At 73.9% G+C, this 53,371-nt stretch carries 46 protein-coding genes and 1 pseudogene; 18 read left to right on the top strand and 29 right to left on the bottom strand.

The features are described from left to right. Positions 1–100: 100 nt before the first annotated feature. Both ACWGIF_RS21925 and ACWGIF_RS21920 read right to left on the bottom strand, forming a co-directional pair. Positions 101–658, bottom strand: coding sequence for an SRPBCC family protein (locus ACWGIF_RS21925; RefSeq protein WP_453499809.1), 558 nt, complete (start codon positions 656–658; stop codon positions 101–103). 342 nt (positions 659–1,000) lie between these two features. Beyond that, the gene (locus tag ACWGIF_RS21920; RefSeq protein ID WP_453499807.1) at positions 1,001–2,221 is read right to left on the bottom strand and encodes an NUDIX domain-containing protein; all 1,221 of its coding nucleotides are present in this window, start codon (positions 2,219–2,221) and stop codon (positions 1,001–1,003) included. Between the two features lie 309 nt (positions 2,222–2,530). On the opposite strand from ACWGIF_RS21920, the gene ACWGIF_RS21915 reads away from it, so the two are divergent. Both ACWGIF_RS21915 and ACWGIF_RS21910 read left to right on the top strand, forming a co-directional pair. Further along, positions 2,531–2,659, top strand: a complete 129-nt coding sequence (locus ACWGIF_RS21915) for a hypothetical protein (RefSeq protein WP_453499805.1) — start codon at positions 2,531–2,533, stop codon at positions 2,657–2,659. A 157-nt stretch (positions 2,660–2,816) separates the two neighbouring features. Then, a complete protein-coding gene (locus ACWGIF_RS21910) occupies positions 2,817–4,070 on the top strand; it encodes a heparan-alpha-glucosaminide N-acetyltransferase domain-containing protein (protein ID WP_453499803.1) in 1,254 nt (417 codons plus the stop codon). 780 nt (positions 4,071–4,850) lie between these two features. Here ACWGIF_RS21910 and ACWGIF_RS21905 read toward each other — a convergent pair. Further along, a complete protein-coding gene (locus ACWGIF_RS21905) occupies positions 4,851–5,303 on the bottom strand; it encodes an iron chaperone (RefSeq protein WP_453499801.1) in 453 nt (150 codons plus the stop codon). Between the two features lie 420 nt (positions 5,304–5,723). Here ACWGIF_RS21905 and ACWGIF_RS21900 point away from each other — a divergent pair, with 420 nt between their 5' ends. Next, positions 5,724–7,553, top strand: a complete 1,830-nt coding sequence (locus tag ACWGIF_RS21900) for an RNA ligase family protein (protein ID WP_453499817.1) — start codon at positions 5,724–5,726, stop codon at positions 7,551–7,553. Next, complete coding sequence (locus ACWGIF_RS21895) at positions 7,540–10,455, top strand: poly(A) polymerase (protein WP_453499799.1); 2,916 nt, start codon at positions 7,540–7,542, stop codon at positions 10,453–10,455. The genes ACWGIF_RS21900 and ACWGIF_RS21895 overlap by 14 nt, the downstream gene beginning before the upstream one ends. Before the next feature lie 24 nt (positions 10,456–10,479). On the opposite strand, the gene ACWGIF_RS21890 is transcribed toward ACWGIF_RS21895, so the two are convergent. From ACWGIF_RS21890 to ACWGIF_RS21880, 3 genes are all read right to left on the bottom strand, one after another. Further along, positions 10,480–11,397: an NADP-dependent oxidoreductase gene (locus ACWGIF_RS21890; protein ID WP_453499815.1), complete on the bottom strand. Its 918-nt coding sequence runs from the start codon at positions 11,395–11,397 to the stop codon at positions 10,480–10,482. A gap of 235 nt (positions 11,398–11,632) precedes the next feature. Then, on the bottom strand, positions 11,633–12,229 hold the full coding sequence (locus tag ACWGIF_RS21885; protein ID WP_453499797.1) for an HD domain-containing protein: 597 nt from the start codon (positions 12,227–12,229) through the stop codon (positions 11,633–11,635). An 88-nt stretch (positions 12,230–12,317) separates the two neighbouring features. After that, complete coding sequence (locus tag ACWGIF_RS21880; RefSeq protein ID WP_453499795.1) at positions 12,318–13,394, bottom strand: RNA ligase (ATP); 1,077 nt, start codon at positions 13,392–13,394, stop codon at positions 12,318–12,320. Positions 13,395–13,574: 180 nt separating this feature from the next. On the opposite strand from ACWGIF_RS21880, the pseudogene ACWGIF_RS21875 reads away from it, so the two are divergent. Beyond that, a pseudogene (locus ACWGIF_RS21875) lies at positions 13,575–14,320 on the top strand (SDR family oxidoreductase). Positions 14,321–14,346: 26 nt separating this feature from the next. Here ACWGIF_RS21875 and ACWGIF_RS21870 read toward each other — a convergent pair. Together ACWGIF_RS21870 and ACWGIF_RS21865 are read right to left on the bottom strand one after the other, a co-directional pair. Continuing rightward, positions 14,347–15,090, bottom strand: coding sequence for a peptidoglycan-binding domain-containing protein (locus tag ACWGIF_RS21870; RefSeq protein ID WP_453499793.1), 744 nt, complete (start codon positions 15,088–15,090; stop codon positions 14,347–14,349). A 332-nt stretch (positions 15,091–15,422) separates the two neighbouring features. Next, complete coding sequence (locus ACWGIF_RS21865; RefSeq protein WP_453499791.1) at positions 15,423–16,802, bottom strand: MFS transporter; 1,380 nt, start codon at positions 16,800–16,802, stop codon at positions 15,423–15,425. A 404-nt stretch (positions 16,803–17,206) separates the two neighbouring features. Between ACWGIF_RS21865 and ACWGIF_RS21860 the strand changes: the two genes are divergently transcribed. Together ACWGIF_RS21860 and ACWGIF_RS21855 are read left to right on the top strand one after the other, a co-directional pair. Further along, the gene (locus ACWGIF_RS21860) at positions 17,207–17,416 is read left to right on the top strand and encodes a hypothetical protein (protein WP_453499789.1); all 210 of its coding nucleotides are present in this window, start codon (positions 17,207–17,209) and stop codon (positions 17,414–17,416) included. 65 nt (positions 17,417–17,481) lie between these two features. Continuing rightward, positions 17,482–18,324, top strand: coding sequence for a MerR family transcriptional regulator (locus ACWGIF_RS21855; protein ID WP_453499813.1), 843 nt, complete (start codon positions 17,482–17,484; stop codon positions 18,322–18,324). A 27-nt stretch (positions 18,325–18,351) separates the two neighbouring features. Here ACWGIF_RS21855 and ACWGIF_RS21850 read toward each other — a convergent pair whose 3' ends face one another. Further along, positions 18,352–18,648, bottom strand: a complete 297-nt coding sequence (locus ACWGIF_RS21850; RefSeq protein ID WP_453499787.1) for a hypothetical protein — start codon at positions 18,646–18,648, stop codon at positions 18,352–18,354. 97 nt (positions 18,649–18,745) lie between these two features. Between ACWGIF_RS21850 and ACWGIF_RS21845 the strand changes: the two genes are divergently transcribed. Then, on the top strand, positions 18,746–19,198 hold the full coding sequence (locus ACWGIF_RS21845) for a hypothetical protein (RefSeq protein WP_453499785.1): 453 nt from the start codon (positions 18,746–18,748) through the stop codon (positions 19,196–19,198). Positions 19,199–19,243: 45 nt separating this feature from the next. Here ACWGIF_RS21845 and ACWGIF_RS21840 read toward each other — a convergent pair whose 3' ends face one another. Continuing rightward, complete coding sequence (locus ACWGIF_RS21840; RefSeq protein WP_453499783.1) at positions 19,244–20,230, bottom strand: helix-turn-helix transcriptional regulator; 987 nt, start codon at positions 20,228–20,230, stop codon at positions 19,244–19,246. 125 nt (positions 20,231–20,355) lie between these two features. On the opposite strand from ACWGIF_RS21840, the gene ACWGIF_RS21835 reads away from it, so the two are divergent. Then, complete coding sequence (locus ACWGIF_RS21835; RefSeq protein WP_453499781.1) at positions 20,356–20,766, top strand: DUF3224 domain-containing protein; 411 nt, start codon at positions 20,356–20,358, stop codon at positions 20,764–20,766. A 61-nt stretch (positions 20,767–20,827) separates the two neighbouring features. Here ACWGIF_RS21835 and ACWGIF_RS21830 read toward each other — a convergent pair whose 3' ends face one another. Continuing rightward, a complete protein-coding gene (locus tag ACWGIF_RS21830) occupies positions 20,828–23,560 on the bottom strand; it encodes a DNRLRE domain-containing protein (RefSeq protein ID WP_453499779.1) in 2,733 nt (910 codons plus the stop codon). Between the two features lie 185 nt (positions 23,561–23,745). After that, positions 23,746–24,330 carry a helix-turn-helix domain-containing protein gene (locus tag ACWGIF_RS21825; protein WP_453499777.1) on the bottom strand — a complete coding sequence of 195 codons (585 nt, stop codon included), beginning with the start codon at positions 24,328–24,330 and terminating at the stop codon, positions 23,746–23,748. A 78-nt stretch (positions 24,331–24,408) separates the two neighbouring features. Here ACWGIF_RS21825 and ACWGIF_RS21820 point away from each other — a divergent pair, with 78 nt between their 5' ends. The 4 genes from ACWGIF_RS21820 (at position 24,409) to ACWGIF_RS21805 (ending at position 28,064) form a co-directional block, all read left to right on the top strand. Then, entirely contained in the window at positions 24,409–26,037 is a 1,629-nt protein-coding gene (locus ACWGIF_RS21820; RefSeq protein WP_453499775.1) for an MFS transporter, read from the top strand. A gap of 133 nt (positions 26,038–26,170) precedes the next feature. Continuing rightward, the gene (locus ACWGIF_RS21815) at positions 26,171–26,473 is read left to right on the top strand and encodes a hypothetical protein (protein ID WP_453499773.1); all 303 of its coding nucleotides are present in this window, start codon (positions 26,171–26,173) and stop codon (positions 26,471–26,473) included. Between the two features lie 172 nt (positions 26,474–26,645). Beyond that, complete coding sequence (locus tag ACWGIF_RS21810) at positions 26,646–27,107, top strand: Crp/Fnr family transcriptional regulator (protein ID WP_453499771.1); 462 nt, start codon at positions 26,646–26,648, stop codon at positions 27,105–27,107. 513 nt (positions 27,108–27,620) lie between these two features. After that, positions 27,621–28,064, top strand: a complete 444-nt coding sequence (locus ACWGIF_RS21805) for an SSI family serine proteinase inhibitor (protein WP_453499769.1) — start codon at positions 27,621–27,623, stop codon at positions 28,062–28,064. A 49-nt stretch (positions 28,065–28,113) separates the two neighbouring features. Here the strand turns inward: ACWGIF_RS21805 and ACWGIF_RS21800 are convergent, their stop codons facing one another. From ACWGIF_RS21800 to ACWGIF_RS21785, 4 genes are all read right to left on the bottom strand, one after another. Further along, entirely contained in the window at positions 28,114–28,563 is a 450-nt protein-coding gene (locus ACWGIF_RS21800; RefSeq protein WP_453499767.1) for a sel1 repeat family protein, read from the bottom strand. A gap of 78 nt (positions 28,564–28,641) precedes the next feature. Next, entirely contained in the window at positions 28,642–29,490 is an 849-nt protein-coding gene (locus tag ACWGIF_RS21795) for a GNAT family N-acetyltransferase (protein WP_453499765.1), read from the bottom strand. Continuing rightward, on the bottom strand, positions 29,487–30,428 hold the full coding sequence (locus ACWGIF_RS21790) for an ATP-grasp domain-containing protein (RefSeq protein WP_453499763.1): 942 nt from the start codon (positions 30,426–30,428) through the stop codon (positions 29,487–29,489). Before ACWGIF_RS21790 ends, ACWGIF_RS21795 begins: the two co-directional genes overlap by 4 nt. 41 nt (positions 30,429–30,469) lie before the next feature. After that, positions 30,470–30,895 carry a hypothetical protein gene (locus ACWGIF_RS21785; RefSeq protein WP_453499761.1) on the bottom strand — a complete coding sequence of 142 codons (426 nt, stop codon included), beginning with the start codon at positions 30,893–30,895 and terminating at the stop codon, positions 30,470–30,472. 162 nt (positions 30,896–31,057) lie between these two features. Here ACWGIF_RS21785 and ACWGIF_RS21780 point away from each other — a divergent pair, with 162 nt between their 5' ends. Together ACWGIF_RS21780 and ACWGIF_RS21775 are read left to right on the top strand one after the other, a co-directional pair. Continuing rightward, positions 31,058–31,786, top strand: a complete 729-nt coding sequence (locus tag ACWGIF_RS21780) for an SIR2 family NAD-dependent protein deacylase (protein WP_453499759.1) — start codon at positions 31,058–31,060, stop codon at positions 31,784–31,786. Positions 31,787–32,176: 390 nt separating this feature from the next. Continuing rightward, entirely contained in the window at positions 32,177–32,674 is a 498-nt protein-coding gene (locus ACWGIF_RS21775) for an HPP family protein (RefSeq protein WP_453499811.1), read from the top strand. 104 nt (positions 32,675–32,778) lie between these two features. Here the strand turns inward: ACWGIF_RS21775 and ACWGIF_RS21770 are convergent, their stop codons facing one another. The 8 genes from ACWGIF_RS21770 to ACWGIF_RS21735 all read right to left on the bottom strand — a co-directional run bounded on the left by ACWGIF_RS21770 (position 32,779) and on the right by ACWGIF_RS21735 (position 40,617). Beyond that, on the bottom strand, positions 32,779–33,261 hold the full coding sequence (locus ACWGIF_RS21770; RefSeq protein WP_453499757.1) for a VOC family protein: 483 nt from the start codon (positions 33,259–33,261) through the stop codon (positions 32,779–32,781). Positions 33,262–33,385: 124 nt separating this feature from the next. After that, positions 33,386–36,964, bottom strand: a complete 3,579-nt coding sequence (locus ACWGIF_RS21765; RefSeq protein WP_453499755.1) for a bifunctional glycosyltransferase/CDP-glycerol:glycerophosphate glycerophosphotransferase — start codon at positions 36,962–36,964, stop codon at positions 33,386–33,388. 197 nt (positions 36,965–37,161) lie between these two features. Continuing rightward, the gene (locus tag ACWGIF_RS21760; protein WP_453499753.1) at positions 37,162–37,536 is read right to left on the bottom strand and encodes a hypothetical protein; all 375 of its coding nucleotides are present in this window, start codon (positions 37,534–37,536) and stop codon (positions 37,162–37,164) included. A gap of 107 nt (positions 37,537–37,643) precedes the next feature. Next, positions 37,644–38,063, bottom strand: coding sequence for a roadblock/LC7 domain-containing protein (locus ACWGIF_RS21755; RefSeq protein ID WP_453499751.1), 420 nt, complete (start codon positions 38,061–38,063; stop codon positions 37,644–37,646). A gap of 71 nt (positions 38,064–38,134) precedes the next feature. Then, complete coding sequence (locus ACWGIF_RS21750; RefSeq protein WP_453499749.1) at positions 38,135–38,920, bottom strand: transcriptional regulator; 786 nt, start codon at positions 38,918–38,920, stop codon at positions 38,135–38,137. Next, positions 38,917–39,357 carry a hypothetical protein gene (locus ACWGIF_RS21745; protein ID WP_453499747.1) on the bottom strand — a complete coding sequence of 147 codons (441 nt, stop codon included), beginning with the start codon at positions 39,355–39,357 and terminating at the stop codon, positions 38,917–38,919. The genes ACWGIF_RS21750 and ACWGIF_RS21745 overlap by 4 nt, the downstream gene beginning before the upstream one ends. Positions 39,358–39,517: 160 nt before the next feature. Further along, positions 39,518–39,760 carry a helix-turn-helix domain-containing protein gene (locus tag ACWGIF_RS21740; protein ID WP_453499745.1) on the bottom strand — a complete coding sequence of 81 codons (243 nt, stop codon included), beginning with the start codon at positions 39,758–39,760 and terminating at the stop codon, positions 39,518–39,520. Positions 39,761–40,053: 293 nt separating this feature from the next. After that, positions 40,054–40,617 carry a TetR/AcrR family transcriptional regulator gene (locus ACWGIF_RS21735; protein WP_453499743.1) on the bottom strand — a complete coding sequence of 188 codons (564 nt, stop codon included), beginning with the start codon at positions 40,615–40,617 and terminating at the stop codon, positions 40,054–40,056. 217 nt (positions 40,618–40,834) lie between these two features. Between ACWGIF_RS21735 and ACWGIF_RS21730 the strand changes: the two genes are divergently transcribed. After that, the gene (locus ACWGIF_RS21730) at positions 40,835–42,100 is read left to right on the top strand and encodes a helix-turn-helix domain-containing protein (RefSeq protein ID WP_453499741.1); all 1,266 of its coding nucleotides are present in this window, start codon (positions 40,835–40,837) and stop codon (positions 42,098–42,100) included. On the opposite strand, the gene ACWGIF_RS21725 is transcribed toward ACWGIF_RS21730, so the two are convergent. From ACWGIF_RS21725 to ACWGIF_RS21710, 4 genes are all read right to left on the bottom strand, one after another. Then, complete coding sequence (locus ACWGIF_RS21725; protein ID WP_453499739.1) at positions 42,018–43,958, bottom strand: APC family permease; 1,941 nt, start codon at positions 43,956–43,958, stop codon at positions 42,018–42,020. The genes ACWGIF_RS21730 and ACWGIF_RS21725 overlap by 83 nt on opposite strands. Before the next feature lie 51 nt (positions 43,959–44,009). After that, the gene (locus ACWGIF_RS21720; protein WP_453499737.1) at positions 44,010–45,437 is read right to left on the bottom strand and encodes a PucR family transcriptional regulator; all 1,428 of its coding nucleotides are present in this window, start codon (positions 45,435–45,437) and stop codon (positions 44,010–44,012) included. A gap of 199 nt (positions 45,438–45,636) precedes the next feature. Further along, positions 45,637–46,092, bottom strand: coding sequence for a (2Fe-2S)-binding protein (locus tag ACWGIF_RS21715; protein ID WP_453499735.1), 456 nt, complete (start codon positions 46,090–46,092; stop codon positions 45,637–45,639). A 23-nt stretch (positions 46,093–46,115) separates the two neighbouring features. Beyond that, the gene (locus ACWGIF_RS21710; protein ID WP_453499733.1) at positions 46,116–48,344 is read right to left on the bottom strand and encodes a molybdopterin cofactor-binding domain-containing protein; all 2,229 of its coding nucleotides are present in this window, start codon (positions 48,342–48,344) and stop codon (positions 46,116–46,118) included. A 483-nt stretch (positions 48,345–48,827) separates the two neighbouring features. Between ACWGIF_RS21710 and ACWGIF_RS21705 the strand changes: the two genes are divergently transcribed. Then, positions 48,828–50,249, top strand: coding sequence for a PP2C family protein-serine/threonine phosphatase (locus ACWGIF_RS21705; protein WP_453499731.1), 1,422 nt, complete (start codon positions 48,828–48,830; stop codon positions 50,247–50,249). Positions 50,250–50,454: 205 nt separating this feature from the next. On the opposite strand, the gene ACWGIF_RS21700 is transcribed toward ACWGIF_RS21705, so the two are convergent. Continuing rightward, positions 50,455–51,951: a DNA-binding protein NsdB gene (locus ACWGIF_RS21700; RefSeq protein WP_453499729.1), complete on the bottom strand. Its 1,497-nt coding sequence runs from the start codon at positions 51,949–51,951 to the stop codon at positions 50,455–50,457. Between the two features lie 229 nt (positions 51,952–52,180). On the opposite strand from ACWGIF_RS21700, the gene ACWGIF_RS21695 reads away from it, so the two are divergent. Continuing rightward, positions 52,181–53,305: an aminoglycoside phosphotransferase family protein gene (locus ACWGIF_RS21695; protein ID WP_453499727.1), complete on the top strand. Its 1,125-nt coding sequence runs from the start codon at positions 52,181–52,183 to the stop codon at positions 53,303–53,305. The last annotated feature ends 66 nt before the right edge of the window (positions 53,306–53,371 follow it).

Raw genomic sequence — 53,371 nt, 5'->3', positions numbered from 1 at the left:
GCCGCGCCCGCCCGGGTCTCGGCGGGGGGCGGGGGGCTCGGGGGGGCGCCCGGGGCCTGGTGGGGGGGGGGGGGGGGGGGCCGGCTCTCCGCGCCGCGGGTCAGTTCTCGGGACTCCCGAGGTCCGGCCGGGTCTCGAACGCCTCGTGCCCGCCGGCCCCCTGGCCCGTCTCGTGTTCCGGCTCGGGCAGCGGCGCCCCGGTCTCCAGCAGGGTCTTGAGGCTCGATGCGAGCATCGGCCAGGCCCGCCCGCACATGCCGATCAGGGTGCCGCCGGGTTCGAAGCCCTCGTGCAGGATGGTCAGCCGCGCGAGGGTGTCGCCGACCGGCTCGATCTCGTACGTCACCTTCGTGCGCGGCTCCTTCGCCAGCTCGGCCCGCAGCTCCTCGCCGATGCCGACCGAGGCCGCCCACTGCGGGGTGAAGGTGTGCCAGGTGTAGGAGAGCAGACGGTCCGGGACGCAGTCGAGGACCACCTGCTCGGAGTCGCTGGTGCGGGCCCCCCGCTCGACCCAGTCCATCGGCGAGCCCACCGCCCAATCGGTCTCGAAGCTGAGGCCCCAGTACCGGCGGGTGAAGGCGGGCTCGGTGAGGGCCTGCCAGACCCGGGCGGGATCGGCCTGGATGTACAGGGTGTAGGTGATCGCGCTGTCGCTCATGGCCCCATGCTGCGGGACCGCGGACCGTGGACGTCGGATTTCCCCGTCACGGCGATGGCCGCGGGGTGGGCACGGGCGCCCGCCCGCGCCTCTGGACCGGCCACCGGCCCGCGGGCGATCGGTACTGCCGCGCCGCCGGTCCGCGGGGGGCGGTGGCCGGGGAACGGGGCACGCCGCCAGGCCCCCCGGCGGCGTGCCCGCGGGCAGGTCCGGTCGGCCTCGACCGCCGACGCCGTCCGCGGGGCCGGTTTCCCGAGGGGGGAGGTTTCGTGGCTGCTGATCGATCAGGCACCGGCCCGACCCATGCCGTCGACGGTACGAGGCGGCACTGAGAGGTCACCCTCACCATCGCAGGTCCTCCTCGGGGAGTTCCGTGAGCGGCGTTCGGGTGGGGGCGGGGAGGCCGAGCCGGGCGCGGACCGTGTGGACCGCCGCGAGTTCGTCGTCGCCGGCAGGGCCCCAGTCGCTCAGTTCGCGGACCTGTTCGGGAGTGGCCAGCAGGCGGGCGTACGCAGGGTCCTCGGCCGGGGGCAGGCCGGTGAGGCGGGCCGCGTCGCGGGCATGGACGACCTGGTCGCCGTACCGGTAGCCGAGCGCAATGACCGGCCCTGCGGTCGATCCCGCCGTCGGGGACGGGAGCGCGGCGGCGCCGGTGGCACGGGCGATCAGGAGCAGGACCCGGCCGTCGGGGGCGAACAGCCAGCCCGAGCGGTCCCGTACGGGAAGCTGCGCGGGGACCGGACCCGGATGCCAGGCTCCGCGCTGCGGGGTCCGGCGGGTGCGGAGCACGCCGAGCCGGTCGAGGGGGGTCGGCGTGGTGGGGCGGCCGTCCTCGAGCAGGGCGGTGCCACAGCCGTTGATGCGGGCGCGCAGGGCGGAGAGGGCGCGGCGGGCGTCGCCCGCGTCCATCAGGGCCGGCAGGTCGGCCGGCTCGACGAAGTGGATGCCGGTGATCTCCTGGTCCGGGAGGCGGACGGCGTCGATCCGGTCGGGGGTCCAGGTGCCGCCGTCGTAGACGTGCAGGATCTCGCCGGGGAACCGCATTTCCGGTGGGAAGCCGGGGGTGTCGGCCGGGACCCAGTCGACGGCGAGCCCACGCGGGTAGCGGCCGTCGACCCCGAGCTCCTCACGCAGCTCGCGGGCGGCTGCCGCGGACGGCGCCTCACCCGCGTCGACGGCTCCGCCGGGGAGCAGCCGGTCCGCGCGGTAGTCGACGCTCTGGATGAGTACCCGGCCGTCGCTGTCGGTGACGAGGACGACGGCCGCGGTCCAGACGGCGGCCCGCGAGGCGCCGTACTCCTCGGGGGTCATCCAGGTCCCGGGCCGCTCGTGATCGCCTGCCACGGGCCGGTCGGTCACAGGCCGGTCGACCGCTGCCCCGCCGGTCACCGGCCGGTCGGCCGCGCCCGTTTCGGAGGCGGTCTGCTCGACGGCGGCCTGGTCGGCGGCGGGCTGGTCGGCGGCGGGCTGCCCTACGGCGGCCTGCTCGACGGCACCTTGCTCCGTCGCGCCTTCCTCGATCGCGGCCCGGACGATCGCGCCCTGGTCGGTCAGCTGCGGCATCGGACTCCGTTCACCGTGGGTGGACCCGCCGGCTGTGCAACAGCGGGCACGGCTCCCGGGTTACGGCGACCCGCGCGCCGGGGGCGCCGGCGACCTCGCCACTCCCCCACCTCCTTACTACCTGGTTATGCAGCCCTTGGTACGTTCCGCGGGCGGACTGGCGGCATGAAAACCGCCGGTCCGACCACGTCACCGCACCGCACCCCCGTACCGGACCGGACCGAGCGGGCGCACCGAGGAGAGACCCCCGCATGCGACGCGCGTCCCCACGGGCCCCGGCCGGACACCGGAGAGCGGGGGACGCGGCGGATGCCGGCGGCGTGGCCGCAGGCGGCCGCGGTCCTCGGCTTCGGCGGGCTGAACGTCGCCGGTCTGCTGCTGGCCGGCGAGGACGTCGCCCCGGGGACGAAGGCGGGCGGGGTCGCGATAGGCGGATGAAGGGCACACGGAAGTGGCGGACGTGACGGCGACGGGGGCGGGAGTGAAGGGGACGGACTCGGGAGTGACGGGGGCGGACGCGGGTGGTCATGAGGCAGACGCCGGTGTGAAGGAGGCTGACGCGGGGCCGTCGGGGGCCGCGGAAGCGGGGACACCGGTGGCGACGGCAGCGGGAGCGACGGCAGCCGCGGACGGGGACGGCCGGACCGGCGGATCCGCCCAGGCGGGCGGTTCGGGCAGGCTGGCCGGCGTCGACGCCGTACGCGGGCTCGCCGTCCTCGGCATGTTCGCCGTACACGTGGGCCCCGGCCCGCAACCCGAAGGCGCAGGTTACCTGCTCGTCGCGGCCGACGGCCGCGCCCCGGCTCTCTTCACACTCCTCGCCGGTTTCTCCCTCGTCCTCGCCCAGCGCGGCCTGGACCCGGCGCAGCAGCCCGACGGCTGGGCGGAGCGCTGGCGTCCGCTGCTGATCCGGTGCGCCGTGCTGGCCGTGCTCGGCCTGTGGCTGGCCTCGTTGTGGCCCGGGATACTGGTCATCCTGGCCTTCTTCGCCGTGTACTTCCTGGCGGCCGAGCCCTTCACCCGGCTTTCCACCCCGGTGCTCACCGCCGTGGCGGGCGTCTCGGTGCTGGCGGGTCCGGTGCTGTCGTTCGTGCTGGGCCCCCTGTTCGGGTATGAGGCGTCCGGGCGCGGCCTGGTCCCCGAGGCCGCCGATCTGACCAGTTGGTCCGGGCTGGGCACGGTGCTGTGCGAGCTGCTGCTCACCGGGGCGTATCCGCTGGCCACCTACTTCCCGTACGTCCTGGTCGGGATGGCCCTCGCCCGCCTCTGCAACGTGCGTGAGGGGGCGGTGGCCCGGCGGATGGCGGTGTGGGGCACGGTGGCCGCGGTCGCGGGGTACGGCTCCGCCTGGCTCGCCGCCCACGTGTTCGGCGCCCGGGAACGGCTGCTGGAGGCGATCGCCCTCCACCATCCGGAGGCCCTGGCCTCCGCCGATCCCGTACGGGAGGTGCTGCGCGGGCAGTACGGCGCCGTGCCCAGCACGTCCTGGGACTGGCTGCTGGTGGCCGACCCCTACAGCCAGACTCCGCTGGAGACCCTCGGCAACGCGGGCGTGGGATGCGCCCTCATCGGCCTGTGTGCACTCGCCGCACGGCCCGGTGTGGGCGTCCTCCTGCTGCGGCCGCTCACGGTGCTCGGCGCGATGGCGCTGAGCGCGTACGTCGTCCACGCGCTGGTGCTGGCCGGCCCGGCCCACGGCGCCGCGTCCTGGTCCGCCTGGGCCGCGTTCAGCGGCGCGGCGCTGGGCCTGACGTGGGCCTGGCAGCGGGTCTGGGCCGGCAGCCCGCTGCGCCGCGGCCCGGTGGAGCACGCACTCCGACTGGCGACGCGGGGGTGGAGCCGGGGCTGAGGGGCCGTCCGGTCACCCGTCCGTGTGACGGGTTCGGCTCGCGCGGCGCCGGTACGGCAGGGTGGGCGGATGCAGTTGCGCCGCGCCCTGCCCCTGACCCTGCCCCTCGTCGCCCTCGTCATGGTCACCGGATGCGTGACGGTGTACCCCGCCGCTCCACCGGATGCACCACATCCGGCCCCCGCGGCGGCCGCCCGTGCGCAATCCCGGCAACCGGCGTCCGACGCCTGGCCGTTGGGCCCGCTGCCGGCTGCCGGACCCGCATCGCCCGCCTCGTCGGCGCCCGCACGGCCGGAGTCGGCGCCACCGGAGCCCGCCCTGGCGGCGGTACCCGTCTCGGTGCCGCGGCGTCCGGCCACGGCAGCCGGCCGGCCGCACAGGCCGCGCGGGGCCGAACCCGTCACACTCGCGAGGCCCGCGAGGCCCGCGAGGCCCGCTAAAGCGGCGAAGCGCACGACCCCGGCGAAGCCCCGCAAGCGCACGCCGGCGGCGGCCAGGGCCCGGCCCGCGCCGCAGCGCGCGTTCGACATGGCCGCTCTGTGCGAGGCGGCCCGGGGCACGGTGTCGCCGTCCATCGTGGCCTTGTGCCGCTAATGCGCGTCCGGCCCCACGGCCCCGTCCACACGCCCCTGGAAGGCCTGCGTCCGCAGCCTGCGCCGCTACCCGGATGCGGAGGTGCGCGAAGCGGCGTACGCCATCGACCTCAGCAGTTCCTGAGGACCGCGCGAGGCGTCGAGCACCCGCCGAGCCGCAGGCCCGGTCGTTGAACGGGCGTGCGGCTCAGCTCAGCGCCTGCTTGAGGAGCGCGGCAATCCGCGCCTCCGCCTCGGGCGTCACCTCGGTCAGGGCGAAGCCGGCGGCCCACATCGTGCCCTCGTCCAGCTTGGCCTGGTCGCTGAAGCCGAGCGTCGCGTAGCGCGCCTTGAACTTCTCCGCGCTCTGGAAGAAGCAGATGATCTTGCCGTCCAGGGCGTAGGAGGGCATCCCGTACCAGAGCTTCGGCGCGAGGGTCGGGGCGTTGGCCGCGATGACGGCGTGGACGCGCTCGGCGAGGATCCGGTCCGACTCCTTCATCTCGGCGATCTTCGCGAGCACCTCGCGCTCCGCTTCCGCCGCCTTGTCCGCCTTCGAGCTGCGGCGCGATGCCGTCTTCAGCTCCTGGGCGTGGTCCTTCATCGCGGCCCGCTCCTCGGCCGTGAATCCCTCGTGCTTGCTGCTCTCGGTGTTGCTCATGGCGGATATCCCCCTCGAGGATCTCGATCTCCGGGACTTGAGAGGGACGATATCCCGGCGCACTGACAACGGGCGGCGAACGCCCGTCAAGCGTCCGGATCCTGGCTGATTCAGGGACAGCCGTGGTAAAGGCACGAGCGGCAAACCACACCCCCACCGGCACGATCAGTGCCGACCGGCGTTCCGGGTCACGGCATCGAAGCCCTCGGTAGCGGCCGGAATCGTGCGGCGCGACGAGCCCGTCATCGCCCGGAGCGCGCAGCGGCGGCGTGCCCGGAAGCCCCCACCGCCCTCCGGACGGGTCCCGATGGACCGGCCTCCGGCGGCTCCGACCACGCGTGGACGCGGGGTTATTGGGTGGATGCGCCTGCCCCGGATACCTACAGTGACGAGGCACCCGTCGTCGAGCTGGAGCGGATCATGCGCACCCACTATCCCCGTACACCGCATCTGCCCTGGTCACCCGGGGCGGCGGCGGACGACGTCCGGTCCGTGGGTCTCGCCGGGCTGGCCGGGCGCGAGGTCGTGGTGACGGAGAAGCTCGACGGGGAGAACACCACCCTGTACAGGGACGGCCTGCACGCGCGGTCGCTCGACTCGGCGCACCACCCCTCGCGGGCGTGGGTCAAGGGCCTCCAGGGCCGGATCGGCGCCGGGATCCCGGCCGGCCGGCGGGTGTGCGGGGAGAACCTGTACGCCCGGCACTCGATCCCGTACGAGGACCTGGACAGCTGGTTCTACGGGTTCTCGGTGTGGGACGAGGACGAGTGCCTGGACTGGGACCGGACCGTACGGTTCCTGTGGGGCCTCGGGGTGCCCACCCCGCGCGTGCTGTGGCGGGGCGTCTTCGACGAGCGCGCGCTGCGCAGGCTGAAGCTCGACACCGCCCGGCAGGAGGGCTACGTCGTCCGTACGGCGGCCGGCTTCGCGCGCGAGGACTTCGGGCATTGCGTGGCCAAGTGGGTGCGGGGCGGCCACGTACAGACGAGTACGCACTGGATGTTCGCCCAGGTGGTGCCGAACGGACTCGGGCCGGCGGCCCCTTTGTGGGCGGTGCGCTCCGGGGCCGAGGCCGATGTGGCGGGTCTGTCCGCCGCCGTCGGGGTGCCGGGTGGCGCTGGCGCCGATGCGGACGAGGTCGCCGAAGCCGTCGCCCGCATCGACGGATCGGCGCGGACCGGGGAGGCCCGGCTGGCCGGTGTGCTGGCCGCCGTGCTGCGCCGCGAGCCGCGGGCCCGGATCGCGGCACGGCTCGCGGCGGGGCCGGTCGGGATGGCGCTTGCCCGGCGCGTCGGCGACCTGGTGGGGCTGTACCCGTACCTGCAGCGGCCGTTCCCCGACGCGGACCGGCGGGCCGGGCTGGTGCGGATGGCCGCGGCGGCCGACCTCGGGGTGCTGCACGCGCTCGCCGGGGCGCTGGCCGGTGATCCGCAGGCCCGGGAGTGCGTGGAGTGGTCCGCTCTGTGCGCCGAGGAGGCGGGGCTGCTCGGCGGCCCCGATCCGCTGGAGGCCTTGCGCACGGCGCTGCGAGAGCCCTTCGCCGGGCTCGACGCGGACGCGGCCGACCGCTGCTGGGCGGAGGCCCGGCGGGCGTTCGGCCAGGGCAGGATCGCGGGCGCGCGTCTCGGCTGGGGTCCCGGTGTCGGCTGCGGCGTCGTCGAGGAGGCGGTGGCGGCGACATGGCAATGGCGCGACGGAGGCTTTCCCCGGCTTGTGCAGCTGTGCGGGCCCTCGGGCAGCGGGAAGAGCACCTTCGGCCGCGGCCTGCCCGGCGTGGACGCGTACGTCGCTCTGGACGACCTGCGCAGCGCCCGGGGGTCCCGGGCCGACCAGCGGGCCAACGCCGAGGTGTTGGGCGAGGGCCTGGACCGCCTCGACGCCGCGCTGGCCCGCGGCGGGACGGTGGTGTGGGACGCCACCTCGCTCACCGACCAGCAGCGCGGGCTGGCCGGCTCGGTCGCCCTGCGCCGGGGCGCCCTGGTCACCCACGCGGTGGTGCTGGTCGAGGAGGCGGAACTGCTGCGGCGCAACGCGGTCCGCCCGCATCCGGTTCCACAGCAGGTCCTGACCTCGCAGCTGCACCGGTTCAGCCCGCCGTACGCCGGTCAGGCCCACCGCACGTGGTACATCGGTGCGGGCGGCGGCATCGAGGACACGGCGGGCGGCCTCACGGGGGGCGACCCCACGGGCGGCGGCCTCACGGGCACGCGCCCGCCCGCAGGACGGGGGAGTACCGATGCGCACCAGTGAGGAGCTCTACCACCAGGTCCGCTGGGACCCCCGGTTCGATCCGGCGCGGTTCGTTCTCGGTCTGCTCCAGCGCGGGGCCCCGCCCAAGCGGGTCCCGCTGCCCTCCTTCGTGCCCGGCGGAGACATCCCCTGGCACCGGGTGCTGTTCGTCGAGGCGGACGGCGAAACGGTGTGGGACCGGGGCACCGGCGTGGACCGGATCGATGCCACCGGGGCGGGGCGGGTTCGCGATCCGCGCCTGCTGCGGGCCCCGTTCTTCACCGCGCGGACCCCGCACGCCTGGGATCCCGTGGGCGGCGCCTGGCGGCCTGCGGAGCCGGGCCCCCGGGACGGCGCTGCGGCCCCCGCCACCGTGCGGCTGCTGACGTGGAACACGCTCTGGGACCGGTACGACGGTCCGCGCATCGCCACCGCCCTGCGCAGGCCGCTGCTGCTGGCCGACCTGGCGGCCGCCGATGCCGATGTCATCGCGCTGCAGGAGGTCGAGCCCGAGCTGGTCCGCATGCTGCTGGCGGAGCAGTGGGTGCGGGCCCGGTACACCCTCGGCACGGATCCGGCCGGCCGGGACGTCGCCGAGTGCGGGCTGCTGGTGCTGAGCCGGCTCCCGGTGCGGGAGGCCGGGCTGCACCTGCTGGGCCCGCACAAGGCGGTCACCGCCGTGACGGTGGACACCGCGACCGGCCCGCTGGTCGTCGCCAACACCCACCTGACGAGCGACCACACCGAGAACGGGGACGTGCGGCGGGTCGCCGAACTGGCCCGGCTGGCGGAGGGTCTCGGCGTCGTCGAAGCGGGGGTGGCGCTGCTCGGCGACTTCAACGACGGCCGCCACGGCGCCGCGGGACCGGCGGCCGCGCTCGGCATGCGGGACGCCTGGAGCGATGTGCACGGCGCGGCGGACGCTACGCCGACCTTCGACCCCGTGGCCAATCCGCTGGCCGCGGTGGGCTCGCTGTCGGGGCGGGCGGCCCGGCTGGACCAGATCCTGCTGGGCTCCACACAGGCGCGGGTGACGCGGGCGGCGCTGCGCGGGGACACGCCGGCCTCGGAGGGGCTGTTCATCTCCGACCACTTCGGGGTGGAGGCGACGCTCGACTTCGGCGCGCGCGGCGGCGGGCCCGCCCGGCTCGACGTGCCGGCGACCGCTCGGACGGCGGTCGCCTGGCTGCCGCCGCACCTCCCCGACGCGGTACGGAAGTTGCGGCGCGAGCACGACCCGCAGGCCGGCCGCTGGCCCGCGCACGTGAACCTGCTCTTCGGCTTCGTGCCTGAGTCCTCCTTCGCCGAGGCCCTGCCTCTGTTGGCCGAAGCGGCCGCGGGGAGCGGGCCGTTCGAGGCCCGGCTGGAGGGCGTGCACAGCTTCGGGCACCGTGAGGACGCCACCGTCTGGCTGGACCCGGCTGCGGCCGGTGAGGTGCCGTGGCAGGAGCTTCGGCGTGCGCTGGCGGAGCGGTTCCCGGGATGCCGGGGCCGCGCGGACGGACGGCAGGGCTACACCCCGCATCTGACCCTGGGGCGCAGTCGTGACCCGCAGCGGGCCGTGGCGGCCTTCGCGGCTCGGCTCGGCGGCGGGGTGGCCGTGCGGGTCGGGGAGCTGGCCGTGCTCTCACGGCGCGGGGACGGGCCCATGCGGGTCCGGGCCACGGTGGCGCTGGGGACGGGCGAGGTGCGCTGGGAGCCGGAACCGGGACGCGGGCTCGAGCGCCCGTCGGCACGCCGGCCCGAGGACGCGTCGGGGAACTCGACCGCTTCACCCGCCCCGGCGGGGCCGCCCGGTCACGCCGAGTGGGTCACCGCGCGCATCCGGGCGGCTCTGGGCGGTGCGCAGGTGCACATGGCCGGGTCCCGCCGCATGGGCTGCGCCCTGCCCGGGGCCGACCTGGATCTGGTGGCCGCGCTGCCCGGGGCCGCCGATCTCGCGACGGTGCGGGCTCGGTTGGCGGCCGCCCTGCCCGAGGCCCGGCGGCTGCGCGAGGTCACCGGGGCGCGGGTCCCGGGCCTGCGGTTCCGCGTCGGGCCGCTGTCCGTGGATCTGGTGGCGGTCGCCACCGGCGGTCTGGATCCGGCGCACGCGGTGGCCCGGCGGGCGGAGCTGGGCGAGGCGGCCGCCGTCGCGCTGAGCGCGGTGAGCGACGCCGACGCCGTACGGGGGCTCGTGGGCGCGGAGCTCGCCGCGTTCGCCGGGCTGGCGCGGGAGGTGAAGGCGTGGGCGCGGGCCCGTGGCCTGGACGCGGCGCCGTTCGGCGGGCTGCCCGGGCTGGCCTGGGCGGTCCTCGCGGCGCGCACGGTGCAGGAGGCCGGGGCTCTGCCGCCCGGCGCCCTGCTGCGGGAGTTCTTCGGCAGGTGGGCCGCCTGGGACTGGCGAGAAGTGGTCGGGCCGTCGCCCTCGGCCCCCGGGTCGGCGGGCGGGCCGGATCCGGTCACGATCCTCACCCCCTCGGCGCCGGTGCGCAGTTGCACGACCCAGGTGAGCTCCGGCCTGCGCGACCTGCTGGTCCAGGAGCTGTACGAGGCCTGGGAGCAGCTGGAGGCCGACGGCGGGGACGCCGGCGGGGACGTCGGCTGGGCGCCCTCCCCGCCGCCGATGCACCGTCGGCACGCCGCCTGGGCGGTGGTGACCGTACGGACGTGCGACGGGGCGTTCGAGGAGACCCTGGGCCGGGTCCGCGGACGGCTGCGGGCACTGCTCGGCGCCCTGGAGGAAGCCGGTGTCGCGGACGCGCACGCCTGGCCCCGCCCCTTCGCCTCCGGCCCGGCATTGGCGCGCTACGCGATCGGCCTCGGGGCCACCCCGCCGGACGCGGCGCGGCTGGCCGCCCTGGCCGCCCCCTGGAGGTCCGGCCTGCCGGGGGTCGAGGTGACGTGGGCGGCCTGCGGCGAGGTGCCGGATCTGAGCGCCTGAGGCCGGGGGCGGGGGCGGGAGGGGTCAGATCTCGATGACGATCTTCCCTGCCGTGTGTCCGCCCTGACTGAGTTCGAAGGCCGCCGCCAGCTCGGCCAGCGGGAAGGTCTTGGCGACCGGCACCTTCAGCCGTCCGCTGTCGGCGAGGCGGCCCAGAGCGGCCAGGTCGCTGCCGACCGGGCGGACCCACATCCACTCGCCGCCCGATCCGAGCACGCTGGGGTCGGCGATGGAGGCGTGCCGGCCGTCGTCGTGGAGCACTTCACGGGTGACGCCGCCGACACCGCCGACGAAGTCCGCGACGACGGTGGGCCCGTCGGGCACGAGGCCGCGTACGCGTCCGGCGAGTCCGTCTCCGTACGCGACGGGTTCGGCGCCGAGTTCGCGCACCCGGTCGTGGTTGCGGGGGGAGGCGGTGCCGATGACGCGGGCGCCCAGCGAACGGGCGATCTGCACGGCGAGGGAGCCGACGCCCCCGGCGGCGCCGTGGATGAGGACGGTGTCGTCCTTGCCGGTGCCGAGGCGGGTGAGCACCTGGTAGGCGGTGAGCCCGGCGAGCGGGAGGCCGGCGGCCTCGGCCCAGTCGAGCGAGGCGGGCTTGTGCGCCAGGGCGCGCACGGGCACGTTGACGAACTCGGCGAAGGTCCCGCCGTGCACGTAGTCCTTGCGGGCGTACGCGATCACCTCGTCGCCCTCGGCGTATTCGGGGACGTCGATGCCGACCCGCTCGACGGTGCCGGACACGTCCCAGCCGGGGATCACCGGGTAGATGACGTCCATGAGGCCGTCCAAGCCGCCTGCCATGATCTTCCAGTCGACGGGATTCACGGCGGCGCACTTGACCCGGACGAGGACCTCACCGGGGCCGACCTTGGGCAGCGGCAGACGGATCTCGGAAAGCACCTCCGTCCCGCCGTACGTCTCGTACGCCATCGCCCGCATGGTTTCCTGGCTGCTCCGGCCCGACTGGGACATGTACCCGACCTCTCCGTGTGCTGGTGGACCCCGCCCCCCGGCCCATCCCACCACGCACGTCGCGCCCGCCCCACGAGGCGGGCGGGCGCGGCGCGGCGTGGCGCGGGCCCGACGTGGGTAGGGGCGCGGGGCTCGACTGGCCTGCCGCGGGCTCGACGTGCGCCGGCAGGGGCCCGGGTGCGGTGCCCTGCGGCGCGGGCGGTCAGGCGTGCACGGGGAAGGCGGCCTGGAAGCCGAGCCGCCCGTCCGCGCCCTCCGCGATCCGCCCGAGCACGTCGTCCAGCTCGAGGTACGCCGCCCAGCGCTCGGTGCCGGCCGCCGCGGCCAGGCGGTCCACCAGGAGGTCCTCCAGGGCTTGGATCCGCTTGCCCTTCCACACCTTGTCGGCGACGCTGACCAGCAACTCCTCCACACTCACGCCCTCTTCGCCCCATGAGGCGTGCGTCGCGGCGAACCGGGCCCGGTCCTCGGTGAAGCCGTGCGCAAGCAGGAGTACCCGGCCCGCCGGCTCGTGTTCAGAGCCCGGCCCGCTCAGTTCGGCGGTGTGCACCGCCTTGCCGATGTCGTGCGTGGCCGCCCCGAAGAGCACGGCCTCGCGGTCGAGGGTCAGGGCCGGGCAGTGCCCCGCCAGCCAGTCCGCGAGCTCGCACGCGACGTCGTGGACGAGCCGCAGGTGAGCGGCCAGCCTGGGCGGGGCGGCCAGGGCGCGCAGCAGCGCGGACACGGTCGGCGGCAGGGGTCGCAGCGGCGGTTCGCCCCGGGTGTCGAGCGCCCGGGACAGGGCATCGGTGGCAGGCATCCGATCACCCTAGAGGGTGATCACGACCTCGGCTCCGGGCCGCGAGACTCCACGGCTTCCATGGCTCCCATGGCTCCCATGGATCCGGTCACTCGTACTCCGTGCCGCCCTTGCGGGTCAGGTACGCCGGGCTGACCGCCTTGGCGATCGCGCGGCCGCCCACGACCGGGCTGTACCGCTCCGTCGACGACCGGATCACGACGCCCTCGCGCAGGTGCGCCTCCCGTCCCGACACGGTCTCGCGGCCGCTCGCCAGCTCCAGCACCGTGTCGAGGTCGTACAAGCCCTCGTACAACCGTGGTACCAGCGGCAGTTCGCCGTCCTCCAGGACGGCGGCCGCGTCCAGCCAGCGCACCTGTCCGTCGATCTCGGCGGACACGTCGAAGACGGCGTATCCGGGCGGCGTGTCGGCGGTGCGCACGTCGGTCCCGTACGACAGGTCCTGGACGCCCGCTCCGTACACCTCGCCGAAGATCCCTACGCGGGTGGCGCCGAGCCGGGCCGCCAGGGCCTCCGCGACGGCCGGCACGCCGTGGCCGCGGACGGCCCGCCAGTAAATGTTGCGCTCGTCCTCCTTGAGCGCCAGCCCCTTCGAGCCGAACCCCTTGGAGGAGACCAGGGACCGCTCGTCCTCGACGACGTACGTGAACAGGCAGGCGGTGCCGTGCAGTTTCTCGGTGAGGACGACCGGCTCGCCGGGCTCGAAGATGTGCGGGTAGCGCTGGAGGTTCTCGACGTCGACCCACGGCAGCAGGTCGGCGGCGGCTTCGACGTCTCCGTCCATGGTGGTGGGGACGGGCGGGGCCCATTTGGTGATTCCGAGCAGCTCCGCGAAGTCCGTGCCCTCCTCGGCCGCCTGCGCCAGGTCGACGTCGGCGAGCGCGCGCGGCCTGCACACCAGGCCCTGCGAGAGTTCACCGCGCAGCCGGACCGCCTTGACCCGGTCGGCGGAGCCGCCGGACAGCCGCCCGGTGAGGCCCAGCTCCTCGATCAGGGCGGCGGGCAGCACGGCCTGTTCGGGTATGTAGAGCGCGAACTCGCCGGTGCGGTAGGCGCCCTTGGCGATCACGGCTCGGTACAGGCCCACCTGGGCCAGCTCCAGCGCATCGGCGTTCGGATGCTCATGGACGGTCAGCTCTTCGGCGGTCACTCGCAGAGTGGACATGGAGGTCTCCCACGGGTCGTCACGTACGCGGCCGACGCCCGGTCGTGCGGCGCGTCGGTGACGACCACTTTCCGTTCCGCCATTTCCGCTGGTCCAGCGATTATCGCGGTGTTAGCCTGCCGCACCGCGCGGGCGTCCACGGTCGCCCGCGCTCACCGTTGCGCGCCTCGGGAGGCTCACATGTCACGTCGTCCGGTCACCGTCGTCACCGGCGGCAGCAGGGGCATCGGTGCGGCGACCTGTCTGCGGCCGGCCGCCGACGGGTACGACCTGGTGCTGGGATACGCCCGCGACGAGGCGGCGGCCGAGTCCGTCGCGGCGCGTATACGTCGGCCGGGGCCCGTTGTGTGACCGTGCGGAGGGGGGACACCTCCGAGGAGTGCGCCGTGGAGCGGCTCTTCGGCATCGCCGGCGCCGAACTGGGCACGGTGACCGGGCTCGTCGACAACGCGGGGGTGACCGGCCCGCTGGGCCGGCTCGCCGACGCCCGGACCGAGGACCTGCGGCGGGTGGTCGAGGTGAACCTCCTCGGGTACCTGCTGTGCTGCCGCCGGGCCGCCCGGGACATGGCGGAGGCCGGCGGCGGGGCGATCGTGAACGTCTCGTCCGCGGCCGCCACCCTCGGCAGCCCCGGGGACTACGTGCACTACGCGGCCACCAAGGCGGCCGCCGACGCGCTGACCGTGGGGCTCTCCAAGGAGCTCGGCCCTGACGGGATCCGGGTCAACGCCCTGGCGCCCGGCGTCATCCAGACCGGCATGCACGCGGCGATGGGCGATCCCGACCGTCCGGCCCGGGCCGCCGCTGGCCTCCCGCTCGGACGGCCCGGCCTGCTCGAGGAGATCGCCGGGGCGATCGCCTGGCTGCTGTCCGCGGACGCCTCGTACACGACGGGCACCGTGCTGCGGGTCTCCGGCGGCCGCTGACCTTCAAAGACCCCCCATCCCCGCCGCTACTCCATCGCCGCCCGGGTGGCCGGACCGTAGACGCCCGGGGGGTCGCCCTTGACGGACCGGTCGCGCTGGAGCTGGCTGACGCCGCGCTTGGTCTGGGCGTCGTAGACACCGGTGACGGAGACGTACGTGAACCCCTGCCCGTAGAGCATCTCCTGCAGGGCGCGCACCTCGGGTCCGGTGTCCCCCATCCGCAGGGTGGCCGAGCCGCCGGACGGGGACGGGGCCGACGCGCTCGGCGGGGGCGCCGGCTTCGTGCTCCGGTTCTCGGCCGCATCCGGGGCTCCCGTGGACGAGGGCGATGCGGAGCGTACGGACGCGGTCGGCCCGGGTTCCTCGTCTCCGGTGCCGGGGCCGCGCCCGGGGAGCACCGGCACGGACAGCTCGGCCGGCGGCGCGGCCCGGGACGGTTCGGGGTCCGGTCCGTCCAGCAGCAGCAGCAGCAGCAGCACCAGCGTGCCCACGGCCGAGAGCGCGAGGAGGGTGAGGACGGCCGCCGGAAGCCGGCTGCCGCCGCCCCGGCCACGGCCCGTTCCCGGCTCCACGTCACGGCGGACCGCGGGCGGGGCGGCAGCGGGGGCACCGGCGACCGGGCCGCCCTCCGGGCCGGGGAAGACGGGGAGTCCGGTCTGCGGCCAGGCGGGCGCCGTCGACCGTGGCGGCCGGCTCGAGGGGGCGACGTACGGGCGTACGAGCAGGTGGTCGTCGGGGACGATCCCGCTCTCGTCAGGGTCCTGGGACATGGTTGTCTCCCGGCGGGGCGGGGGCCTGCGCGGTGCGGTGCCGCCCCCTGCCCGGCCGGTCAGTCTCTGCGCCGCCGGGCGGCCTGCGCCGGGACCCGACCGGCGGTGGGGGTGCCGGGGGCGCCGAGGGCCGGAGAACCGCCGATCGTGGCCGGGGGGAGCGAGGTGCGAACGGATGTGGACATCTGGTGTATCTCCGAAGTGCGGCTCAAGCAGTGGTTCTTGATTCGGGCGCACTCTTGCCCCCGGAACGGGCCAGGTCAAGCCCCATGTCCGATCTGCTCCCGGCCGTCCGGTCTGTCGGGTGCGATTCTCCCGCTTCGCCCCACCGCTCAGTCGAGGGCGTCGGGCCGGCGGCGCACGGCGGTGGCCCAGACGGTGGCGGCCGCCACGAGCATCAGGGCGGCTCCGCCGAGCGGGGCGGCGGGTGCGGAGATGCCGTCGACCGCGAGGCCGCCGAGCAGCGCGCCCGCCGCTATGGCGAGGTTGAACATGGCCACCATGAGCGAGGACGCGGCTTCGGCGGCGGCCGGGGCTGCCTTGATCATCCAACTCTGCAGGCTCACCGAGACGCCTCCGTACACCAGTCCCCAGGCGAGCAGCAGCGTGATCCCGGTGACCGGTCCCGGAAGGACGGCGATGAGCGCGAGGATCACGCCGAGGGAGGCGCTGACGGCGAGCAGGGTCCGATACGGGTCACGCGCCCCGGCCAGGAAGTTGCCCGCGACGCCCGCGACGCCGTAGCCGAGCAGCAGGGTGCTGACGTATGCGGCGTCGATTCCGGAGACGTCCTGCAGGATCGGCCGTACGAAGGTGTAGGCGGCGAACTGCCCGGTCACCACGAGGAAGGTGACGATGACGCCGGCCCGGACGGCGGGATTGCCGCGGAGCAGGGCGGGGAGTTCGGGGAAGGCGATGTGCCGGGTCGGCGGCAGCGGGGGCAGCAGCAGGAGCAGGGCGGCCAGCGTGACGAGGCCGAGGGCGCCGACCGCCGCGAAGGCGGTGCGCCATCCGCCGAGTTCGCCGAGCAGGGTGCCGGCGGGGACGCCGAGCACGGAGGCGGTGGGGACACCGCCGAAGACGAGGGCGGTCGCCCGGCCGACGTGGCGCTCGGGGACCAGGCGCACGGCGAGTCCGCCGGCGATGGCCCAGAATCCGCCGACGCTGACCCCCACGAGCAGGCGGGCGGCCAGCACGACGGCGAAGTCCGGGGCGAGGGCGGCGGCGAGGTTGGCGGCGGCCATCAGGGCGATGAGCACGCAGAGCACGAGCCGGCGGTCGAGGCGGCCGGCTCCCACGGTGACCAGCGGCGCGCACACTCCGGCGACCAGCCCGGGGACGGTGACCATCAGTCCGGCGGTCCCGTCGGACACACCGAGGTCGGCCCCGACGGGGGTGAGCAGGCCGACGGGCAGCAGCTCGGAGGTGATCAGGCAGAAGATGCCGAGCGCGACCGCGCACACGGCCGCCCAGCCCTTCCACGGGGCGCAACCGCTCCCCGGTCCCGGTCCGGCCGCCGGACGGACGGCGGGCGGGGGGCCTGCGGCAGGTCCGGACTGGGAGCCGGTGGGCGTCGGGCCGGACGTGGACGGGCCGGACGTGGACGGGCCGGACTCGGAGCCGACGGGTGGCGGGCCGGACTCGGAGCCGACGGGTGGCGGGCCGGACTCGGGGAAGGGCGCGGGGTTGCCGGGCGCGGCGGCTGACGTCATGGATCGGTACTCCGTACGGGCGAGCGGCGGGCAGGGCGCGGCAGCACGGGGCGCCGGGGGTCGCGCCTCCCCCGCCGCCCGCACTGCCGTTCCAATCTGCCACACGCCCCTGCCGTCCGGACCGGCCCGGTGTCACCCGCGCGCGTGAAGCGGGGAACCGGGCCGGGCGGCCCGTGCGGCAAGGTGGTCGGATGCAGTTACGCCGGGCCGTGCCCCTCTCCCTCGCCGCGCTCCTCGCCGGCGCCGGCTGTGTCTCCGTCGGGCCGCAGGATCCGGCTCCGGTTCCCGTCCGGGGTTCCGTGCCGCCCGCCGGTGCACCAATCGAACCCTCGCCCCTCTCCCTGCCCGCCCTGCCCCTGGGCCCGCTGCCGGTGCCCGCGCCGCACGGTCCGGTGGCGGACCCGATGGCGGAAGCGAGCCCGGAACCGGCCGGCGAGCGGGCGCGCACGAAGGCGGCGGCGCCGCACCGGTGGACGCGCCTGCCGGGGAAGGCGACCGCCCGGCCGCGCCGTCGGCCGGCCCCGCCTCCCCGCCCGGACGAGTTGTGCGCGGCCGCGGAGGGCGTCGTACCGCCGTCCGTCGTCGACCTGTGTCTGCGGCAGTACGGCCGCTGACCGGGTCCGTGCAGGATGCGACGCTTGACCCTCCCCCTGTGTCAGACCTTGTCGTGGAGAGCGTCATGTTCACCATCGGAGACTTCGCCAAGCACGGCCGGGTGTCGGTCCGCATGCTGCGTCACTACGACGCCCTCGGACTGCTGCGCCCGGCGCGTGTCGACCCCTTCACCGGCTACCGCTTCTACGAGGCCGGCCAGCTCGCCCGGCTCAACCGTGTCATCGCGCTCAAGGAGCTCGGCTTCAGCCTCGACCAGGTGGGGACGATCCTCGACGAGCGGGTGGATTCGCAGGAGCTGCGCGGCATGCTGCGGCTGCGGCAGGCGGAACTGGAGACCGCCATGGCCGCCGCGGCGGCCCGGCTGGTCCAGGTCGAGGCGAGGCTCCGGACCATCGAAAGCGAGGGAACCATGCCTGCCGACGACATCGTCGTGAAGAGCCTTCCGCCCGTCCGGCTCGCCGAGCTGACCGGGACGGCCGGGAGCTTCGAACCGCAGGACATCGGCCCGGTCATCGGCCCGCTCTTCGACGAGCTGTGCCGCCGCGTCGAGGAGGCCGGAGTCGTCCCGACCGGCCCGGGCATCGCGTCGTACGAGGACGCGCCCGGCGCCGAGTCCGGGACGGCGATCCTCGTCCGCGCCGGGCTGCCGGTGGCGTCCTCGGTCCGTGCCGACGATCTCGGGGGCGAGGTACGGATCGTCACGCTGCCGGGGGTGGAGCGGGCCGCGACCGTGGTGCACCGGGGCTCGATGGACGGGGTCCTGCCGACGGCCCAGGCCCTGGCGCGGTGGATCGAGGCGCACGGCCACCGTTCGGCCGGGTACACACGGGAGTTGACCCTCGCCTGCCCGGAGGACCCGGACCAGTGGGTCACCGAACTGCAGCAGCCCCTGGCCCCCACGCCCTGAGTCCACCGCGGTCCGGCAGGACGGGCCTCAGGGGCGGCTTCCGCAGGCGCGGGCGCAGCGCCGGGCGGTGTCGCGGCGGGCCGTGCGCAGCCTGCGTACGGTGTTGTGGCCGCGCCGCTTCCACTCCCCCCGGGGCAGCACGGCCCGCTGGCCGCCGCTCGCGATCAGGGCGTTGACCGGGGTCATCGGGTCGGCGGCCATCGCCTTCGCGAACAGGACGCCGACCACCAGCGGGACCAGGGCCACGGCCAGGGCCGAGCCGGCGGTGGTCACGTGCTGCATGCGCGGGCGGACGGTCGCGCTGCGCGGGGCGTCGGAAGTCATGCCCCCATTCGACCAGCGGCGGCGCGGCGGGGAATCGGGGCGGATACTCAGGCGGTTGGTCTCGAGATACTCAGACGGAGGGGGCGGGTGGTAGGTGATGACGGTATCGGGGCAGGGTTTCGAGGCCGCGACCGGTGACGGCCCGGCCGCGGCGCCCGGCGGGCGCGAGGCCGAGCTGCGCACGGCGTACGAGGGGCTGCTGCAGATCCGCCGTCTGGTCAACGGCCCGGCCGGCACCGCGGTTCCCGCGCCGTGGGAGGTACGGCAGCTGCCGCGCGCCGTGGCCCTCGTACTGGAGGCCTCGGGGATCACCCCGTCGGCGCTGGACGCGGACGGGCGGCGTACGCGCACGGGCTACCGCGTGGCCGCAGGGCCCGAGCCCGGACGGGTGGAGGTGACGTGGCTCGGGCCGCCCGGAGGCGGCGCGGCCGAGGAGGAGCAGGAGCGGCTGACGGCCTGTGCGGCCGTGCTGGAAGGGCTGGGCTGGGTGTGCCTGCTGTACCGCGGCCCTCGCCGACGCCGCTTCCTGGAGGTGGAACCCCCGCGCTGACCACCCGGGCCCCGGGAGCCTCGGGGACTCGGCGGGCGCGGGGGCTCAGCGGGCGCGGGGGCTCAGCGGGCGGGCGTAGCGTCCGGCGAGGGCGGTCACCGTCTCGGCGAGGGCGCGGCGCAGTGCGGGCGGGCCGAGCACCTCGGCCTCCGTGCCGAGTCGGAGCAGGTCGCCGACGGCGACGGCCTCGGACTCGACGGGGAGCCGCAGCCGCACCCAGCCGGCCGTGTCGGCCGGGCCGGCGTCGGCGAGCGCCCGCGCGCCCGCCGCCCCGAACTGCATGGGCAGCAGCCGCTGACCGCGCGGGGACAGGCGCAGCTCCGCGGTCTGCTGGTGCAGCGCCGCGTCCAGGCGGTCGGTGGACTCCTGCCAGTACGCCGCGAGTTCGAATCCGGTGGGCCGTTCGAAACCGTCCGCCGCGCTCTCCACCGCCAGGAACCGCGAGACCCGGTAGGTGCGCACCGCCTCCTCGATCCCGGCGACGAGGTACCAGATGCCGCCCTTGAGGACGAGGCCGAGGGGCTGCAGCTCGCGCCGCACCTCGCCGCGCCGGCGGCGGTAGTGGGCGTGCAGGAGGCGCTGGTCCCAGACGGCCTGGGCGATCTGCGCGAGGTACGGGACGGGGTCGGCCTCCCGGAACCAGGCGGGCGCGTCCAGGTGGAAGCGGTCCCGGATCTGCCGGGCCCGTCCGGCGAGTGCGGCGGGGAGCGCGGCCTGCAGCTTCAGCTGCGCGGCGGCCAGGTCGGCGCCGAGGCCGAGTTCCCGCGCGGGTCCGGGGGCGCCCGCCAGGAAGAGGGAGCCGGCCTGGGTGTCGGTGAGGCCGGTGAGGCGGGTGCGGTAGCCGTCGGCCAGCCGGTACCCGCCGGCCGGGCCCCGGTCGGCGAGGACGGGGACGCCGGAGGCGCCGAGGGCGTCGATGTCCCGGTAGACGGTGCGCACGCACACCTCGAGTTCGGCGGCGAGTTCGGGCGCGGTCATCCGCCCGCGGTTCTGCAGGAGCAGGAGCAGGGAGAGGAGCCGGTCGGCGCGCATGGTGCCCATTGTCGTCGCACTTCGCGGTACCTGACAGGAGGTGTCAGGTACCGCTGTCAGCCTGAGGGGGCACCCTGATGAACCGCCGGGCGGAGCAGACCGTTCGGCCGGCCGAGAGGACCGTCATGCCCACGCCCGTAGAGACCGGTGGCCGCTTCACCTTCGCCGACTGGGAGGAGAGCCCGGTCGGCCCCGCGGAGGCCGTGCCGCGGCTCGCCCACGCCCGTGTCACCAATGCCTTCACCGGTGGGATCGATGCTCCTCGGACCGCCTGCGACTACACGATCGCCTACACCGGGGAGAACGTCGGCAGTTACAGCGGCATGGAACTGCTCGCCGGCAGCGTCGACGGCCGCGAGGGCACCTTCGTACTGGAGGAGCGCGGCACCTTCGACGCGACCGGCACCGTCTGCCGCTTCGAGGTGGTACCCGGTTCGGCCACCGGAGACCTCGCCGGGCTGACGGGCTCCGGAGGATTCACCTTCCGCCACGGCGAATCCTCCGTCGCCTACTCCTTCACCTACGACCTGGGCTGAGGGTCAGGCGCAGGCCGGTTCCGGGCGGGCCCGGGTCGTCGTGCTCGTTCGATCCCTCAGGTCACGGCGCGCCGAAGATCAGGGTCAGCCGCGGCGTCCCCTCGCCTGCCTGCGCCTCGGAGGACCACAGCCACAGGGCGTCGGTTCCGGTGCTGCTCAGCGCCAGACCGTAGTCGGTGCCGAGCGCCGCAGCGACGGTCGCGGTGGTCAGTCCGGTGGTGTGCACCGCCGAACCGTCAGGGATCCCCGCGAATGCGCCGAGCGCCGGACCGCCCAGGGCGGGGCGGTTGTCGTACGTCGTGCCGCCCTCGGTCCACGACCCGGTCACCGGGACGACCGAGACGGTGTCCGTCGTACCGGCGCCGCTCATGGTGCTCGTCTTGACGCTGAGGGCGGCCGACTTCAGCACCGTGCCCGCGGGTGCGGCGGGCAGATTGAAGCGCAGGTAGCTCGCGTAGAACGAGGTGCCGCGGACCGCGAGTGATCCCGAGGTGCCGTAGTTCGCGGCGGGGGCGCCCGCGTTGGCGTAGGTGTCCTCAGCCGCGGTGACCTGGACCACCGAGTCGGCCGGGGCCGTGGCGAGGGCGTAGTGGTTCTGCACCTGGGCCGCGCCGAGGACGGTGGGGTAGACGGCGGTCTCGTCGAGCTGTCCCGCCCAGTACTCGCTGGTCGGGCGGTCGGGCCAGCCGCCGAGGCTGTCGCCGCCGGCGTGCCAGTAGCCCGAGAAGTTCTCGTGCGTGGTGACGGCGAGGGTGCCCCGCTGGACGCCGTCCACGTAGAGGGTCATCCCGCCGGGTCCCTGGGTCGCCACGACGTGGTGCCACTGGTTGTCGTTGTACGTGCCGCTGGTGGTGACGGTACGGGTGGCTCCGGTGTAGACGCCGTAGACCAGCCGTCCGTCATTCGTCATGTAGATGTGCTTGTCGTACTGATTGCTGCCGCGCGCCTGGTTGTTGCCGAAGCCGAAGAGCTTGCCGCCCCGGGTGGTGTTCGTCCTGAACCAGGTCTCGATGGTGTAGGTGCCGCCCACCGTCTGCCGCTTGTCCCCGTACACCTGGGTGTCCGTGCCGTTGAAGCCGATCGCCGTGCTCGCGCCGGAGACCGCGCCGGGGCTCTGGCGCAGGGCGGGGGCGTTCAGGTGCACGCCGCTCTGGTTCCCGCCGGACGAGGAGTCCCCGGCGAAGGGCAGGGACGATTCGTCGTAGCGCCAGTACTGCTGGGCCCCGTCGGTGCGGACCTGGTTCGGGTAGCCGTCCACCGTGGTGGGGACCGTCACGCTCGCCGTCGCGGACAGGGCGCTGGTGTTGCCCACCGCGTCGGTGGCCGTCACCCGGTAGGTGTACGACTGGCCCGGCGTGACGGTGGTGTCGGTCCAGGAGGCCTGCGGGCGCTTGAAGAACAGCGAGTCGGCGGTGACCGTGGCGACCGGCGCGGCCGCGCCGTTCCGGTAGACCTTGTACGTCACCGCGCTGTCGTCGAGGTCGAGGCTGGTGCGCCATCGCACCTGGACCTCGCCGGGCTTGAAACTGACGGCGCTCGCCACGGGCACGGTGGGCGCGCCGCTGTCCCCGGTGGAGGCGAAGCGCGTCAGGCTTTGCTGCGCCGCCCCGTTGACGGTGGTGAACTCCCCGCCGACCCACAGGTACTGGACGCCTCCCTTGGAGCCGACCGTCATGACGCGCGGGCCGATGCCCTCGCCGATGCCGTCGTTGGTGTCGGGGGCCCAGCCCAGCTTGCCGACGCCACCGGTGGGCTGCGCGAGCAGGTGGTGGCGCTGGCCGTCGGGGAACTCGCCGACGCTGGAGCAGTCGTGCGCGTGCGAAGCGCTGTAGAGCACGCCCTGGTACGGCAGCACGGCCTGGGTGGCGCCGAGGCAGGTGTCGCGCCAGCGCTGGCCGAAGTCGCTGAGGTTGAGCGCTATCCGGCCGTCGAAGACCCCGCCGCCGGTGCCCTCGTTGGCGGTGTAGAAGCCGGTGGCGTCGGTCGCGACGTCCTTGACGACGGAGTTGGTCTCGATGAAGCCGGCGTACGACGTGGTGAGCGCGCCGCTCGTCGCGTCGACGACGGCGAGCGCGTGCGTGTTCGTGCCGTTGACGGTGAAGAAGTCGCCGCCGAGGACCACGCGGTCGCCGTCCGGGGTGACCTCGATGGCGCGCCCGGGCTCGTCGGCGTTGGCGGTGAAGGGCTTGAGCGCCCCGTCGGCCGCGCCGACGGCGGCGAAGCGCCGGCGCGGCTGGCCGGCCACGCTGAGGAAGTCGCCGCCGGCGTAGACGGTGTCCCCGGTGACGGCGAGGGCGCGGACGGTGGCCGCGAAGGCCGGGCGGAAGCCGCTCTTCACCGTGCAACTCGCCACGTCGACGGCGGCGAGGCTGGAGACGGCGGTGCCGTTGACGGCGCCGAAGTAGCCGCCGGCGTACAGCGTGGTCTTGTCCGGTGAGAGGGCGAGCGCACGGACCGTCGCGGTGCCGGAGCCGACGGTGAAGGACAGTTTGCAGGAGGTCGGGGCGCCGGTGGCGGCGTCGAGCGCCACGAAGTTCACGGCCTGCTGCTCGCTGCCGGCACCACCCGCGGGCGGTCGCACGGTCGAGAAGGTTCCGCCGGCGAAGACCTGGCCGCCCGCCTCGGCGAGGGCCCACACGACTCCGTTGGGCTGCCAGGCCGGCAGTGCGTCGGCGGTGAAGGCGACGGGCGGGGTGACGGCCGCGGCCTGTGGGACGAGGCCGAGGCCCATTCCTGCGCCGGTTCCGGCCAGGGACAGGACGAGAGCGGCCGCCAGGTTTCGGGATCTACGCATGAACCCCCCAGTTCGGTGTGCGGTTCGGCCGTTGTCGCGCGGCCGGGTGATCCATGGCCGGAAACCGCTGAACGGCAGTCCGCGGTCATGCTCACGGGCGCACCCTAGAGCGATTCGGCGTTCGGTTCATCCCACTTGACGCATCGGATGCCACATCGAGCCGATGCCTTCGCGCGGGTCCGCCCTCACGTGCGGGGCTTGGCGCGGATGTGCATGCGCTCCCCCTGCCGCCCGAAGAGACTGAGGATCTCCACGGGCCGACCGTCCGCGCTGGTGAACCAGTGCGGCAGCCGGGTGTCGAACTCGGCCACCTCGCCGGGGCCGAGGATCAGGTCGTGCTCGGCGAGGACGAGCCGCAGCCGGCCGTCGAGCACGTACAGCCACTCGTAGCCCTCGTGGGTACGGAGATCCGGCTCGCCACCGCGGTCGGGGATGAGCATCTTGAACGCCTGGAGGGGGCCCGGGCTGCGGGTCAGGGGGACGACCGTGCCGCCGTTCGGCAGGGTGCGGGGAGTCAGCCGGACCCGGGGATCCCCCACCTCCGGAGCGCCGACCAGGTCGTCCAGGGGCACGCGGTACGCCGCCGCGAGCGGCAGCAGCAGTTCCAGGCTGGGGCGGCGCCCGCCGGACTCCAGCCGGGACAGGGTGCTCTTCGAGATGCCGGTCGCCTCGGAGAGCGCGGCCAGGGTGAGGCCGCGCTGGGCGCGCAGCCGTCTGAGCCGGGGGGCTACCTCGTCGAGGACCGCTTGGTGGGGAGGGGGACTGTCCATGCGGCCATTCCACCCCGGGCGTCCCGGAAACGGCAACACTGTTTGCCGCCACGAGCGCATGCGGACACGCTCCTCCCCATGAGCCCACGCAGAGACTCCGGACCCGGACACCCCCACGGACAGCACCCCGTCGGCTCGGACGGGAGGGCCGGCCCGGTCTCGCCGCAGGACGGCCGGCCGGAAGGGGCCGTGCCGTCCGCCGCGACCACCGGGCCGGCACCCGCCACCGCCGGGCCGGCCGCCGCGACCGCCGTGCCGACTGCCGGCGCCGGGCCGGCACCCGCGGTGCGGTGGGCACTTGCCGGCCTCTCGCTCTCCGTCCTGCTGTCCTCGCTCGGCACGAGCATCGCCCACGTCGGCATGCCGACGCTGGCAGAGGTCTTCTCCGCCCCCTTCCAGGAGGTCCAGTGGGTCGTCCTCGCCTACCTCCTCGCCATCACCACCCTGATCGTCGGCGCCGGACGGCTCGGTGACCTCGTCGGGCGTCGACGGCTGCTCCTGGCCGGGACATCCCTGTTCACGGGCGCCTCTGTGCTGTGCGGGGCCGCGCCCACGCTCTGGCTGCTGATCGGCGCCCGGGCGGCGCAGGGCCTCGGAGCCGCCGTCATGATGGCCCTCACCATGGCGTTCGTGGGTGAGACGGTCCCCAAGGCGAGGACGGGCAGTGCCATGGGGCTGCTCGGCACGATGTCCGCGGTGGGCACCGCGCTCGGTCCGTCGCTGGGCGGCGCCCTGATCGCCGGGTTCGGCTGGCGGGCGATCTTCTTCGTCAACGTGCCGCCGGGTCTCCTGGCCCTGCTCCTCGCCGGGCGCCATCTGCCCCTCGACCGCCAGGGGCCGCGGGCCGGCCGGGCCCGCTTCGACCACCTGGGCACGCTGCTGCTCGCGCTGACGCTGGCCGCCTACGCGCTCGCCATGACCCTCGGTCACGGCCGTTTCGGGCCGCTGAACACGGCGCTGCTGGTGGCCGCCGCCTGCGGGGTCGGACTGTTCGTGCGCGCCGAGGCGACAGCGGCCGCGCCGTTGGTCCAGCGGGCGGTGTTCCGCGATCCGGTGCTCCGCGCGAGCCTCGCCACGAGCGCGCTCGTCTCGACGGTGATGATGGCGACGCTCGTGGTCGGCCCCTTCTACCTCTCTCGTACGCTCGGGCTCGGCGAGGCCCTGGCCGGGGCCGTCCTGTCGGTCGGTCCGCTGGTCGCCGCGGTGACGGGGGTGCCGGCCGGTCGCACCGCGGACCGGTTCGGCGCACGGCGCATGACGGCCGTCGGGCTCCTCGCGATGGCGGCCGGTTCCCTGGTCCTGTCCGTGACGCCGTCGGCGCTCGGCGTCCTCGGCTACGTCGTCCCCCTCGCCGTCGTCACCGCCGGCTATGCGGTGTTCCAGACGGCGAACAGCACGTCCGTCATGGCGGACGTGCTCCCGGACCGGCGGGGCGTGGTGTCCGGCATGCTCAACCTCTCGCGCAATCTCGGGCTCCTCACCGGTGCGTCGGTCATGGGCGCCGTGTTCGCGCGCGCATCGGCGACGGCCGACGTCGCCACGGCGTCCGCGGCGGCCGTGGCCACCGGTATGCGGATCACCTTTCTGGTCGCGGCGCTTCTGGTCCTCGCCGCGCTCGCCATCGTGGCGGGAGGCGCGTACCGGCGGCCCCCCGGCGGAAAGGGCCGACCGGCCGCACGGTTCCGGCGCGGCTCCGCAGGGTCGTGATCCGGACGGCGTCCTCCGGATCCGGCCGGGCGGTGCGTGCTCACGGAGGTCACCCCGGCGAAACGGCCCCGCGCGAGGCCGCGCGCCTCTACCGTGCCCTGAGGTGATGGCACGGGCACGGAGGGCGGGGCGGATGGACGAAGAAGAAGACATGCGGCTGGCGGGGATGACGCCGGAGATCTCCCGCCGCACCCTCACCATGCTGCGCGGCCTCGCGGGCCTGGAGCCGCCCGAGCAGGTCCCCGAGGAGGCGATGGTCGTCGCCGACGCCGTCCTGGCAGAGCACGGCACCGACGGGCTCCGGGTCCTGGTGATGACCCTGGCGGCCTGGGCGACGGCCCAGATCGAGAACGTCGCCGAGCTGAGCGGGCGCAGCCACGAGGCGGTGCTGGACGCGATGGAGCTGGCATGTCTGGAGGCGAATGCCGAAGACTAGAACGGCGGTCCGGCGGCCAGATCCGGCGCGGCCGCAGGGCCCCGGGCCCCGGCGCACGCGGTGGCGGGCCGGATCCCCGGAATAAACCACGTCCGGCCCCACCCGGATCGGCGGGCGTCGGCGACACTGGGGAGAGCAGGACCGTCGCGGGGGGTCGTGATCGGAGGCCGTCGTGAGCACACCTTCCCCCATCCGGATCGCCGCCGTCCTGTCCACGGAACACCGTGGACGGCTGATGTCCCAGGCCCGGGAGGTCAATTTTCCGGAGAACGCCCGGATCTTCGACGAAGGCAACCGGGCGGACTCCTTCTGGATCGTGCGCTCCGGCACGGTGACGCTGGAGATCCCCGTGGCCGGCCGCAAGCCCGCGCCCGTGGAGAACCTCGGCCCCGGCGAGCTCGTGGGCTGGTCCTGGCTGTTCCCGCCGTACGTGTGGCAGCTCGGCGCGCAGGCGATGACGCCGGTGCGCGCGTACGAGTTCGACGCCCCGGCCGTGCGGATGCTGATGGACGCCGACCCCGCCTTCGGGTCCGCGATCGGGCACTGGGTCGGGCGCGTCCTCGCACTGCGGCTCCAGCAGACCCGCACCCGCCTGCTGGAGATGTACGCCCCGCGCCTGAGCGCGGCGGGCTGAGGCGAACTCCTTGCGGCGCTGGGCGGCGGCGACCGCGAAGGCGAAGCCGGTGACCCCGCCCGGAGGTACCGCTCCGGGCGTGGACGGCGAGCAGGGAAGTTCGCTGTCGCGCTCTGGGGCGGAGTCGGTATAGCGGCGGTCCCGGTCGGTCAGCACCCGTAGGTCGGCGTCCTGGCCCCACGGCGCCCGTACGGCGGCCGGGTCGCGGATGACGACCAGCTGGTCGGCGGCGGGCGAGAGCCGCGCGGCGCCTTGCCCCCGGGACGGGGTTGCGGACCCCGTCCGGGCAGATCACGGCCGCCGGGCGCTCAGGTTTCAGGGGCGTCTCCCGGTCGGTGTTCGGCCGATTCGGCGGGCCGCTCCCCCACTGGTCAGACCGCCCCCCACCGCTGCGGTCTGCAGTCATTCGTACACGATCGGTGACGAAAAATGGGGGTGCGAACGGGCGTTCGCGGCTCGGGTGGGCAAGACTCTGTCCGCTATCCGCAACACCAACCCAAGGGAGTGTTCGCAATGCGGTCCATCGCAAGGGGTCTCGGGCTCGGTTCCGCCGCCATGGCGCTCACCGCGCTCACCGCACTGGCCTGGCCGGGCACGGCAGGCGCCGCCCCGGCCGGGACGGCGAGCCTGTACGCCCCGTCCGCACTGGTGCTCGGCGTGACGGCCGGGCCGGACGCCGACACCGGCACGGTGCTGCGTGCGGTGACGCTCGTCTGTGCGCCGGCGCCCGGCGGGACGCACCCGGACCCGGTCGCCGCGTGCGGCGAATTACGCGCGAACGGCGCACAGCTGGATCCGCTCGCTGCGCCGGCCGCGGACGCCGTGTGCACCAGGGAGTGGGACCCGATGACGGTGACGGCCGACGGCGTCTGGGAGGGCCGCCGGCTCAACTACACCTACACATTCGCCAATCCGTGCGGCCTCCGCAACACCACGGGCGCACTGTTCGACTTCTGACCCCGCATCACGCGGCGGGCCGGGCGGCGCCGTGCGACCGCCGCCCGGCTCACAGCGGATTGCCGCCGTCCCTGTTCAGGGCGTGCCCGGGCCGGAAGAACTTCTTCGCGAAGAAGTGCCCGCGCTCGGCGGCCATCCGGAACCACGGCTCGGATTCCTGCAGTCCGTCCCGCTGCTCGACGAGCCGCCCCATCTCCCACATCGCCTCCACGTCTCCCCGCTCGACTGCGGCGCGCAGCAGCCGCTCGGCCTCGGTGAAGTCGCCGAGCAGCTTCTGGCGCAGTGCGAGGGCGCGCAGCGCACGTGGGTTCCCCGCGGCGGCCGCCGTCTCGGCCTCCTCCAGTGAGGCGAACCGGTGGCGGTTGCGCCGCCAACGCAGCACCAGGAGGAGGACTCCGGCGCCCCAGACCGCCCAGCTCGCGGTCACGAGGCCGTCGCTGCCGTTGGTCCAGGCGAGCACGCTGAGCGCGGCGGCGACGAGCAGAAGCAGATACGGCATGGCGTTTCCCCCGGAACGGTGAGGTGGCGAGCGGGCTCGCGCAGTCTAGGCCGCAGGCACGCCAACCACCCTGTGTTCTCAGCCCAGTTCGAGGCTGGTCACTCCGAACAGTTCGGCCAGGGCGAGGGCCGGGGCGGGGCCGGTGTACATCCGGGCAGTCTCGAAGGTCGGGACCAGGCCCAAGCCCGCGCACAGCGCGGTGGCCTGCGGGTTCGCGTCCGGCACGTCCAGGGAGACCACCCCGCCGGGCGCGTGCCCGGCGAGCCGCCGCAGCAGCGCGGCCGCCACGGACGGGGTGGCCGCGTACAGCGGCCCGATCCGGGGGGCGGCGCTGCACGGGCGGATGACCCCGAGGCCCTCGATCCGGCCGTCGCGGACGGCGGCCAGGGCCGTCCGGCCGGGCAGCCCGGTCCAGGCGGACAGGAAGGCGTCACGCGGTTCGGGGAAGAACCGCCGGTCGTACGCGGCGAGCAGGCCGAAGGGCAGCGAGGCCGCGTCCACGATGTCGACCCGGGCCCCGCCGCCGCCGTCCCCCCGGGGGACGCCCTCGTGACGGATGTTGTTCCAGGCCGGGCGGAATCCGGACTTTCGATAGTTGTCCTGCTGGTCGACGACGCCGTCCAGGCCGACGAGCCGCCCTTCGAGGCGTTCCATCCCGGCGTGCCACAGCCGTATCCCGTAGCCCTGAGCGCGAAAGGCGGGACGGGTGATGTAGAAGCCGATGAAGCCGAAGCCGTCGCCGTACCGCACGGCGGAGATGCAGGCCACCGGTTCGCCGTCGAGCCGTCCGACGAGGAATCCCTCCGGGTCGGCGACGGCGAACGCGAACCGGTCCGAATCCCCCGGATTCCAGCCCTCCTCCTCGGCCCAGCCGCGGATCAGGTCCATGTCGGCGGCGCTCGCGCCGCTGATCTCGAATGCCGTCATGCCGGTGTTGTACCAGACGCGGACGGGGTGCGCAGCGGGGCCTGATCGGCCGTCAACAGGTCTATGAGCAGCGCCGGGTCGACGTCCCGGTGGAGGTCGCTGACCTGCCCGTCGCCCACTTCGACGACCCGCCACACGCCGTCCGCGCGCAGCGCCAGATCAGTGGTCACGAAGGGGCAGCCCAGCGCCTCGACCGCCGCCCGGACCGGCGCCAGGTCCGGCGCCGGGACCTCGGCGACCGGGCTGTCGGGGTGAGCGGTGACCAGGCGGGGCACCCCGTTCCGCCACCACACTCGTACCTCCGCGGCGGCCGTCTCCGGCGCGACGAAGGTCTCGAAGGCCCTCAGCACCACCCCGCCGGTCAGGAAGCCGTCCTGGAGTTCGACGAAGCGGGCGACCACGCGGCGCAGGGCGGCCGCGTCGGCGAGGTCGGGCACGTAACAGGCCTCGTCCCACTCGTGCTTGCGGGACTTCACGTAGTCCTTGACGACGGCGGCTCCGGGCGGAAGGGTCGCGGCGAGGGCCGTGAGCCGATCCGGGTCCGGTGCCTGCCCCGGGGCCGTCGCCAACCAGCCGCTGACCGGGGTGAGCCGGGCGAAAATCGCGTACCAGCCCGGGAGTTCGTGCGCCCGGCGGTAGGCCTCGGGAGTGACGGCGAGCTCACCGCCGCGCCGGCGCAGGGCCGCGTCCAGTTCGGCGTACCGGTCGGCGGGGACCATCCAGCCCCGGTACCAGACGGATCCCGCCCCGTGGGGCACCCGCGCCACCGCCCGCTCGGGGTCCCCGGCGAGCAGCGCGTCGTGGTCGACGAGCAGGACGGTGCCTCCGGCGGCGCGCAACTGCCGGGCCTCCGCCGTGAAGTGGGCGTCGGCCCGGCGCTCGTTCATGGGGTCGGAGCAGTAGAGGACGGTGGTGGGGGTCGCGGTCGTCGTCGGCATGCGCCCACCCTACGGACCGTCCCGTGGATCACCGTACGGAGTCAGCCCGCGCAGATCACGTCGTCGAGCCGGATGGGCCTGGAGTCGAGGCGTACGTATGCCGTGAAGGTATCGGTGTCCCCGCCGGCCCAGTGGGTGGTGACGGTCGCCCAGCCGACCGCGGCCGCCTGGGCGACGGTGACCGGTCCGATGCCGATGTCAAGCGGTGCGTTCTGGGCGCAGAGCAGGACGTCGACCCCCGCGTTCTCCTGCTGTCTGTCCTTGAGGACCTGTGAGACGCGGTGCTCCCGGTCGTGCGCGGAGGGGCCGTGGTGACGGTAGAAGCCGGCGAGGAAGCGGCCGATCTGGTCGGCGGTATGTCCCCCGGGAGTGGCGGCGGGCACGGCCAGGGCGGGGACGGGGGCGATGACCGGCGGCGCGAGCAGGGCCAGCAGCACGGCGCCGAGTCTGTACGGCTTGAGCATCATGTCCGATTTGTACCCACCGGGCCGGTCCCACGGGAGGGACCGGCCCGGATCTCACTCCTGTGGGGGGCGGGATTCACCGCAGAAACGACCCTCCCGCCCCTGCCGGCCGGGGCCGCCGAAATACGTTCGCGGGCGGGCGGCGCTCGTACGTAGGGTCGACACATGGGAAAGCCGCTCGTCGCCGTGTTCAGTGGGGCCGGAATGTCCACCGACTCCGGAATTCCGGATTACCGGGGCCCCCAGGGCCTTTGGCGTCGGGAGCCCGACGCCGAGAAGCTCGTGACCTACGCGTACTACATGGCCGATCCGGAGATCCGGCGCCGCTCCTGGCTGATGCGGGCCGAGCTCGGCGCGCTCGGGGCGCGGCCGAACGCCGCGCACCTGGCCGTGGCCGAGCTGGAGCGCGGCGGCACACCGGTCCGGGTGATCACCCAGAACGTGGACGGACTGCACCAGCTCGCCGGCATGCCCGCACGCAAGGTGTTCGAGCTGCACGGCACCGCCCACTCGGTGGTGTGCACGGCCTGCCACGCCCGGTCGGGCATGGACGAGGCCCTGGAGCGGGTGGCCGCCGGGGAGCCGGATCCCGCCTGCCTGGTGTGCGGCGGGATCCTCAAGGCGGCGACCGTGATGTTCGGCGAGCGGCTCGACCCCGAGATGATGGCGCAGGCGGTGGCCGTGGCCAAGGGATGCCAGGTCTTCATCGCCGTCGGCTCGACCCTGCAGGTGCAGCCCGCCGCCTCACTGGCCGCAATGGCCGCGGAGGCCGGGGCCCGGTTGATCATCGTGAACGCGGAGGAGACCCCCTACGACTCCCTTGCCGCCGAGATCGTCCGCGAGCCGATCGGGACGGCCCTGCCGGCGCTGCTGGCCAGGATCGCCGCCGCCTGATCCACGAGCACGGCCGGGAGACCTCCTGGCTTCGGGCGAGGGAGCGGTCCGCGAGCGGGTACCCGTCGGGGGTTCGCCCGGTGATGCGCTCCCTGAGCCGTTGCCGGACCCGTTCGGGGGCCTGGGCGCCGGGCCGTTCCTCGAGCTTCGTATGATCCAGGGGAGTCACGGCCGCCCTGACCCGGGGCCGCCGCGGTGCACCCGCTCCTGCCGATCGCACGGGCCGTCACAGTGGAACGAGCCGCAGCCGCTCACCTCCGCCCCCTGCCGTTCACCGCCGCAGGCCCCATGGCCGTCGGCCCGTCCCCCGAAGTTGTCATTCTCTTGAGCAGCGACCCGACCACCACGCTCCAGGCACCGCCGCACGCTCCGGACAGCCCACGCCCCCGGGTGTGGCCCCGCCTGGCGGGGCGCGCCCCCGCCCCGCCTGCGCCGAGTGCCGCTCTGCACAGCGTGAGCGGTGCCACCGCCGTCATGCTGGCCCTGGTTGCCATCGGCGCCGTGATCCACGAGCCCGTCCTCATACCGCCGCTGGCCGCATCCGCCGCGATCGTCCACAGCGTCCCCGGTCTGCCCCTGGCGCAGCCCCGAAGTGTGATCGCCGGCCACCTGATCTGCGCCGCCGTCGGCTACGGAGCCCTCGCCGCCGCCGGCAGCTCCCCCTGGGTGGCGGCCGTGGCGGCCGGGATCGGCCTGGCCCTGATGACCGTCGCGCGCACACCCCACTCCCCGGCCTGCGCGACCGCTGTCGTCATCGTCCTGCGCACACCGGACCCCAAGACGTTCGTGCCGCTCCTCGCGGGAGCGGCCGTCCTCCTCGTCCTGGCGGGCTGCGCCCTCTCCCGCGCCCGCGTCGCCGGCCCCCGCTACCCCGTGTACTGGTGGTGACCACATCCGTCCGGGTCGCCGATGGCGTGGGACGGCCAGACGGGCGGGGGCAGGTGGGCAGGAGGCAGGCGGGCAGGGGGCAGGCGGGCAGGGGGCAGGGACGGTCAGGCCGCGTCGGCCGCCCGGCGCATTTCCGCCACGTCCAGCTTCTTCATCTTCATCATGGCGGCGGTCGCCCGGGCGGCCCGCCCCGGGTCCGGGTCGCTGAGCAGGTCGACGGCACCGGGCGGGATGACCTGCCAGGACACGCCGAACCGGTCCTTGACCCAGCCGCACGCGGACTCCTGGCCGCCGTCCTTGATCAGCGTGTCGTAGTAGTAGTCCGCCTCGGGCTCGTCGGCGCAGTCGATCTGGAAGGAGATCGCCTCGGTGAAGGGGAACTGCGGCCCGCCGTTGAGGCCGACGAACTTCTGCCCGTTGATCTCGAACTCGACGGTCAGCACCGACCCCGCCTGTGCGGGGACCGCGTCCGTGTAGCGGCTGATCCGCCCGATCATGCCGTCCTTGAAGACGGACACGTAGTACTCGGCGGCCGCTTCCGCGTTGCCGTCGAACCACAGACACGTGGTGAAACCCTTGCCGCTCATCTCTGCCTCCAGGCCGGTTGGGGACGGTGGATACCGTTCCTCACATACAGACCGGCCCCGGGCCCGAAATTCATCGGTGGGCCCGGGGCCGGTCTGTTTCAGCCCAGAATTGCGCTCGTACGGCCTACTTCGCGGGCTCCGCGCCCATGGCGAGCATGCGGTCGACGACGCGCTCGGTGGCACGGCCGTCGTCCAGGTCGCAGAACTCGGCGCGGAACGCCGCCCGTGCCTCGGCGTACTCCGTCCCGACCGCGTCCGCGTTCCGCACGGCCTCGATCAGGCTCGCCGAATCCGCCAGCAGCGGTCCGGGCGCCTTCTCCTCCAGGTCGAAGTTGAAGCCGCGCAGCGTGCCGCGGTAGTGCGCCAGGTCGTACGCGAAGAGCAGGATCGGCCGGTCGGTGAGTGCGAAGTCGAAGATCGCGGAGGAGTAGTCCGAGATCAGCACGTCCGCGATCAGCAGCAGGTCGGCGGCGTCGGGCCAGCGTGACACGTCGACGACGAAACCGTCGCGGACGCCCTCACGGACCTGCTCGGTCACGTGGTGGTGGCCACGGATCAGCAGGACGTGGTCCTCGCCCAGCTCCCGGCGGGCCTGGTCCAGGTCGATCCGCAGGTCGAGCTTGTAGCCGCCCGACCAGCCCTCGCAGTTCTCGCGCCACGTGGGCATGTAGAGGACGACCTTCTTGCCCTCGGGCAGGCCGAGCCGCCGCCGGACCTCCGCGATCCGCTGCGCGTCGGGCCGTACGAGCGCGTCCGTACGCGGCGCGCCGGACTCGACGACCTCGCCGTCGTAGCCGAGGGCGCGCTTGAGGACGGGCGTGGCGTAGGAGCTCGGGGAGGCCAGCAGCGACCACTGGGCGCTGTCGTGCGCCAGCCCCTCAAGGATCTCCGGGCTCGTGTAGTAGTCGTGCACGAAGTCGTGGCCGATCTGCTTGATCGGCGTGCCGTGCCACGTCTGGACGACGACTTGGCCGGTGCGGCGCTCGAAGCGCCGCGGCACGTTGTCGTTGGTCACGTAGTAGCGGGCGCGGGCCAGCAGCTCCCAGGCCTCAAGGCTGTCGTGCTGCACGGCGCGGGCGGTCGCCGGGACCTCGGCACGGCCGTCACGTACGAGCCAGACGTGCTCCAGCTTCTCGCCGCGGCGCACCAGTTCCTCGTGGATGGCGCGGGGCGAGTCGCCGGCGCCGTTCCCCTGGAAGGTGTCGTAGAGGACGACGTCCTTGACCGGCAGGGCGCGCTGCGCCGGATAGGTCTCGAACCGTACGACGCGCTGGGCGAACCGGGAGCGGTCGTGCGGGCTGAGCAGCGGGTCGGCGACCAGCACCATGCGGTCGTGGAAGCGTGTCTCGACCCGCATCCGGCGGCCCTGCGCGGTGAAGGGATGCGGTCCGGCGAAGAGAAGGCCCGGGCCCATCTGCACGGGGGCTCCGCGGTCGATGCCGAGCAGGCCTGCGGTGGTTCCGCCCTGGGCGGCCGGGCGCAGCGTGGGCCACCAGCGGCCCTCGGGCAGCGCGGTACGGCCGGCGTACGTCTCGGGGGGTACGGGCCGGAAGGTGGTCTCGAAGCGGTCCCCGTCGCGGGTGACGGGGTAGCTGAACTCCACCCCGTGCGCGTCGTGCAGGACGAGCTCGTACGGCTCGTCGGTCGGCGCGACGAACCGGCCCCGCAGGGTCAGGGTGCCGTCCTCAGCCGTGACCTCGTCGATCAGCGGCGGGGAGGGCTGCACGGAGAGGGTCAGGTGTCCGGTGTTGCCGCGCTTGGCGAAGAGGGTGCGGCCCGTGACCTCGCCCGGCAGCGGCACCACCAGGCCGTTGAAGCCGCCGCGCTCGTCGTGGGCCAGGCGGTGTTCGGTGCCGTCGGCGCCGAGCACGGAGAGGCTCCACGGCTCGGGGGCCCACTCGCCGGGATCCACCTCGGCATCCGGTACGGCGGCCAGCTCGGCCAGCGGGACGCGGGCGGTGAACGGGATCCGGCCGGAGCCTGCCGCGCCGGTCTCCAGCGGGAAGGTCAGGACGGCCCCGGTGGAGACGTGGACGGCCTGCAGTGCGGACGCGGCGCCGACCTCGGCGGAGAGCTCACCGGTGATCTCGACGGCGTCGTCACCGGCGGGGTGGACGTCCAGGGCGCGGGCGCGGACGATCTCCACCTGGATGGTGAGGGCGCCGGACACGGCCGGGATGATCCGGACGTCGGGGGCCACCCAGTGCGGGGGCGGGTTCTGGCCGGTGTCGTGCTCACCGCCGCGGAGGCGGGCGCGGTGCAGGCCGCCGGCCCCGGTGACGGCGATGGACGTGGTCCATATGCCCTCGTGCCACTTCCCGCCCGACTGGAAGATCGAGGGGTCGACGACGGCGGTGAAGCCGGCCCAGTCGGCGTGCCGCAGTGCGAGGTGCGGGGACTTCACGGTGGCCATCGGGGAGGCGACGGTACGGGTGCCGACGACGGAGCGGCGTCGCTTGCCGCCCTCGCGGAAGACCAGCATCTTGCGCGAGCCGAGGCGGCTCTCCGCGCCGAGGTGGCCGGGGAGGGCGTAGCCGCGCAGCAGCAGCTTGCCGTCGGCCCAGGCCGCCTGTTCCAGGCGGCTGACGACCCGGCGCTCGCGCGGGCCCAGGGTGAGGATCTTGGCGGGGACGGGCGGGCGGCCCTGCAGGAAGGGGTAGTCCGCCTGCGGGCGGGCGAGGCCCTTGACGGGCACGCTGTAGTGGTAGTCGCGCTGGTGGTCCTGGAGGGCGATGAAGTCCTCGACGCGGCCTTCGCCGGCCAGGTACGCCTTGAGCCGGTCGGCGACGGTCAGGTCGGACCAGGGGCCGGTGCCGATCTCGCGGACGAGGCCGCCGACCTCCTTGACGAACGCGGCGCGGAAGTCGGCGCCACCCTCTCCGACGTACTTGTAGATGAGCGGGAGTTCCTCGCTCAGCACGTTGTAGTCGTAGTCGCGCAGGTAACGGGCGTACTTGGCGCCCTGCTTGGCCTTGAGGGACTCGCGCACCAGGCGGACGGACTTCACGCGGTCGATGAGGGAGACCGGGTCCGTGGAGCGCTGGGTGATGGAGCGCTCGCCGGTCTCGCGGACGCGCCAGTGGTAGACGCAGTCGCTGAGGATGTCGACGCTGGAGGCGAAGTAGTGCGCGGGGATGCTGACCGGGGCGTCCTCGTAGAGGATGCCCTCCGGGTACTGGAAACCGTGCCGGTCCCAGAAGCTGCGCCGGTAGACCTTGTTCCACGCGGTGCGGTCGGTGACCAGCGCCGGGAACTTCGAGATGTGGGTCTTCAGCTGCGTCTTCGCGAAGGCGGCGCGGTGGCCCCACGACTGGTTCATGCCGACCGAGCGGAAGCGCTTGACGTTGCCGCCGGCGAAGTCCGAACCCGTCTCGTCGAGCGCCTCGATGAGGCGCTGGTACGCGTAGTCGGGCATGGTGTCGTCACTGTCGACGAAGGCCAGGTACTCGCTGTCCGGGTGGACGTGGCGGGCGCCGGCGTTGCGGGCGGCACCGAGGCCGGCGTTCTCCTGCATCACGACGCGGAAGCGCTTGTCCCGGGCGGCGAACGCCTTGGCGATGACGGCGCTGGTGTCCGTGGACCCGTCGTCCACGAGGATGACCTCGAAGTCGTCGAAGGTCTGCGCTGCAATGGATTCCAGGCACTCGTCGAGGTAGAGCTCGACGTTGTAGACGGGGACGACGATGCTCAGGCGCGGGGGCATGGGTGGCGGTATCTCCAGCGTTTTATGCTTTATCGATGATCAGCTCACAGCATCTTACTCTGTAACAGAGTCATAAACTCCGCCCATATGGGGCAGACGCGACTGATCGCCGGGGCGGACGGCAAAGAATTCAGCCGTCCGCCACTTCGACGCTGCGGTGCGACGCGGCCTGACCGCGCCCGGCGGGGTGACCCCGGTCAGACTTCCAGCTCGGCTTCGATCTTCTTCAACTGGTGACGGGCCATCGCGAGGTTGGCCCGTCCCTTGTCAAGGGCCAGGTAGAGGAAGAAGCCCGACGAACCGCGCCCCTTCAGCAGTCGGATCAGGTGGTACTGGCCGCCGAGGGTGATGAGGATGTCCTCGATCTCGTCCTTGATGCCGAGCATCTCCATCGTGCGGACTTTGGCGCGCACCACATCCGTGTTGCCCGCCGCGGCGACCGCGAGGTCCAGCTCCTTGCCGCCGCCGATGGTACCGAGGGCCATGCCGCTGCCGTAGTCGACCAGGGCGGCGCCGATCGCGCCCTCGATGACGGTGGTGGCTTCCTTGAGGGCGGTGTCCACATTGACCATGAGAGGTTCCTCTTCTCGTTTCGGTGGTGCGATGGTGACTGTCTGTAGTCGTGGTGGGGGAGGGAGCCGCGGATGTGGCCGGGTCGTGGTGCGGGCTCATCCGCGGATCACCCGGGCGGGGCGATGGGGCCCCGCCTCCCGAGGGTGTGGTCGATCAGTTCGGCTATCCGGACGCTGGAGCGCCGGGCCTCCAGGTGGAGGCGCCCGACGTTGACGCGCGGCTCCGCGGTCAGGGTGAGGACGGCCGCCAGGCCCGCCGCGTAGGTGGCCACGTATCCGTCCTCGCCCCGCACCAGCAGTTCGCGGAACGCTCCCTGGCCGGTGCTGTCGCTGAGTCGCTGGGCCACCCCGAGGGCGGCCGCGGTCAGTGCCGCGACGGTCTCGGCCTCGGCGGCCGCACTGTCCTGGGCGAGGACGAAGCCGTCGGCGCTCGCAGCGAGGGCGCCGGTGAGCTGGGGTACCCGGGCCCGCAGCCTGCGGAGCTCGGCGAGTATCTCGGCCTCCGCCTCGGGGGGCACGGTACTCATGTCGGCCTTTCTCCTTTCGGGCTGCCTCCGCTCGGAGCGGTCGGCGCGCAGGGCCGGTCGCAGCGGGAGCCTCACAGGCTTGCCTCCAGTGCGTCGCGTAACCGGCGGAGCAGCGCCACGTCCGGGGATTGGGCCTGGGTCATCCAGTCGGGCAGGGGTGCCGGGGGCGGCGGCGGGGTGTGCGGGGTGTCGACCAGCCCGGCCGCCGCGAGGCGTCGTACGTCGAGCAGGGTGTGGAAGGCGGGCCGGCCCAGCACCCAGGCGAGGTCCGCCGGGGTGCGCACGCCGTCGGCCTGGCCCAGCAGGAGCCGCTGCCGGGCGGTGACCGTCTGGCCGGGGGCGGCCGCCCGGGGTATCACGGGGGCGGTGTCGAGCAGCGGGTACGGCCAGACCGCGTCGAGCAGTTCCCGGCGGCGCTGGGTCTCCCGCTCCACGGCGGCGGCCGGAACGGAGCGGACGGAGCCGATCCAGTGGGTGGCCCCGCGGCGGAACCGGGAGGGTCCGCTGCCTGGGGACAGGGCGAAGAAGGCGGCGTCGAAGATGGCGGCGAGATGGCAGATCTCCAGCTCGCCGCCGGCGAGCCCGCCGCTGTCGACGAGGAAGCGGGCGACCTGGCGGCGGGCACCGGCCCGGTCCACGGCCTCGCGCCAGCGCTCGGGGGCGAGGCCGCCGCCGGTGGTGAGCAGCACGTCGAGGCCGGGGGTGGCCGGGCTCTCGGCGTGGACGACGCGGCCGTCCTCCAGGAAGAGGGTGCCGCGGTCGCGGAGCAGGGCGCCGGTGGCGCGCTCCGCGGCGAGCCGGGTGAGGAGGGGGGAGACGGCGGCGAAGGTGTGAGCAGCCGTGGCCTGGGTGGTCACCTGAGCACCAGCCCCTCGGCCAGGGCCCGGAGTCTGTGGCGCGCGAGGGCGAGGTTGCCGTCGGCGCGGTCGAGCCAGAGGTGGAGGAAGACGCTGCTGTCGAAGCTCGTCTCGACGAAGCGCAGGACGTGGTAGCCGGTGCGGGTGGTGACGATCAGGTCCTCGACGGGAGGGCCGGCCGCCTGGCCGGCGGACGCACCGAGGGAGGGGACCATTCCGCCGCCGTGTGCCGGAGCAGGCTCCGACGGGGCGAAGGACTCGTACTCGGCGGCCGCCCGGGCAAGCTCTGCGGTCTCGGCGGCGGTGGTCTCGTGGTCGCCCACGGGCGAGTCCCCGGCGGTGCCGAGGGCCAGTCCGCTGCTCCAGTCGACCAGCGCGGCCCCCCGCGCACCAGGCAGGGCCATGGCTTCGAGCAGGCATTCGTCGATCCCGGGCACGCGGGCTCCCCTCCCGGCCGGACGTGCTGGGTGCACGGTCGTACGGCGCGACAGGAGGGAACTTACTCAAGTTCCGCAGGCCGAAAGGGCGTTCTGGCATTTTCCGCTGGAACATGCCGAGAAGCGGGTAAGACCTTGGCCGGAACGCGTCGCTATTTGATCACGAGGCGAGGGGGAGATCGTCTGCGAGGCGGAACGAGCCGCCTTCGCGCTGGACATAGCCCTCGTGGCTGAGGGTGCGCAGCAGGTGGTAGACGGTGGGCAGGGGGATCCCGGTGACCCGGGCGAGCCGTTTGGCCGTCGCCCCGCCTTCCGCGTACATCGCTTCCACGAGGCGCAGAGCGCGCTGCACGGAACCGATCAGGGTGGGTGTGCTGTCCTTCTGAGTGTGGTCGGTGCCCATGGTTACTCCCCCTGCTCCGGTACGAGGCCTGGCAAACCCATCAAAGTCCCTCACCGGCCGCAAAACCAGCTGACTCGCGTAAACCTGAGCATAAGATCACCGGATACCTGCCCGGACGGCGAGAAATGCCCGGGGCCCCTCGCGTGCACGTCTCGTACGCGGGGAGCGGGGCGTCCTCGATCGGGTGGCGCGGCAGGGCCGGCCCGAAGCGGTGCTCCAGGACGGCCGGTACGCCACGTCTGCACCCTCCACAGTCTCCCCGCGATGCCGGTGAATCCCTCCCGGCACGACAGTCAGTCCGCGGACCCCTGCGGGAGGAGGCGCTCGATCATCGTCTCGATGAGGTCCTCCACCGGGTGGGCCGCCAGCGTCGCCGGAGCGGTCAGGTCGTCCACGATCAGCCCCAGCATCGCAAGGTAGAGCAGGACCACGCCCCGCCGGTCGCCGGGCAACCCCGACTCCAGGTGCCAGGCGACGTTCGCCTCCAGCTCGGCACCCTGGAACCCGGCCAGTTCCGCCCGGAGTTCGGGGCGGCGGGTGCCCTCCAGCCGCAGCTCCAGCATCGCGATGTGCACGCTGCGCTCGCGCCGCATCCGGTCCACGAGCTGTCCGAGCAGCACCTTGGTGTCCAGCGGGCCGTTCAGGTCCGCGGGGTCCGGGACCAGCCGCTCTCGGGTGCGGTGCAGGATCTGCACGAGCAGCTGGGACCGGTTCGCGAAGTAGTTCGAGGCGGTGCCGGTGGGCACCCCCGCCTCCGCGTCCACTGCCCGGAGCGTCAGGCCACGCGAGCCCTCCCGCGCCAGGACTTCGATGGCGGCGTCGAGCAGCGCGGCGCGGCGCTGCGGATTCTGGCGCATGGCGGGTCCTCGGGGTGGGTGCGGCATACGATGGGAGCACTGCAGGTGCAGTGCTTCGCTCACGGTAGCGGACGCGCCCGGTCCGGGCCCGCCCGCCGCTCCCCTCCACCGCCCTTCCGGCAGGCCGTTCCGCGTCGCCCCCGCCTCATCGGTCCCCGCCGTCTCGTCCCCACCGCCCCCTCCCCACCGGCCCCTTCCCCGTGTCAGGCTGCCCGTCATGGAGCGGATCATCGAGGAGATACGCGAGGACCTGTCCCGGCGCATCGCCGTCGCGGCGGACCGGCTCGCCGACCGGACGCTGACCGAAGACCCCGCCTACGCCGCCCTGCTGGGCCGGGCCGAGCTGCGCGAGCGCATCCACCACAACCTCCGCCAGGCCGTCGAAGGCCTGGTCCGCAGCTCCCGCGGCCTCCCGGTGGAGCTCGCCGACGCCCGGGCCACCGGCGCGCTCCGCGCCGAACAGGGGCTGCCGCTCACCTCCCTGCTGCGCACCTACCGCCACGGTGGCCGGCTGCTCTGGCAGACCCTCACCGAGGCCGTGGCCGCGCACGACCGGACGGCGCTGCCCCGGCTGCTGCCGAGCGCGACCGTGTTGTGGGACGTGCTGGACCAGATGACGGACGCCGTGACGGAGTCGTACCGCCGCACGGAGGCCGCGCACACCGACCGGGACCGGCAGCGCCGCGCGGCACTGCTGGACGTCCTGCTGGACGGCGCCGCCGCCACGGACGGGCCGACGGCCTCGGAGGCGGCCGCCCAGCTGGGCCTGCCGGAACGGGGCCGCTTCGCGGTGGTCGTGGCGGCCTCCGGCGGCTCGGGCACGACCGCCGGCCCGCCCGAGAGACCCGGCGCCGCGTCCGCTCCTCGCGTGCTGTGGCGGATCCGCGCCGAAGGGGAGACCGGCCTGGTGGAACTGGGCCCCCATCCGCTGGAATCCGTACGGGAACTGCTCGCGCCACTCGGGGTGCGTGCCGGGGTCAGCCCGGTCGTCGGGGCGCCGGGCGAACTCGCCGCGGCGCACCGGCTGGCCGCCCTCGCCCTGCGCGCCGCCCCTGAATCCGGTGGCCCGACCACCGCGCTGCTGGACGAACGGCTCCCCGCCGCGCTGATCGCGGCGCAGGCCGAACTGGCCGGCCGGCTGCGCCAGGTGGTGCTGGGCCCGGTGCTCGCGCTGCCCGCGGAGGACCGGCGGACGCTGTTGACGACCCTGGGCACCTGGCTGACCTGCCAGGGCTCGACGACGTACGCCGCGCAGCGGCTGTACTGCCACCGCAACACCGTCTCCAACCGGCTGCGCCGTCTGGAGCAGCTCACCGGCCGCTCCCTCTCCGACCCGCGGCACGTGGTGGAACTGGCGCTGGCGCACGCGGCGGTGCTCCAGCGGGGCGCCGCGCAGCCGCCTACCCGTCCTGCCGCGCCGGCACCGCGGGTTTCGCCGACTCCAGCAGGTACGGCACGTCGATCACCGCGACGCCCGGTGTGAACAGCAGGCGCGCCTTCAGCCGCAGAGCGTTCTGGTTGTGCAGAGGCTGCTCCCACCAGTGGCCCACGACGTACTCGGGGATCACCACCGAGAGCATGTCCGTGGCGGAGTCGGCGGCCAGCTCCTCGACGTGGGCCAGGATCGGGCCCACCACCTCGCGGTACGGCGAGTGGATGATCTTCAGCGCGAGGCCCGTGTCGTGCTCGGCCCACGTCTCGCGCAGACGGGTCGCCTCCGACTCGTCCGCGGCGACGGTCACCGCCGTCAGGGTGTCGGGGCGCAGCCCCTGGGCGTAGCCGATGGCCTTGAGCGTCGGGGCGTGCACGGCGGCGACCAGGACGAGGACGTGGTGGCGGGCGGGCTTGCGCGGGGTGGCGTCGGGGGCGACGGCGACCTGCCGGGCCACCTGGTCGTAGTGGCGGCGTACGCCCTTCATGCCGAGGAAGAGCAGCGGAATGGCGATGACGACCAGCCAGGCGCCGTGCGTGAACTTGGTGATCAGGACGATGATCAGCACCAGGGCGGTCAGGGCGGCGCCGACCGCGTTGATGGCGAGTCTTCGGTGGATGTGGACGCGCTCCGCCCGCGGGGTGGCGGACGAGGCGAGTTCCCTCCTCCAGTGCCGGACCATGCCGGACTGGGAGAGGGTGAAGGAGACGAAGACTCCGATGATGTAGAGCTGGATGAGACGGGTCAGTTCGGCGTCGAAGGCCACGATGAGGGAGATGGCGGCGAGCGCGAGGAGTACGACGCCGTTGGAGTAGACGAGCCGGTCGCCCCGGTTGGCGAGCTGGCGGGGTGCGTACCGGTCCCTGGCCAGGATCGAGGCGAGCATCGGGAAGCCGTTGAAGGCGGTGTTCGCGGCGAGGATCAGCACGCCCGCGGTGACGGCCTGCAGCAGGTAGAAGAGGAAGTGCCAGCTGCCGAAGGTGGCGCGGCCGATCTGGGCGAGGGCGGTGGAGGTCGCGGTGCCGGGGGGCAGGCCCAGTTCGGTGGGGTCGGCGGCGACGTGCACCTGGTAGGACATGGCGAGTGCGGTGATGCCCATGAACATCGTCACCGAGAGGACGCCCATCGCGGCGAGCGTGGCCGCCGCGTTGCCGGCCTTGGGCTTGCGGAAGGCGGGGACGCCGTTGCTGATCGCCTCGACGCCGGTGAGTGCGGTGCAGCCGGAGGCGAAGGCGCGCATCGCGAGGAACACCAGGGCGATGCCGGTGTAGGTGCCTTCAGCGGTGATCGGCAGGTGGGCGGACTCGGCGCGGATGGTGTCGCCGGTCCCGAGCCGTACGGCGGCGACGGCGAACATGACGTAGATGACGAGGACGAAGCCGTAAGTGGGGATGGCGAAGACCCGGCCCGACTCCCGTACGCCGCGCAGGTTCATCAGGGTCACCAGCACCACGAAGGCGACGGACAGGGCCACTTCGTGGTCGTCCAGGGCGGGCACGGCGGAGGTGATGGCGAAGACGCCGGAGACGACGGAGACCGCGACGGTCATCACGTAGTCGACGAGCAGAGCGCCGGCCGCGGTGAGGGCGGCGCTCTGCCCGAGGTTCTCCGAGCTGACGACATAGGCGCCGCCGCCGCCGGGGTAGGCGTGGCAGGTCTGCCGGTACGAGGCGACGACCACGATGAGCAGGAAGACGATGGCGAGTGCGGCGTACCAGGTGAGGTGGAGCAGTGCGACGCCGCCGAGGGCCAGGATCAGCAGGATCTCCTCGGTGGCGTAGGCCACCGAGGAGAGGGGGTCACTGCAGAAGATCGGCAGGGCGAGTCTTTTGGGCAGCAGGGTCTCGCCCAGGCGTGCGCTGTCGAGGGGTTGGCCGACCAGCACGCGTTTCGCATTGATACGCCTCATTGGGGCATGATCGTCCATTTCATGCGCTCACCACCCCTTTCGAGGCTTGTGTCACCCGGCGAGCTCCTCCGCCCGGTGCGCCAGCCACAGGTCGTGCCGGGCACTCGGGGACTGCAGCAGGGAGCGCTCCAGCAGCGCCTCGATGCGGGTCAGCCGCTTGCGGGCGCCCGGGACGGAGACGCCCAGGGCGGCGGCCGCCGGGACGAGTCGGGCGTCGTGCGCCAGCCAGACGCGGACCGTGTCGCGGGCGCCCGGCGGGGCCTGCGGTCCGGTCAGCCCGCCCAGTTGGGTACGGGCCCAGGCCGTCAGGCGCGGATCGCGCAGCACCGCGTCGAGATCGGGGGCCGCCGCCGCAGTGTCCGCGCCCTCCGCCCACCGCGCACCCGGGGTCAGCCGCAGGGCCAGCGAGAGCGCCGCCTGGTCCCCGAGTCGTGCGAGGTCCAGGCCGAGCAGCGCCTCGACCAGGCGGAGCCTGGCGGCAAGGGTGTTGCGGTGGATCTTCAGCAGCCGCGTGGTGTGCGAGGTGAAGTTCAGCCAGGCGTGGGCGGTGGCCCGTAGTTCCTGCCCGCCGGGGTCCTGGGGGCGCCGGGGCCGGTGCGCGTGCAGGGGCGCGAGCAGAGCCTCGGCCCAGGCGGACCCCGCCTCATGGGCGGCGAGCGCCAGCTCGGGCCCCGGTCCGAAACGGGCGTGCCGCTCGCCTCGGCCCCGGGCGACGGCCAGGGCGTGGAAGGCCTGGGTGTAGGCGGCCGGGGCCTCGCGCAGGAACACCTTCCCGCTGACGCCGACCGCGCACTCGGGGGCCACCTGCACCAGCGCACCGGCGAGGGGGTCGTCGTCGGCGGAGACCGCCGCCGGACCGGCCGGGACGAGCACGATGAGGTGGCGTACGTAAACCGGGCAGCGCACGATCCAGGCCCGGCCACCCGTCAGTTCCGCGCACAGCCGGGCCACCTCGGCGCGCTGACCGGTCCGGCACTCGACGACGTACATGCGCATCGGCTCGGGCAGCGCGGGCCCCAGCGCCTCGGCGATCTGGTGGGCGGTGGAGAGCCGGCCGTTCATCAACAGGTGCAGCACGGCCTCGCGGGCCCGCGCCTCGGCGAGCGCGGCCCGCTCCTCCCGCCGCGCGGCCTCCTCGGCACGCAGCACGAGGGCCAGCGGTACGGCGGCGTCCGCGAGCAGGGCGGGCGCGCCGGGGTCGTGCGGCTGGTCCAGTACGGCGGCCAGCGCGCGGCCGCCGTCCAGCGCGAAGAGCAGGGTGGCGGAGCCGGATCCGTGCAGCACGGCCGACCGCACACCGCGGGCGCTCATCTCGGCGGCGCCGCGCACGGCGGTCCGCGGCCCCCGCCCCTCCTCGGCGTCCACCACCCCGGCCCATCCGCCGAGGCGGGCGGCGAGCCACTCCAGCAGCGCGGCCGATCCCCCGGCGTGGGCGAGCCGGTGGAGCCTGAGGACGTCGTCGGACCGGGACACGGGCACGGCGGCATTCAATCACCGGCCGCACACTGTGCGCAGTGATACCCGTGTCGCCCGGTCACTGGGCACGGCGAACCCTGCGCACGGCCCGCCGCCCGCATAGGTTTGGCCACAGCGGCAGGATTCCGGTGCCCACGGGGGAGGCACCGGGATCCGCCGCCGTTCAGATCTTGCGCGCCGCCGTTCAGATCTTGCGCCGCGCTCACATCTTGCGCGCCGCGCTGCGGATGGCCTCCCGGATGCGGAAGTAGGTGCCGCACCGGCAGATGTTCGCGATGGCGTCGATGTCCTCGTCCGTGGGATCGTCGGTGCGCTTGAGCAGCGCGACGGCCGCCATGATCTGGCCCGGCTGGCAGAAGCCGCACTGGGAGACGTCCTGTTCGAGCCAGGCCTCCTGCACGGGGTGCAGCTCGTCCCCGTTCGCCAGCCCCTCGATGGTGGTGACCGCCTTCCCCGCGCACGCGGAGACGGGCACCACGCACGGGCGGACGTCGGCGCCGTCGAGATGGCTGGTGCAGGCCTTGCAGACGTCCACCCCGCAGCCGTACTTGGGGCCCCGGACGCCGAGGATGTCGCGGAGGACCCACAGCAGGGGCAGGTCGTCGGGCGCGTCCACGGTGACGCTCCGCCCGTTGACGGTGAAGGTGTGCGAGGGCACGGCGTACTCCTGGATCGGGCGGACTAGCGCGGGTAGGGGGTGAAGTCGACGTCGAAGTCGAGGGGGAAGCTGCGCGGTGTGGAACCGGTGGCCCGTGCCCAGGCGTTGGCGATCGCGCCGACCGCGGCGGGAACCCCGAGCTCGCCCGCGCCGCCGGGCTCCTCGCCGGTGGCCGGCAGCACGAAGACCCGCACGTCGCGCGGGGTGTCGCGCTGCTGCGCCCAGTGGAACTGGCTGTAACTGCCCTCCAGCGGGAGCCCCTTGTCCAGGTGCAGGCCGGCGCGCAGGGTGGTGGAGATGGCGTCGGTGAGGCCGCCGATCATCTGGGCCTCCAGCCCGCGCGGGTTGACCGGCAGGCCCACGTCCACGGCGATGACCGCCTTGGTGACGCGGACGTGCTCCGGGTCGCGGGTGTCGATCTCGACGAGGCAGGCGGTGCGGGACTTGTACTCCTCGTGGAAGGCGATGCCCTGCGCACAGCCGGCCTCCATCGGCCGCCCCCAGTGCCCTTCGGTCGCCACCTTGTCGAGTACCGCGCGCTGGGCGCCGGTCTTCAGGAAGGTGCGCCGGAAGCGGTACGGGTCGCGGCCCGTCCGGGCGGCGAGTTCGTCGACCACGATCTCCTCGGCTCCCCGGGTGTTGGCGGAGTACACCGAACGCCAGGAGCCGGTGGGGATGCCGGTCGGCACCTCGGTGAGCGTCTGGGTGGTGAGCCCGAAGTGGTAGGGGGATTTCACCGTGGTCAGGAACAGGGTCTGGGCCAGGGTGGCGTTCCCGATGCCGAGCGGCAGGCTCGCCGCTGTCGCGGTGATCATCTCGCCGAGCCCGTGCCGGAAGTCGGTCTCCGCGGCGGCGACGCGGTGCTCGAAGCTGAGCACCTCGCCCAGGAGGTGGGTGGCCCGGATCCTGTGGTGGGTCGCGGGGCGCATCCGGCCGTGCCGGGTGTCGTCCACGCGGGTCCACATCAGCTTGACCGGGCGGCGGCAGACCTTGGAGATCCGGGCGGCCTCCAGGGCCGCGTCGAAGAAGAGCCGCCGGCCGAAGGAGCCGCCGGCCTGGACCACGTGCACCGTGACCTTGTCCACCGGCAGGCCGAGGTCGGCGGCGATGCTCTGGCGGGCCACGATCGGGGACTTGAGGCCGGACCAGATCTCGGCCCGGTCGTCGCGTACGTCGGCGATGGCGGAGTTGGTCTCCATCGGGGCGTGGCTGACGAAGGCGAAGTCGAATTCGGCGTCGACGTACGGGGTCAGCAGCGGCGGTACCAGCAGCGGTGGGGTGGCGGCGCGCAGTCTGGTGCGGATCTGGGCGTCGGAGAGCTGGTCGGCGGGGCCGGGCCCCCAGGTGACCTGGAGGGCGGACTTGGCGGTGATGGCCTGCCCGAAGGTCTCGGCGACGACGGCGACCCCGGTCGGGACGGTCACCACGTGCAGCACACCGGGCATGGCCCGGACGGCGGCGAGGTTGGTGACGGTGCGGACGGTACCGCCGAGGGTGGGAGGGCGGCGCACCACGCAGGGCCGGGCGCCGGGCACGTCCAGGTCGAGGGTGTACTGCTGGGCGCCGGTGACCATGGCGCGGGCGTCGACGCGGCTGGTCGGCTTGCCCACGAGGGTGTGCTCCGCCGTCTTCTTGGGGCCGGCGCCGAGCACGGTCAGGCCGGGGTCGGCGGCGGCCGCGGCGAGGCTGCCGTAGTCGGCGGTGCGGCCGTCGGGAGCGCGGACGGAGCCGTTCGCGGTGGTGAGCGAGGCCGGGGGGAGGCTCCAGCGGCGGGCGGCGGCCGCGACGAGGCGGGCCCGGGCGGTGGCGGCGCACTGGCGGACCGGCCCGTAGAGCGAGCGGATCGAGTTGGAGGAGCCGGTGAGCTGGTTGAAGAGCAGCTCGGGGCGCGCGTCGTCCAACTCCACGCGTACGTCGGCCAGGGGCGCGTCGAGCTCCTCCGCGACCAGCATGGCCACCGCGGTGGTGAGACCCTGGCCGACCTCCTCGCGCGGCAGGCGGAAGCGGATGGTCCCGTCCGCCTCCACGGCGAGCGCCAGCAGGGCGGAGGTGGGGGCGCCGGCCAGGATGAAGAGGTCGCCGAGGTCGATCACGTCGGCGATGGCCGGCAGGGAGGGCACCACGGCGTGGGCGCTCTGCGGGGCGAGCGCGTCGGCGCCGGCGCGGGTGACGAGGGCGAGGGTCGGCGCCGCCACGAGGTAGGTGAGGAAGGACCGGCGGCTCTGCCCGGTGGCGTGGTTCTGCCCGGCCATGTTGGTGTGTCCCCACGCTGTGCGGGTCCGCCCGCGCGGACCTCCCCCGGCTGTTACCGGCACGTAGAGTAGCGATCGGGTGGCGCGCTGGGAAGGCCCGCTGCCGTCGGCCCCTGGCGGGCAGTCCTCCGTTCGGGGGTATCGCGGGGAGCCGCGTTGATCCGGGACATGCCCGAGTCCGGCGGCGGGGCCGCCTCGTACAGCTCGTCCGTACGATCGAGCCACGTCGGCGGGATGGCCGGTTTCCGGCCGCCTCTCCCCGGCGTTCCGCCCTCGAACGGCAGGTGCCGGAGCCGCCGCCTTCAGGCCCCCTGGCCGGATTCGTTCGTACACGAAAGGCGGCCTCGAAGGCCTGGGGCATATGCCGGAAGCAAGGACGTAGCGGATGTTGCCAAACGCCTTACACGCTGTCGCCGCCTGTGCAACAGTCGTTACCGGTCCTTCCTTCAGACTTGGCCGTGCCGCGCCTGTATCGGAGTTCTCATGCCGTCCCACCTGTTCGCGGACCGTCCCGCGCAACCGCCCGAGCCGGGGTCGGTGGACGCGCTGATCTCTCAGACCCGGCGCCTGCGGGGCGAGGTGGACGCAGTCCGCCGCGACACCGTCGTGGACGACGACGACGCCCAGGGCCGCTGGCAGAGGGCGCTGTGCGATCTCGCCGTCCATCACCTCGACGACCTCCGCGAGCATCTCGACCAGCTCAAAGAGGGTCTGCCGCCGGTGCCCGAGAACGTCGAATTCCCACAGGCTCCCCCCGAGGCCGGGCCCGAGGCCCACACCCGCGTCGGCAGCGCCGAGTGGAATCTGCTGACCGACGAGGTCAACTGGTCCGACGAACTGTTCCAGATCTTCGGCCGTTCCCCGGAGGCCGGCGCGCTCCCCTTGGACGAACTGGGTTCCACCCTGTTCTCCGAGGACCAGCCGCTGCTCACCGCGTGGGTCACCGCCTGCCTGGTGGACGGCAAGCCGATAGACGGCGAGTTCCGCATCGTCCGGGCCGACGGCCGGGTCCGGACGCTGCACATGAGGGGCGAGCCGGTACTCGACTCCGACGGCTGTACGGCCTCCATGTGGGCCGTCCTGCGGGACGTGAGTGAACTGCGCCGGAGCCAGCGTGCGGTGCGCGAGTCCCGTGACTCGCTGCAGCGCCAGCGGGAGATCGCGCAGACCGAGCACCGGCTGGCGGTCGAGCTGCAGGAAGCCGTGCTCCCCCCGTGGCGCGGCTCCCTGCGGTTCCCGTACAGCAGCGCGGGCGCGCTGGACGTGGCCGCGCACTATCTGCCGTCCGCGACCAGCGCCCTGATCGGCGGCGACTGGTACGACGCCCTCGAACTGCCCGACGGACGCTCACTGCTGACCGTCGGCGACCTGACCGGTCACGGGGTGACCGCCACCTCCGGCATGGCGATGATGCTGGGCGCCCTGCGCGGCATGGCGATGGCCGGGATCGAGCCGGGCCCGCTGATGGGCTGGCTCAACCAGCTCCTGGAGACCTCCGTACAGCCCGCTCTCGGCTCGGCCGTGTGCTGCCGCTACGACCCCACGCGCGGCGTCCTGTCCTGGGCGCAGGCCGGCCACCCGGCCCCGCTGCTGTTCCGCCGCGGGTCCGGCCGCTCCCTGGCGCCGCCGGAGGGTGTGCTGCTGGGTGCGACCTCCGGGGCCTCGTACGGGCAGGCCGAGGAACGACTCGAAGTGGGCGACCTGCTGGTCCTGCACACGGACGGGCTGACCCCACGCAGCATCGAGTTCAGCCGGGCGGACGGTACCGAGCGGCTGCTGGCGCTCGCGCCGCGGTTCGCGGCGGCGCGGTCGGCGCAGGACTGCGTACGGATCGTGATCGAGGAGTTCGGCGAGAGCGAGCGGGAGGACGACGCCTGCGTGCTCGTCGCCCGGGTCGGCGGGTAACGACCGCCTGCCGTCCGGGCCTCGGGGCTTGAGGGCTTCAGGGCCGCGCCGGAAGGCGCGGCCTTTTTCGTCTCCGTGCACGCCAAACCCGACGTACACGACGTATGCAACGTACAGACCAAGACGACGCGGTGGCCGTACACGGTGTGCGGTACCGGCGCGTACACGGACGCGCAGCCGGCCGGCGTGGAACCGGCTCGGGGGGCTACACCTTCGTACCGCGCGCGCCGTGCGACGCCGGGGTGTCGGGGAGGGCCAGCTTGATCTCCTGGCGAAGGTCCTCGATGCGGGGGTACCCGGAGTACTGCGCGGTGAGCCGGTACATCTCGCGCAGCCGGTCCCAGGTACGGTGCGAGGACGTCTCGTTCATCGACACCAGGGCGAGGCGCGCGTAGCGGTCGGCCTGTTCCGGCTCGTCGGCGATGAAGCAGGCCGAGGCCATGGAGATGTAGTCGAAGATCTGCGAACGCTGGTAGCCGTCGCCGCGCAGCCGCAGGGCTTCCCTGGCATGGCGCGCGGCGATCGGCGCCGCCGCGGCGTCGTGGTCGGCCAGAGTCCGGTACGCGAGGGCCTGCATGCCGTGCAGGTCCGCCTCGTCAAAGTGCTGCATCCAACTCGGCGGCGGCACGTCGCCCTTGTCGGAGACGAACAACTCCTCCGCCTCGCCCAGGGTGCGACGCATGGCCTGGCCCTTGCCCATGGCGGCCTGCGCCCAGGCCTCGATGGTGTGCAGCATGGCGCGGGTGCGCGGGAGGGTCTGTTCGCCCGAGCCGGACTGGGCGAGCTTCATCAGGTCCAGGGCCTCGTTCGGCTTGCCGAGGTGGACCATCTGGCGCGCCGCGCGGGACAGCGCCTCGCCCGCGCGCGGACGGTCGCCCCCCTCGCGGGCCGCGTGCGCGGCGATGACGAAGTACTTCTGCGCCGTGGGTTCGAGACCCACGTCGTGGGACATCCAGCCCGCGAGCACCGCCAGGTTGGCCGCCACCCCCCACAGCCGCCGCTGAAGGTGGTCGGGGTGGTGGTAGGCGAGCATCCCGCCCACCTCGTTGAGCTGGCCGACGACGGCCTTGCGCTGGAGTCCGCCGCCTCTGGAGGCGTCCCAGGCCCGGAACACCTCGACGGAGCGCTCCAGCGCCTCGATCTCCTGGGAGCCGATCGGGGCGGCTTCGTAGCGGTCGTATCCCGCCGGGTCGGCCTGGAAGGAGTCCCCGAAGTCCCGGGCCTCCTTGGCGGCGGCGGGGTCGGTGTGGAGCCAGTCGTACATGGCGTTGCTGAGGGCGGAGCCGGCGGTGAGCACGGCACCCGCGCCCATCAGACCGCGACGGTTGAGCATGAGGTCCATTCCCGTGAATTCGGTGAGGACCGCGGCTGTGCGTTCGGGCGCCCAGGGCATTCCGTCGGGGTTCTCACGAGCCCCGTCCGGCTGCCGTCTGGAGGTGCGCCGCTGCCGTACGAACCCGAGGTCCTCGATGGTCACGACACGACCGAGCCGCTCGGTGAACAGTGCTGCCAGTACCGTGGGCACCGGCTCGCGGGGGCTCTCCCCCATGTCGATCCAGCGCCGTACCCGCGAGGTGTCGGTGGCCAGTTGGGGGTGGCCCATGGCCGCCGCCTGCCGGTTTACCATCCTCGCCAGTTCGCCTTTCGACCAGCCGGCCAGGCCGAACAGGTCGTTCAAGCGGGTGTTTGGACCTTTGCTCACGTCAAGCCCCCAGGTTCTCGGCTGAGTTGACAGTAGCCCGCCGTCAGATGCCCAGCGACTATTCGCCAGGCTTCGCCAGGGCACGCCCGATGGTTCGCCACCTTGCGCCGGGTGTCAGGTAGGAATGCGCCTCCCCGCCCCGGTCACCGGCGGAACTCCCCAGGGTGAAGACGGGGTCCGGCGGGGCGGCGTACGCAACTCGTCGGCGCACGAAGGGATCCGTATCACCATGTACGCAGCAACGTCCTCCGTGTCCGCACCGGTCCGGTCGCACCGCACGCTCCCGGCGGGCGGCGGCCCCTACCTCGACCCCGCCCGCCCGCTCGGCCCGGCACAGGCCGCCGTGCGGGCGCGGCGGATGCCCGGTATCGGGTCGCAGCCCGTCAGCGGAAGAATCGACCTCTCGGGGCCGCAGGGTGCGCAACTGCGCACCGCGCTGGCCTCGGTGCAGCGGATCTGTCCGGAGTTCGCGCCGGTGCAGGTACTGCGGCGCAGCGGCCGCTCGGTCCTCCTCGTGGGGACCACCGGGCGGATGACCGCCGTCGCGAAGGTTTTACTGGATCACTCACCGGAGTGGCGTGAGCGCTACCGGCACGAAATAGCGGCATACCGGACGTTCGTCCGGCACCGCCCCCCGGTCCGGGTGCCGCGGCTGATCGCCGCCGACCCGGAGAACTGCACGCTGGTGGTGGAGCGGATGCCGGGCCGGGTCGCGGCCCTGCAGCGGCACCCGGTGGAGCCGCCGCCGCGGGTCGACCTGCGGGCGGCGCTGGGCGCGGTGTGCCGGGTCAACCAGTGGCGGCCGCCGTCGGAGTTGTTCGGCACCCCGATGAACTACGCCCGGCGAATCGCCCGCGACTACGAGTTGGGCCTGCTGACCGACCGCGATCTCGGCGACCTGCAGAAGCTGCTGCACGGAGTGAAACTGTCGGGCACACCCCTGCAGTTCAACCACGGTGACGCATTGCTGTCGAACCTGCTGCTGTCCCCCGCCGGTCCGGTACTCCTCGACTGGGAGCACGCGGGCTGGTACCTGCCGGGCTACGACCTCGCCACCCTGTGGACGGTACTGGGCGACGCCCCGGCCGCCCGCGCCCAGATCAGCCGGCTCGCCCAGTCGGCCGGACCGGTCGCACGGGACGCCTTCCTGGTCAACCTGATGCTGGTGCTGACGCGGGAGATCCGGATGTCCGAGACGGCGGTGCAGCGCTCGATGCTGGCGACCGCCCCGGCCCAGCCGCTGGCGGTGGGCGCCCTGTCCTCCGGTGAGGAGCAGCGGCTGCTGCTCCGCCGTCTGCACGATGACGCAGGGATGGCGCGCCGAGCGGTCCGTGCGGCGGTCGGCACGCGCTGACCTCCGCCGGTCCATCCCCACCCCCATTCTTGCCGACCACCAGACCACAGACCCGCGCGAAGGACT

The sequence above is a fragment of the Streptomyces sp. NPDC054849 genome, from assembly GCF_053610945.1.
This window is presented reverse-complemented; position numbering and strand designations above follow the sequence as displayed.

Excerpts from the sequence above, each read along its gene's own strand:
- ACWGIF_RS21925 (WP_453499809.1), bottom strand. The coding sequence starts at position 658 with ATGAGCGACAGCGCGATCACCTACACCCTGTACATCCAGGCCGATCCC.
- ACWGIF_RS21920 (WP_453499807.1), bottom strand. The coding sequence starts at position 2,221 with ATGCCGCAGCTGACCGACCAGGGCGCGATCGTCCGGGCCGCGATCGAG.
- ACWGIF_RS21915 (WP_453499805.1), top strand. The coding sequence starts at position 2,531 with ATGCCGGCGGCGTGGCCGCAGGCGGCCGCGGTCCTCGGCTTCGGCGGG.
- ACWGIF_RS21905 (WP_453499801.1), bottom strand. The coding sequence starts at position 5,303 with ATGAGCAACACCGAGAGCAGCAAGCACGAGGGATTCACGGCCGAGGAG.
- ACWGIF_RS21900 (WP_453499817.1), top strand. The coding sequence starts at position 5,724 with ATGCGCACCCACTATCCCCGTACACCGCATCTGCCCTGGTCACCCGGG.
- ACWGIF_RS21895 (WP_453499799.1), top strand. The coding sequence starts at position 7,540 with ATGCGCACCAGTGAGGAGCTCTACCACCAGGTCCGCTGGGACCCCCGG.
- ACWGIF_RS21890 (WP_453499815.1), bottom strand. The coding sequence starts at position 11,397 with ATGCGGGCGATGGCGTACGAGACGTACGGCGGGACGGAGGTGCTTTCC.
- ACWGIF_RS21885 (WP_453499797.1), bottom strand. The coding sequence starts at position 12,229 with ATGCCTGCCACCGATGCCCTGTCCCGGGCGCTCGACACCCGGGGCGAA.
- ACWGIF_RS21880 (WP_453499795.1), bottom strand. The coding sequence starts at position 13,394 with ATGTCCACTCTGCGAGTGACCGCCGAAGAGCTGACCGTCCATGAGCAT.
- ACWGIF_RS21870 (WP_453499793.1), bottom strand. The coding sequence starts at position 15,090 with ATGTCCCAGGACCCTGACGAGAGCGGGATCGTCCCCGACGACCACCTG.
- ACWGIF_RS21865 (WP_453499791.1), bottom strand. The coding sequence starts at position 16,802 with ATGACGTCAGCCGCCGCGCCCGGCAACCCCGCGCCCTTCCCCGAGTCC.
- ACWGIF_RS21860 (WP_453499789.1), top strand. The coding sequence starts at position 17,207 with ATGGCGGAAGCGAGCCCGGAACCGGCCGGCGAGCGGGCGCGCACGAAG.
- ACWGIF_RS21855 (WP_453499813.1), top strand. The coding sequence starts at position 17,482 with ATGTTCACCATCGGAGACTTCGCCAAGCACGGCCGGGTGTCGGTCCGC.
- ACWGIF_RS21850 (WP_453499787.1), bottom strand. The coding sequence starts at position 18,648 with ATGACTTCCGACGCCCCGCGCAGCGCGACCGTCCGCCCGCGCATGCAG.
- ACWGIF_RS21845 (WP_453499785.1), top strand. The coding sequence starts at position 18,746 with ATGACGGTATCGGGGCAGGGTTTCGAGGCCGCGACCGGTGACGGCCCG.
- ACWGIF_RS21840 (WP_453499783.1), bottom strand. The coding sequence starts at position 20,230 with ATGCGCGCCGACCGGCTCCTCTCCCTGCTCCTGCTCCTGCAGAACCGC.
- ACWGIF_RS21835 (WP_453499781.1), top strand. The coding sequence starts at position 20,356 with ATGCCCACGCCCGTAGAGACCGGTGGCCGCTTCACCTTCGCCGACTGG.
- ACWGIF_RS21830 (WP_453499779.1), bottom strand. The coding sequence starts at position 23,560 with ATGCGTAGATCCCGAAACCTGGCGGCCGCTCTCGTCCTGTCCCTGGCC.
- ACWGIF_RS21825 (WP_453499777.1), bottom strand. The coding sequence starts at position 24,330 with ATGGACAGTCCCCCTCCCCACCAAGCGGTCCTCGACGAGGTAGCCCCC.
- ACWGIF_RS21820 (WP_453499775.1), top strand. The coding sequence starts at position 24,409 with ATGAGCCCACGCAGAGACTCCGGACCCGGACACCCCCACGGACAGCAC.
- ACWGIF_RS21815 (WP_453499773.1), top strand. The coding sequence starts at position 26,171 with ATGGACGAAGAAGAAGACATGCGGCTGGCGGGGATGACGCCGGAGATC.
- ACWGIF_RS21805 (WP_453499769.1), top strand. The coding sequence starts at position 27,621 with ATGCGGTCCATCGCAAGGGGTCTCGGGCTCGGTTCCGCCGCCATGGCG.
- ACWGIF_RS21800 (WP_453499767.1), bottom strand. The coding sequence starts at position 28,563 with ATGCCGTATCTGCTTCTGCTCGTCGCCGCCGCGCTCAGCGTGCTCGCC.
- ACWGIF_RS21795 (WP_453499765.1), bottom strand. The coding sequence starts at position 29,490 with ATGACGGCATTCGAGATCAGCGGCGCGAGCGCCGCCGACATGGACCTG.
- ACWGIF_RS21790 (WP_453499763.1), bottom strand. The coding sequence starts at position 30,428 with ATGCCGACGACGACCGCGACCCCCACCACCGTCCTCTACTGCTCCGAC.
- ACWGIF_RS21785 (WP_453499761.1), bottom strand. The coding sequence starts at position 30,895 with ATGATGCTCAAGCCGTACAGACTCGGCGCCGTGCTGCTGGCCCTGCTC.
- ACWGIF_RS21780 (WP_453499759.1), top strand. The coding sequence starts at position 31,058 with ATGGGAAAGCCGCTCGTCGCCGTGTTCAGTGGGGCCGGAATGTCCACC.
- ACWGIF_RS21770 (WP_453499757.1), bottom strand. The coding sequence starts at position 33,261 with ATGAGCGGCAAGGGTTTCACCACGTGTCTGTGGTTCGACGGCAACGCG.
- ACWGIF_RS21765 (WP_453499755.1), bottom strand. The coding sequence starts at position 36,964 with ATGCCCCCGCGCCTGAGCATCGTCGTCCCCGTCTACAACGTCGAGCTC.
- ACWGIF_RS21760 (WP_453499753.1), bottom strand. The coding sequence starts at position 37,536 with ATGGTCAATGTGGACACCGCCCTCAAGGAAGCCACCACCGTCATCGAG.
- ACWGIF_RS21755 (WP_453499751.1), bottom strand. The coding sequence starts at position 38,063 with ATGAGTACCGTGCCCCCCGAGGCGGAGGCCGAGATACTCGCCGAGCTC.
- ACWGIF_RS21740 (WP_453499745.1), bottom strand. The coding sequence starts at position 39,760 with ATGGGCACCGACCACACTCAGAAGGACAGCACACCCACCCTGATCGGT.
- ACWGIF_RS21735 (WP_453499743.1), bottom strand. The coding sequence starts at position 40,617 with ATGCGCCAGAATCCGCAGCGCCGCGCCGCGCTGCTCGACGCCGCCATC.
- ACWGIF_RS21730 (WP_453499741.1), top strand. The coding sequence starts at position 40,835 with ATGGAGCGGATCATCGAGGAGATACGCGAGGACCTGTCCCGGCGCATC.
- ACWGIF_RS21725 (WP_453499739.1), bottom strand. The coding sequence starts at position 43,958 with ATGAGGCGTATCAATGCGAAACGCGTGCTGGTCGGCCAACCCCTCGAC.
- ACWGIF_RS21710 (WP_453499733.1), bottom strand. The coding sequence starts at position 48,344 with ATGGCCGGGCAGAACCACGCCACCGGGCAGAGCCGCCGGTCCTTCCTC.
- ACWGIF_RS21705 (WP_453499731.1), top strand. The coding sequence starts at position 48,828 with ATGCCGTCCCACCTGTTCGCGGACCGTCCCGCGCAACCGCCCGAGCCG.
- ACWGIF_RS21695 (WP_453499727.1), top strand. The coding sequence starts at position 52,181 with ATGTACGCAGCAACGTCCTCCGTGTCCGCACCGGTCCGGTCGCACCGC.